At 70.2% G+C, this 56,086-nt stretch carries 54 protein-coding genes and 2 tRNA genes (2 of these 56 cut by a window edge); 35 read left to right on the top strand and 21 right to left on the bottom strand.

The window, feature by feature from the left end; translation table 11 throughout:
* The 12 genes from QRO03_RS04235 to QRO03_RS04180 all read left to right on the top strand — a co-directional run.
* Window positions 1-1,595 carry the 3' portion of a DUF2264 domain-containing protein gene (locus QRO03_RS04235; protein ID WP_285136270.1) on the top strand. 397 nt of this gene lie to the left of the window's left edge, so 1,595 of the gene's 1,992 nt are visible here — the last part of the coding sequence; the start codon falls outside the window, past its left edge; it ends in the stop codon at window positions 1,593-1,595.
* A gap of 51 nt (window positions 1,596-1,646) precedes the next feature.
* Window positions 1,647-2,948 carry an ABC transporter substrate-binding protein gene (locus QRO03_RS04230; protein WP_285136269.1) on the top strand — a complete coding sequence of 434 codons (1,302 nt, stop codon included), beginning with the start codon at window positions 1,647-1,649 and terminating at the stop codon, window positions 2,946-2,948.
* Between the two features lie 70 nt (window positions 2,949-3,018).
* Window positions 3,019-3,963 (top strand): carbohydrate ABC transporter permease, encoded by a 945-nt coding sequence (locus tag QRO03_RS04225; RefSeq protein ID WP_285136268.1) that lies wholly within the window; start codon window positions 3,019-3,021, stop codon window positions 3,961-3,963.
* Window positions 3,963-4,916 carry a carbohydrate ABC transporter permease gene (locus tag QRO03_RS04220; RefSeq protein ID WP_285136267.1) on the top strand — a complete coding sequence of 318 codons (954 nt, stop codon included), beginning with the start codon at window positions 3,963-3,965 and terminating at the stop codon, window positions 4,914-4,916. Before QRO03_RS04225 ends, QRO03_RS04220 begins: the two co-directional genes overlap by 1 nt.
* Before the next feature lie 2 nt (window positions 4,917-4,918).
* Entirely contained in the window at window positions 4,919-5,593 is a 675-nt protein-coding gene (locus tag QRO03_RS04215; protein ID WP_285136266.1) for a ferredoxin-NADPH reductase, read from the top strand.
* Between the two features lie 29 nt (window positions 5,594-5,622).
* Window positions 5,623-6,810: a glycoside hydrolase family 88 protein gene (locus QRO03_RS04210; protein WP_285136265.1), complete on the top strand. Its 1,188-nt coding sequence runs from the start codon at window positions 5,623-5,625 to the stop codon at window positions 6,808-6,810.
* A complete protein-coding gene (locus QRO03_RS04205; protein ID WP_285136264.1) occupies window positions 6,807-7,715 on the top strand; it encodes a fumarylacetoacetate hydrolase family protein in 909 nt (302 codons plus the stop codon). The genes QRO03_RS04210 and QRO03_RS04205 overlap by 4 nt, the downstream gene beginning before the upstream one ends.
* Window positions 7,712-8,476: a 2-dehydro-3-deoxy-D-gluconate 5-dehydrogenase KduD gene (kduD, locus tag QRO03_RS04200; protein ID WP_285136263.1), complete on the top strand. Its 765-nt coding sequence runs from the start codon at window positions 7,712-7,714 to the stop codon at window positions 8,474-8,476. The genes QRO03_RS04205 and kduD overlap by 4 nt, the downstream gene beginning before the upstream one ends.
* An 89-nt stretch (window positions 8,477-8,565) precedes the next feature.
* Window positions 8,566-9,357, top strand: a complete 792-nt coding sequence (gene kduI / locus QRO03_RS04195; RefSeq protein WP_285136262.1) for a 5-dehydro-4-deoxy-D-glucuronate isomerase — start codon at window positions 8,566-8,568, stop codon at window positions 9,355-9,357.
* Window positions 9,354-10,253 carry a sugar kinase gene (locus QRO03_RS04190; RefSeq protein WP_285136261.1) on the top strand — a complete coding sequence of 300 codons (900 nt, stop codon included), beginning with the start codon at window positions 9,354-9,356 and terminating at the stop codon, window positions 10,251-10,253. The genes kduI and QRO03_RS04190 overlap by 4 nt, the downstream gene beginning before the upstream one ends.
* Window positions 10,250-10,879, top strand: coding sequence for a bifunctional 4-hydroxy-2-oxoglutarate aldolase/2-dehydro-3-deoxy-phosphogluconate aldolase (locus QRO03_RS04185; protein WP_285136260.1), 630 nt, complete (start codon window positions 10,250-10,252; stop codon window positions 10,877-10,879). Before QRO03_RS04190 ends, QRO03_RS04185 begins: the two co-directional genes overlap by 4 nt.
* Before the next feature lie 30 nt (window positions 10,880-10,909).
* Window positions 10,910-12,652, top strand: coding sequence for an acyltransferase (locus QRO03_RS04180; RefSeq protein ID WP_285136259.1), 1,743 nt, complete (start codon window positions 10,910-10,912; stop codon window positions 12,650-12,652).
* Between the two features lie 11 nt (window positions 12,653-12,663).
* Here the strand turns inward: QRO03_RS04180 and QRO03_RS04175 are convergent, their stop codons facing one another.
* The 4 genes from QRO03_RS04175 to QRO03_RS04160 form a co-directional block, all read right to left on the bottom strand.
* Window positions 12,664-13,806, bottom strand: coding sequence for a substrate-binding domain-containing protein (locus QRO03_RS04175; protein WP_285136258.1), 1,143 nt, complete (start codon window positions 13,804-13,806; stop codon window positions 12,664-12,666).
* Window positions 13,807-14,027: 221 nt separating this feature from the next.
* Window positions 14,028-18,818: a 3-keto-alpha-glucoside-1,2-lyase-like domain-containing protein gene (locus QRO03_RS04170; protein ID WP_285136257.1), complete on the bottom strand. Its 4,791-nt coding sequence runs from the start codon at window positions 18,816-18,818 to the stop codon at window positions 14,028-14,030.
* 308 nt (window positions 18,819-19,126) lie between these two features.
* A complete protein-coding gene (locus QRO03_RS04165) occupies window positions 19,127-19,474 on the bottom strand; it encodes a hypothetical protein (RefSeq protein ID WP_285136256.1) in 348 nt (115 codons plus the stop codon).
* A gap of 132 nt (window positions 19,475-19,606) precedes the next feature.
* Window positions 19,607-19,975 carry a DUF7882 family protein gene (locus tag QRO03_RS04160; protein WP_285136255.1) on the bottom strand — a complete coding sequence of 123 codons (369 nt, stop codon included), beginning with the start codon at window positions 19,973-19,975 and terminating at the stop codon, window positions 19,607-19,609.
* Window positions 19,976-20,116: 141 nt separating this feature from the next.
* Between QRO03_RS04160 and QRO03_RS04155 the strand changes: the two genes are divergently transcribed.
* Window positions 20,117-20,551, top strand: coding sequence for a MarR family winged helix-turn-helix transcriptional regulator (locus QRO03_RS04155; RefSeq protein WP_285136254.1), 435 nt, complete (start codon window positions 20,117-20,119; stop codon window positions 20,549-20,551).
* Here QRO03_RS04155 and aztA read toward each other — a convergent pair.
* Window positions 20,523-21,194: a zinc ABC transporter ATP-binding protein AztA gene (gene aztA / locus QRO03_RS04150; protein ID WP_285136253.1), complete on the bottom strand. Its 672-nt coding sequence runs from the start codon at window positions 21,192-21,194 to the stop codon at window positions 20,523-20,525. The two genes, QRO03_RS04155 and aztA, sit on opposite strands and share 29 nt — an antisense overlap.
* A gap of 55 nt (window positions 21,195-21,249) precedes the next feature.
* Between aztA and aztB the strand changes: the two genes are divergently transcribed.
* From aztB to aztD, 4 genes are all read left to right on the top strand, one after another.
* On the top strand, window positions 21,250-22,104 hold the full coding sequence (gene aztB, locus QRO03_RS04145) for a zinc ABC transporter permease AztB (protein ID WP_285136252.1): 855 nt from the start codon (window positions 21,250-21,252) through the stop codon (window positions 22,102-22,104).
* Between the two features lie 14 nt (window positions 22,105-22,118).
* Window positions 22,119-23,342 (top strand): ABC transporter, encoded by a 1,224-nt coding sequence (locus tag QRO03_RS04140; RefSeq protein WP_285136251.1) that lies wholly within the window; start codon window positions 22,119-22,121, stop codon window positions 23,340-23,342.
* Between the two features lie 3 nt (window positions 23,343-23,345).
* Window positions 23,346-24,314 carry a zinc ABC transporter substrate-binding protein AztC gene (gene aztC, locus QRO03_RS04135; RefSeq protein ID WP_285136250.1) on the top strand — a complete coding sequence of 323 codons (969 nt, stop codon included), beginning with the start codon at window positions 23,346-23,348 and terminating at the stop codon, window positions 24,312-24,314.
* A gap of 86 nt (window positions 24,315-24,400) precedes the next feature.
* Window positions 24,401-25,624 carry a zinc metallochaperone AztD gene (gene aztD, locus QRO03_RS04130; RefSeq protein ID WP_285136249.1) on the top strand — a complete coding sequence of 408 codons (1,224 nt, stop codon included), beginning with the start codon at window positions 24,401-24,403 and terminating at the stop codon, window positions 25,622-25,624.
* A 157-nt stretch (window positions 25,625-25,781) separates the two neighbouring features.
* Here the strand turns inward: aztD and QRO03_RS04125 are convergent, their stop codons facing one another.
* Entirely contained in the window at window positions 25,782-26,684 is a 903-nt protein-coding gene (locus QRO03_RS04125) for a LysR family transcriptional regulator (RefSeq protein ID WP_285136248.1), read from the bottom strand.
* A 99-nt stretch (window positions 26,685-26,783) separates the two neighbouring features.
* On the opposite strand from QRO03_RS04125, the gene QRO03_RS04120 reads away from it, so the two are divergent.
* Window positions 26,784-30,269, top strand: coding sequence for a bifunctional proline dehydrogenase/L-glutamate gamma-semialdehyde dehydrogenase (locus QRO03_RS04120; RefSeq protein ID WP_285136247.1), 3,486 nt, complete (start codon window positions 26,784-26,786; stop codon window positions 30,267-30,269).
* Window positions 30,270-30,416: 147 nt separating this feature from the next.
* Here the strand turns inward: QRO03_RS04120 and QRO03_RS04115 are convergent, their stop codons facing one another.
* Entirely contained in the window at window positions 30,417-31,184 is a 768-nt protein-coding gene (locus QRO03_RS04115; protein ID WP_285136246.1) for a pyridoxamine 5'-phosphate oxidase family protein, read from the bottom strand.
* A gap of 81 nt (window positions 31,185-31,265) precedes the next feature.
* Between QRO03_RS04115 and pdxR the strand changes: the two genes are divergently transcribed.
* Window positions 31,266-32,681 carry a MocR-like pyridoxine biosynthesis transcription factor PdxR gene (gene pdxR, locus QRO03_RS04110; protein ID WP_285136245.1) on the top strand — a complete coding sequence of 472 codons (1,416 nt, stop codon included), beginning with the start codon at window positions 31,266-31,268 and terminating at the stop codon, window positions 32,679-32,681.
* 163 nt (window positions 32,682-32,844) lie between these two features.
* Here the strand turns inward: pdxR and QRO03_RS04105 are convergent, their stop codons facing one another.
* On the bottom strand, window positions 32,845-34,428 hold the full coding sequence (locus QRO03_RS04105; protein WP_285136244.1) for a phytoene desaturase family protein: 1,584 nt from the start codon (window positions 34,426-34,428) through the stop codon (window positions 32,845-32,847).
* Window positions 34,429-34,490: 62 nt separating this feature from the next.
* On the opposite strand from QRO03_RS04105, the gene QRO03_RS04100 reads away from it, so the two are divergent.
* From QRO03_RS04100 to QRO03_RS04085, 4 genes are all read left to right on the top strand, one after another.
* Complete coding sequence (locus QRO03_RS04100; RefSeq protein WP_285136243.1) at window positions 34,491-35,288, top strand: inositol monophosphatase family protein; 798 nt, start codon at window positions 34,491-34,493, stop codon at window positions 35,286-35,288.
* Window positions 35,289-35,540: 252 nt separating this feature from the next.
* Window positions 35,541-36,926 carry a M23 family metallopeptidase gene (locus QRO03_RS04095; RefSeq protein ID WP_285136242.1) on the top strand — a complete coding sequence of 462 codons (1,386 nt, stop codon included), beginning with the start codon at window positions 35,541-35,543 and terminating at the stop codon, window positions 36,924-36,926.
* Window positions 36,927-36,991: 65 nt separating this feature from the next.
* Window positions 36,992-37,063: transfer RNA gene (locus QRO03_RS04090), tRNA-Thr, on the top strand.
* Between the two features lie 34 nt (window positions 37,064-37,097).
* Window positions 37,098-37,171, top strand: a tRNA-Met gene (locus QRO03_RS04085).
* Window positions 37,172-37,222: 51 nt separating this feature from the next.
* Here the strand turns inward: QRO03_RS04085 and QRO03_RS04080 are convergent.
* Complete coding sequence (locus QRO03_RS04080) at window positions 37,223-37,597, bottom strand: hypothetical protein (protein ID WP_285136241.1); 375 nt, start codon at window positions 37,595-37,597, stop codon at window positions 37,223-37,225.
* 136 nt (window positions 37,598-37,733) lie between these two features.
* Here QRO03_RS04080 and QRO03_RS04075 point away from each other — a divergent pair, with 136 nt between their 5' ends.
* A complete protein-coding gene (locus tag QRO03_RS04075) occupies window positions 37,734-38,042 on the top strand; it encodes a hypothetical protein (RefSeq protein WP_285136240.1) in 309 nt (102 codons plus the stop codon).
* Window positions 38,043-38,308: 266 nt separating this feature from the next.
* Here the strand turns inward: QRO03_RS04075 and QRO03_RS04070 are convergent, their stop codons facing one another.
* The gene (locus QRO03_RS04070; protein WP_285136239.1) at window positions 38,309-38,500 is read right to left on the bottom strand and encodes a TFIIB-type zinc ribbon-containing protein; all 192 of its coding nucleotides are present in this window, start codon (window positions 38,498-38,500) and stop codon (window positions 38,309-38,311) included.
* A gap of 59 nt (window positions 38,501-38,559) precedes the next feature.
* On the opposite strand from QRO03_RS04070, the gene QRO03_RS04065 reads away from it, so the two are divergent.
* The gene (locus QRO03_RS04065; RefSeq protein ID WP_285136238.1) at window positions 38,560-39,492 is read left to right on the top strand and encodes an aldo/keto reductase; all 933 of its coding nucleotides are present in this window, start codon (window positions 38,560-38,562) and stop codon (window positions 39,490-39,492) included.
* A 43-nt stretch (window positions 39,493-39,535) separates the two neighbouring features.
* On the opposite strand, the gene QRO03_RS04060 is transcribed toward QRO03_RS04065, so the two are convergent.
* The 9 genes from QRO03_RS04060 to QRO03_RS04020 all read right to left on the bottom strand — a co-directional run bounded on the left by QRO03_RS04060 (window position 39,536) and on the right by QRO03_RS04020 (window position 45,932).
* Window positions 39,536-39,922 carry a hypothetical protein gene (locus QRO03_RS04060; RefSeq protein WP_285136237.1) on the bottom strand — a complete coding sequence of 129 codons (387 nt, stop codon included), beginning with the start codon at window positions 39,920-39,922 and terminating at the stop codon, window positions 39,536-39,538.
* On the bottom strand, window positions 39,919-40,911 hold the full coding sequence (locus QRO03_RS04055; protein ID WP_285136236.1) for a hypothetical protein: 993 nt from the start codon (window positions 40,909-40,911) through the stop codon (window positions 39,919-39,921). The genes QRO03_RS04060 and QRO03_RS04055 overlap by 4 nt, the downstream gene beginning before the upstream one ends.
* Window positions 40,898-41,413, bottom strand: a complete 516-nt coding sequence (locus tag QRO03_RS04050) for an RNA polymerase sigma factor (protein WP_285136235.1) — start codon at window positions 41,411-41,413, stop codon at window positions 40,898-40,900. Before QRO03_RS04050 ends, QRO03_RS04055 begins: the two co-directional genes overlap by 14 nt.
* 277 nt (window positions 41,414-41,690) lie before the next feature.
* The gene (locus QRO03_RS04045; protein ID WP_285136234.1) at window positions 41,691-42,083 is read right to left on the bottom strand and encodes a PaaI family thioesterase; all 393 of its coding nucleotides are present in this window, start codon (window positions 42,081-42,083) and stop codon (window positions 41,691-41,693) included.
* Window positions 42,084-42,175: 92 nt separating this feature from the next.
* Complete coding sequence (locus QRO03_RS04040; protein ID WP_285136233.1) at window positions 42,176-42,799, bottom strand: TetR/AcrR family transcriptional regulator; 624 nt, start codon at window positions 42,797-42,799, stop codon at window positions 42,176-42,178.
* A 12-nt stretch (window positions 42,800-42,811) separates the two neighbouring features.
* Entirely contained in the window at window positions 42,812-44,218 is a 1,407-nt protein-coding gene (locus tag QRO03_RS04035) for a dihydrolipoyl dehydrogenase family protein (RefSeq protein WP_285136232.1), read from the bottom strand.
* Between the two features lie 75 nt (window positions 44,219-44,293).
* Complete coding sequence (locus tag QRO03_RS04030; protein ID WP_285136231.1) at window positions 44,294-44,554, bottom strand: hypothetical protein; 261 nt, start codon at window positions 44,552-44,554, stop codon at window positions 44,294-44,296.
* Entirely contained in the window at window positions 44,551-45,393 is an 843-nt protein-coding gene (locus tag QRO03_RS04025; protein WP_285136230.1) for an NAD-dependent epimerase/dehydratase family protein, read from the bottom strand. Before QRO03_RS04025 ends, QRO03_RS04030 begins: the two co-directional genes overlap by 4 nt.
* Window positions 45,394-45,515: 122 nt before the next feature.
* A complete protein-coding gene (locus QRO03_RS04020; RefSeq protein WP_285136229.1) occupies window positions 45,516-45,932 on the bottom strand; it encodes an Asp23/Gls24 family envelope stress response protein in 417 nt (138 codons plus the stop codon).
* Window positions 45,933-46,053: 121 nt separating this feature from the next.
* On the opposite strand from QRO03_RS04020, the gene QRO03_RS04015 reads away from it, so the two are divergent.
* From QRO03_RS04015 to QRO03_RS03990, 6 genes are all read left to right on the top strand, one after another.
* The gene (locus QRO03_RS04015) at window positions 46,054-46,596 is read left to right on the top strand and encodes an RNA polymerase sigma factor (protein ID WP_285136228.1); all 543 of its coding nucleotides are present in this window, start codon (window positions 46,054-46,056) and stop codon (window positions 46,594-46,596) included.
* A gap of 5 nt (window positions 46,597-46,601) precedes the next feature.
* Window positions 46,602-47,174 (top strand): Asp23/Gls24 family envelope stress response protein, encoded by a 573-nt coding sequence (locus tag QRO03_RS04010; protein WP_285136227.1) that lies wholly within the window; start codon window positions 46,602-46,604, stop codon window positions 47,172-47,174.
* Window positions 47,171-47,491, top strand: coding sequence for a hypothetical protein (locus QRO03_RS04005; RefSeq protein WP_285136226.1), 321 nt, complete (start codon window positions 47,171-47,173; stop codon window positions 47,489-47,491). Before QRO03_RS04010 ends, QRO03_RS04005 begins: the two co-directional genes overlap by 4 nt.
* 71 nt (window positions 47,492-47,562) lie before the next feature.
* Entirely contained in the window at window positions 47,563-48,411 is an 849-nt protein-coding gene (locus QRO03_RS04000) for an SDR family oxidoreductase (RefSeq protein ID WP_285136225.1), read from the top strand.
* A gap of 126 nt (window positions 48,412-48,537) precedes the next feature.
* Window positions 48,538-49,542 carry a pyridoxal-phosphate dependent enzyme gene (locus tag QRO03_RS03995; RefSeq protein WP_285136224.1) on the top strand — a complete coding sequence of 335 codons (1,005 nt, stop codon included), beginning with the start codon at window positions 48,538-48,540 and terminating at the stop codon, window positions 49,540-49,542.
* A complete protein-coding gene (locus QRO03_RS03990; protein ID WP_285136223.1) occupies window positions 49,539-50,699 on the top strand; it encodes a cystathionine gamma-synthase in 1,161 nt (386 codons plus the stop codon). The genes QRO03_RS03995 and QRO03_RS03990 overlap by 4 nt, the downstream gene beginning before the upstream one ends.
* Before the next feature lie 287 nt (window positions 50,700-50,986).
* Here the strand turns inward: QRO03_RS03990 and QRO03_RS03985 are convergent, their stop codons facing one another.
* Window positions 50,987-51,622, bottom strand: coding sequence for an NADPH-dependent F420 reductase (locus QRO03_RS03985; protein WP_285136222.1), 636 nt, complete (start codon window positions 51,620-51,622; stop codon window positions 50,987-50,989).
* Between the two features lie 367 nt (window positions 51,623-51,989).
* On the opposite strand from QRO03_RS03985, the gene QRO03_RS03980 reads away from it, so the two are divergent.
* Genes QRO03_RS03980 through QRO03_RS03965 form a run of 4 tightly spaced genes read left to right on the top strand, consistent with a single transcriptional unit; the run spans window position 51,990 to window position 54,807 of the window.
* Window positions 51,990-52,787 (top strand): sulfite exporter TauE/SafE family protein, encoded by a 798-nt coding sequence (locus tag QRO03_RS03980; protein WP_285136221.1) that lies wholly within the window; start codon window positions 51,990-51,992, stop codon window positions 52,785-52,787.
* Between the two features lie 33 nt (window positions 52,788-52,820).
* Window positions 52,821-53,270 (top strand): FAS1-like dehydratase domain-containing protein, encoded by a 450-nt coding sequence (locus QRO03_RS03975; protein WP_285136220.1) that lies wholly within the window; start codon window positions 52,821-52,823, stop codon window positions 53,268-53,270.
* A complete protein-coding gene (locus QRO03_RS03970; RefSeq protein ID WP_285136219.1) occupies window positions 53,267-53,671 on the top strand; it encodes a MaoC/PaaZ C-terminal domain-containing protein in 405 nt (134 codons plus the stop codon). The genes QRO03_RS03975 and QRO03_RS03970 overlap by 4 nt, the downstream gene beginning before the upstream one ends.
* A complete protein-coding gene (locus QRO03_RS03965) occupies window positions 53,671-54,807 on the top strand; it encodes a UDP-N-acetylmuramate dehydrogenase (protein WP_285136218.1) in 1,137 nt (378 codons plus the stop codon). Before QRO03_RS03970 ends, QRO03_RS03965 begins: the two co-directional genes overlap by 1 nt.
* Before the next feature lie 266 nt (window positions 54,808-55,073).
* Here QRO03_RS03965 and QRO03_RS03960 read toward each other — a convergent pair whose 3' ends face one another.
* Window positions 55,074-56,086, bottom strand: the 3' portion of a protein-coding gene (locus QRO03_RS03960) for a pyridoxal phosphate-dependent aminotransferase (RefSeq protein WP_285136217.1). 187 nt of this gene lie beyond the right edge of the window; 1,013 of the gene's 1,200 nt are visible here — the last part of the coding sequence; its start codon lies off the right edge, out of view; it ends in the stop codon at window positions 55,074-55,076.

The following is a 56,086-nucleotide window of genomic DNA, read 5'->3' as shown; positions in this document are numbered from 1 at the left end:
GGCCGTGGATCTGGGACCGCCTGGACGAGCGGACCCGGCAGCGGCTCATCGACTACCTCGCTCCCGTGGTCGGCGACGACACCTATCCCCGGACGAACTGGCTGTGGTTCCGCGTCGTCGTCCAGACCTTCCTCCGGTCCGTCGGCGGGCCGTGGTCGCAGGACGACATCGACGCCGACCTCGCGCTTCACGACGAGCTGACCCGGGCGGACGGATGGATCTCCGACGGGTTCGAGCGCTCCTACGATCACTACGTCGGATGGGCGCTGCACGTCTACCCCGTCCTCTGGCCCCGTATGCACGGGGCTTCGGCGCTCGCGGCGGGGCGCATCGCCGACGTCGCAGCCCTCGATCGCTACCTCGACGACGCCGTGCGTCTGATCGGCGCCGACGGATCCCCCCTGATTCAGGGACGCAGTCTCGTCTACCGCTTCGCCGCCGCCGCACCGTTCTGGGCGGGGGCGATCGCGGGCGTCCGTTCCACGTCGCTAGGGTCTCTCCGCACCGCCGCCGAGAAGGTCGTCCGACACTTCGTCGACGCCGGGGCACCGGATGAGCGGAACATCCTCACGCTGGGGTGGCACGGTGAGTGGCGCGAGCTCGCGCAGTCCTACTCCGGACCCGGGTCGCCGTATTGGGCGGTGAAGGGACTCCTGGGAGTCCTGCTCCCCGCAGACCACCCGGTGTGGGCGGCCGATGCGCAGGAATTGCCCATCGAGCGTGGCGACTACCTTCGCGCGATCGCCTCGCCCGGATGGGTGGTCTCGGGAACCGCGTCGGATGGAATCGTCCGCATCGCCAACCACGGCACCGATCACGCCCTGGAGGGATCGCTCGTCGGCGATTCCCCGTTGTACGCCCGAATCGGCTATTCGACGGCGGCGGCACCTCTGGCGGACGAGAACGCGTGGCGGGAACCACTCGAGCAGAGCGTGAGCATCGTCGATGGACGGGGTCGTGCCACGCATCGCGCGGCGATGCGCCTCATCGACACGCGTGTGCAGCAGGATGCCGGCGGGAACGTCGCCATCGCCGCCTCGGTGTCCGCCGCGCACTGGATCGCCGCGGCCCCGGCCGCCCATCGTCACGGCTCCGGACTGACCGGCGGGGTGGAGGTCGCCGGCGTCGTGGAGGTGCACTCCGTTCTCCGCGGACCCTGGGAGATGCGGCTCGCCCGGGTCGTCTCCCTCGAACCGCATCTGGATGCCGAAGACCTGTCCGTGCGCGTGGGCGGCTGGGCGGTCTCCGCGACGCACACGGACTCCGCCGTGCACGACACCGGTGCGCACGCCCGCTCCGCCACCGTCCGCAGCTCTCTCCTCGCCCTCGATCCGCACGCGCACGTGCGTGTCGAGCAGCGCGTCGACGCGAGCCCCCTGGGCGCCCGCTCCTCCATCCCCGTCGCCGTGCACCCGCTGCACGTCGGACGGTGGGTGCACACCCTCATCGAGCTGACCGGCCACGACGGACGGTCCACGACATTGGCGGGTTCGGTGGAACACGACGGGACCCTCGTCACCATCGCCTGGCCGGACGGCTCGGTCACCACAAGTCGCCTCGCGCAGACCGGCATCACCACGGCCGCGAGTCGATAACCCCCGGGGTCCCCGAAGGCGGGTACCCGACTTACGAAGGAGTAATCAAGAATGAAGCGCAAGTACGCTGCCGCCGCCGGCGTCATCACCGTCGCAACGCTCTCGCTCGCCGCCTGCAGCGGCGGATCGACCGGCGATGCCGCCGAGCCCGGCGGCCCGGTCACCCTGACCCTGTCGGGGTGGGCGCTGGAGACCACCCCGGAGTTCCAGTTGCTCGCCGACGCCTTCGGGAAGAAGTACCCCGACGTGACGGTGGAGCTGAAGGGATACGACGCCGCCGACTACAACACCCTTCTCACGACCGACCTCGCCGCCGGGGCAGGACCGGACATCATCACGCAGAAAGAAGTGAAATACGTCCCCACCCTGGTCGAGGGGGGCCAGCTTCTCGACGTCTCCGACATCGAGTTGCCGGACGAGATCGGCGGCGCATCCTCGTACGAGGTGGACGGTACGCAGTACGCGGTACCGTACCGCCAGGACTCGTGGGTCTTGTTCTACAACAAGAACCTGTTCGCGCAGGCCGGGGTGGCCGAGCCCGACGGCAGCTGGACGTGGGCCGACTACGACAAGGCGGCTGCCGAGCTGACCAGCGGCATCGCCGCGGCGGGAGGTGCGGCCAAGGGCGCGTACCAGCACCGCTGGCAGTCGACGGTGCAGGGCTTCGCCAATGCGCAACAGGACGGCGACATCCTCAGCGGCTCGTACGGCTACATGGCCCCGTACTACGAGCGTGTGCTCGCGCTGCAGGATGCCGGCGACCAGGTCACCTTCAACACCAGCACCGCCAACCAGCTGACCTACCAGGGCGAGTTCGGCACTCAGAACGCAGCGATGCTGCCGATGGGCACGTGGTACGTCGCGACCTTGATCTCGCAGCAGGCCAAGGGAGAGGCGAACGACTTCGAATGGGGTATCGCTCCGATCCCGCAGTCCGACTCCTCCACCGCGGGCACCGACAACACCCCCGTCACCTTCGGTGACCCGACCGGCTTCGGCATCAACGCGCGCATCGACGAGAACAAGGTGCAGGCGGCCAAGGACTTCCTCGCCTTCGCCTCGAGCGAAGAGGCGGCCCAGCTGCTCGCCGGAATCGGCATCACCCCCGCGCTCCTGACCGACGGCGTCGTCGAGACCTACTTCGGCAACGAGGGTGCCCCGCAGGATGAGCTGTCGCGGTTCGCCTTCGCCGAGCACGACACGCACCCCGAGAACCCCACGTCGAACAAGGCTGCCGCCATTCAGAACATCCTCCTCGACATGCACTCGGCGATCCTCTCCGGTTCGACGTCCGTGGATGCCGCCATCTCCGACGCGCAGGACCGCGTCGCCAACGAGGTCGGCCTGGACTGACCTTCCTCCGGCCGGCTCACCGTCATCCCGGTGGGCCGGCCACCTCCCCCCTACCTGCCTGGAGGCACTCATGGCGAGCATCGCCGCCACCGACCGCGGAACTGCCCCGCAGCCGCCCGTCGCGCCCGAGCGTCGTCGACGGTCGCGGCTGAAGATGCGCAACACCCTCGTCGGGTGGAGCTTCATCCTTCCGAACTTCCTCGGCTTCGGCCTGCTGACGTTGGTCCCCATCGTCGTGCTGTTCTACATGTCGTTCACGAACTGGAACGTCTTCGGGACCGCCAATTGGGTCGGTCTCGCCAACTACCAGCGACTGATCGGCGACGGAAGCTTCCAGATCTCCGTCACCAACACGCTCTACTACTCCGTGCTGCACATCCCCCTGACGATCGTCGTGTCGCTGGGGCTGGCGCTGCTGCTGAACAACAAGCTCCGCGGGGTCGCCTTCTTCCGCACCGCCGCGTTCTTCCCCTACATCACCTCCATCGTCGCCATCGCCGTCGTCTGGAACCTGCTGTTCAGCCCCGAGTACGGCCCCATCAACGAGGGCCTGCGCTTCATCGGCATCCAGAATCCCCCGGGGTGGCTGACCTCGCCCGAATGGGCCATGCCCGCCGTGGTCGTCGTCAGCACCTGGCGCGACATGGGCTACTACATGATCCTTTTCCTCGCCGGGCTCCAGACGGTGCCCCGCGAGTTGCACGAAGCAGCACGGATGGACGGCGCCAACGTCTGGCAGCGATTCGTCAACGTCACGCTGCCGTGCCTGCGTCCCACGATGTTCTTCGTCACCGTGATGCTGACGATCAACTCGTTCAAGATCTTCGATCTCATCCTCGTGATGACAGAAGGCGGTCCCGGGCAATCGACGCTCGTGCTGTCGCAGTTCATCTTCCGTAAGGGGTTCGAGGAAAGCCAGTACGGCTACGCCTCCGCGGCGTCGGTCGCCCTGTTCTTCCTCTGCATCATCGTCACAATCGTGCAGTTCGTGTGGAACAGGAAGCGGAGCAACTGATGGTCGGCACGGTCACCCCCACGCAGGACCTCAAGACGGTCAGCATCGTCGCGCCGCCTCCTCCCCGCCGCGGCCTGTTCAAACTCGCCGGTGGCGGTCCGCGTCCCGCGGACGCCCCACCCCTGACGCCCGCACGACGGGCGGCCCGCATCGCCGGCTACGTCGCCCTGATCGTCTTCGCCGCGGCGCTGCTCATGCCGTTCTTCTGGATGGTCATGAGTTCGTTGAAGTCGGCCAACGAGGTCTTCTCCATCCCCTTGCGATGGATACCGGAGACCTTCATCTGGCAGAACTACGTCGACATCTGGTCGCAGTCGAACATCCTCACCTGGATCCGCAACACGCTCTTCCTCTCGGTCGTCGTCACCGCGCTGCAGGTACTGACCGGTTCCTTCGCCGCCTACGGGTTCGCGCGTATGCGGTTCCCCGGTCGGGACGCGCTCTTCCTGCTGTACATCGGCACGATCGCCGTGCCGTGGCAGTCGTACATGATCCCGCAGTTCATCCTGCTGACGAACTTCAACGTCACCAACACGCTGTGGGCCATCGTCCTGCTGCAGGCTTTCGGTGCCTTCGGGGTGTTCCTCATGAAGCAGTACTACGAGACGATCCCCGAGGAGCTGTCCGAGGCGGCACGTATCGACGGGCTCAGCGAGTACGCGATCTGGCGCAAGATCATGCTGCCGCTCTCGGTTCCCGCGCTGGCGAGCCTGACCCTGCTCACGTTCGTCAACACCTGGAACGACTACCTGGGGCCGCTGATCTACCTGCGCGACCCGGATCTGTGGACCATCCAGCTCGGTCTTCGCAGCTTCGTCAGCAACCTCTACGACACCAACTACGCGCTGCTGTTCGCCGGCCTCACCATCTCGGTGATCCCCATCGCCTTGATCTTCCTGCTCGGGCAGAAGTACTTCGTCGAGGGCATCGCCACGAGCGGACTCAAGGGCTGATCATGAAGAACCTCGTCACCCACGACACCTGGGCCGGCATCATCGGAATGCTGTACCTCGGCCTCATGGCCAACGTGCTGCTCGCCGTCGGATGCGCCCCGTTCCTCGTCCTGCTGATGACGACGGACCCCGCACTGTCCTGGCCGTTGCTCGCGCTGGCGGCTCCCCTGACCGCCCCGGTGCTTGCCGCGCTGTTCCGTGCCTTCCGGGAGCACTCGGGGGCGGGACACGGACCGATCCGCGCGTTCCTCACGGGCATGCGCGACACGTGGCACCGCGCGCTGGCTTTGGGCGCGATCGTCTCGGTCGTCCTCGTCCTCGTCGTCGTCGACGTCCGCTTCCTCTCCGACTCGACGGTCGCGGTGTTCACGGTGCCGTTGCTGGCCGTGGTCGCCATCCTCACCGTGAACACGGCGCTGATCTCGCTCGTCGCGGTCGCGGAGGTTCCCGCGGCCCGGCTCCGCGACGTCGTCAAGGCCGCGCTCTACCTGGGGCTCCAGCGCTGGTACCTCAGCGCCATCTCGCTGGTGGCGTTGATCGTGCAGGCCGGAGTGTTCGCCTCGGCGCCGGCCATCGGCGTCGGCATCACCGCGTCCGCGGCGTTCTATCTCGCGTGGACCAACGCCCGCTACACCCTTCGCCCGGTGCTGGACCAGGCCGCCGCTCCCGCCCGCTGATCCCCCCCCCGATATCGAGAAAGACGCTGATGACCTTCACCTCACCCACGACCCGGAGTTCGCCGGCCGTGTCGATCGAGGCGGCCATCGCCGCCGCCGTGGCAACCGTCGAACGCAACGCGAGGGCGCTCGGAGCGGCCTATCCCGGTGACACCACCGTTGACAACCGCTACCACCCCCGGTCGGCCGAGGGCGCCGTCCCCGAGGGGGGCAACCGCGGTTGGACGACGAGCTTCCGGACGGGCCAACTCTGGTTGGCCTGGGAACTCACGGGAGACGACGTGCACCGGCGTGCCGCCGAGGCCGACGTCAGCGACTTCGGACACCGCGTCCGCAACGAGATCGACCTCGACACCCACGACCTCGGGTTCCTCTACACCCTCTCGACGGTCGCCGCGTATCGCCTCACCGGAGCGCGGTCCGCGCGCTCGGACGCCCTCCTCGCCGCGGATCACCTGCTGCGCCGTTTCCTCGAACCGGCGGGCATCATCCAGGCCTGGGGAGACCTGTCCGATCCGCTCCAGCGCGGTCGCACGATCATCGACAGCCTCATGAACATGCCGCTGCTCACCTGGGCGGCCGAACAAACGGGCGAGGAGCGGTACTCCGACGCGGTGCGCCGCCACACCGCTCAGCTCGAGCAGCACATCCTCCGCCCTGACGACTCCACGTTCCACACGTTCTACTGGGACGCCGAAACGGGTGAGCCGCTCCGCGGAGCCACGGAACAGGGGGCGTTCGACGAGTCGTGCTGGGCGCGAGGCCAAGCGTGGGGCGTCTACGGGTTCGCGATGAATTACGCGGTCACGGGGGACGAGCGGCTCCTCGTCGCCGCGCGCCGGTGCGCGGGGTACTTCCTCCGCCACCTTCCCGCCGACGACGTGCCCTTCTGGGACCTCGTGTACACCGACGGCAGCGACGCCCCCCGCGACAGCTCCTCCGCGGCGATCGTCGTGTGCGGTCTGCTCGAACTCGCCCGCGTCGAGTCCGATGCGGCGCAGGCGGCCGAGTGGGCCGCGCGCGCCCACGCCATCCTGGCCTCGCTCATCGCGAACTACACGCCGGTGACCCCCGAGGACGCGGACGGCCTGATCCTGCACAGCGTCTACGACCTGCCGAAAGACGTCGGCGTCGACGAGGCGACCCTGTGGGGCGACTACTTCTACCTCGAAGCGCTCATGCGTGTGAGCCGACCCGAGTGGAAGAAGTACTGGTGAGGCTCGTCACCCACCGAACGTCCTCGGGGATGCGGCCGGGCGCGGTCGTGCGCACGGCCCGCGGAGACAGCCTGCTCGACCTGGGCGACATCGCGCTCAGCGTCAACGCCCTGATCTCCGACGCGTCGCTCGTGCGGGCGGCGGAGATGCGCGCCGCGGGTGCTCTCGATGAGAACCTCCCCGGCCTCGTGCCCGCAGATCTGGCGGCGCCCCTCACCCCGGGGAAGATCCTCTGCCTGGGCTACAACTACCGCGGCCACACGCCGGACGGGGTCGACCCCCGCGCGGACGACCCGGAATATCCCGACGTGTTCGTGAAGACCCCCAACACCGTGGCGGGCCCGAACGACGCCGTCGTCATCCCCGCGGGGGCGCAGGACGTCGACTACGAGGGCGAGCTCGCCGTCGTCATCGGCGCGCGGGCGCGCAACGTCGCGATCGAGGATGCGATGTCGCACGTCGCCGGATTCACCATCCTCAATGACGTGTCCGACCGGGCGTGGCAACGCCGTCAGAGCCAATGGGCTCTGGGGAAATGCTCCGATGGATTCGCCCCCATCGGGCCGTGGATCGTCACTGTCGATGAGGCCCCGAACCCGCAGGAGATGCTGGTCGAGGTCGTCAGGGACGGCCGGATCACCGTCTCGCAGTCCACCTCGACGACCATCTTCAGCGTCGCCTTCGTCGTCTCCCACATCAGTCAGGTCCTGACGCTCGAACCGGGTGACGTCATCTCCACGGGCACGCCGCAGAAGCTCGCGCACGCTCAGGCCGCGCACCGCCCGCTCGCGCCGGGAGACGCCGTCACGGTTCGCATCACGGGCCTTGGTGAGCTGACGACCCGCTTCGTCGCGGCGCAGCCGGAGAGCCCGGCCGCCGAATCGTTCCCGGAAGGAACCGCATGATCCTCGACACGTTCGCCCTGCACGGCCGAGTCGCCCTGGTGACGGGGTCGACACGGGGTCTGGGCCAGGGCGCGGCCGTCGCACTCGCCGAGGCCGGAGCGGATGTCGCGCTCCTCGACCGCGGCGACGCTTCGGCCACCGCCGAACGCGTCCGGGCCACGGGGCGGCGCGCCCATCTCCTTCGGCGCGACCTCGTGAGCGCCGGCCCCGAAGAGCTCGCCGGAGCCGTCGACGAGACCGTCGCCGAGCTGGGCGGTCTCGACATCCTCGTCAACAACGCCGGCACGATCCGCCGCACGCCCGCCGCCGAGCACTCGGCAGCGGATTGGGACGACGTCCTCTCCGTCAATCTCGATGCGGTGTTCCATCTGTCGCAGGCTGCGGGGCGGCACATGATCGCGAACGGATACGGACGTATCATCAACGTCGCCTCCATGCTGTCGTTCCAGGGCGGCATCCTCGTGCCCGGGTACACCGCGTCCAAGCATGCGGTCGTGGGCCTGACCAAGGCGTTCGCCAACGAGTGGGCCGCCGCGGGTGTCACGGTCAACGCCATCGCCCCCGGCTATATGGCCACCGACAACACCGCCCCGCTGCGCGCAGACGAGGATCGCGCGGCGTCCATCCTCGCCCGCATCCCCGCTGGCCGCTGGGGCGACGCATCCGACCTGCAGGGTGCGTTCGTCTTCCTCGCCTCCTCAGCGGCCTCCTACGTCACGGGCGCCGTCATCCCCGTCGACGGCGGCTGGCTCGTCCGCTGACCCGTTCCGCCCCCACCACACAGGAGACCCTCGTGCCCGAGACGCACATCCCCCAGCGTTACGCGACAAACCCCGCCCAGATTCCGGGCATGACCACGCGGCAGCTCCGCGACACGTACCTCATCCCCGACGTCTTCGTCGCGGGCGAGATCCGACTCACCTACACGCATCACGATCGGGTGGTCCTCGGCGGAGCCGTGCCGGCGGGCGCGGACCTGCGCCTGACGGGATACCCGGAGATCCGCAGCGAGAGCTTCCTGGAGCACCGCGAGCTCGGCGTCGTCAACGTGGGCGGCGAGGGCGTCGTCACCGCCGACGGCGTGGAGCACACGATGGTCACGGGTGCGTGCCTGTATCTGGGCCGCGGCGTGGAGGACGTGCGGTTCCGCGACGGCGCCGCCGGTGCCGAGGGTGCGCAGTTCTACCTGTTCTCGGCGCCCGCCCACACGACTTACCCCACGGCGCTCGTCTCGCCGGGGGAGGGCACGGTGCGCGAACTCGGCGACCAGCTGACGTCGAACCGACGGACGCTGAACCAGTACATCCACGAGAACGGCATCAAGAGCTGTCAGATCGTCATGGGTGTCACCGAGCTGCACCCCGGTTCCATGTGGAACACCATGCCGGCGCACACGCACGATCGCCGTACCGAGTGCTACCTCTACTTCGACGTGCCCGAGGACGCGCGCGTGGTGCACCTGATGGGCGAGCGTGAAGAGACCCGGCATCTGCTCGTCGCCGACCGTCAGGCCGTGATCTCTCCGAGTTGGTCGTTGCACTCCGGCGTCGGCACGGCCGCCTACTCGTTCGTGTGGGCGATGGCCGGCGAGAACCAGGCTTTCGACGACATGGATGCCGCCCCCATCACCGTTCTGCGATGAACGATCACCGAGAGGGCACGCTCCTCGCCGCCGGTGAGACCATGGCGATGATCGTTCCCCGCGTCTTCTCGTCGGTCGTGGACGCGGATGCCTTCCTCATCGAGGCCGGGGGAGCCGAGTCCAACGTGGCCACGCACGTGGCGGGGGCGGGGCACCGCGCCGTGTGGTTCAGCCGGCTCGGCAGCGACCCGCTGGGGCACCGGGTCGTCCGGCAGTTGACGTCCCACGGCGTCGACGTGAGCACGGTCACGTGGGACGATTCCCGACCCACCGGGGTTTACGTGAAGAACCCGGGCGCCGGAGTGACGTACTACCGGCGGGGCTCCGCGGCATCCGCTCTGTCGGTGGCGGACGCGGAAGGAATCGACCTCGCCGGCGTCGATGTCCTGCACGTCTCCGGTATCACCGCGGCGATCTCGCCCACCGCGCGCGCGTTCCTCGAGGAACTGATGATCCGCGCGAGGGCGGCGGACGTTCGCATCTCGTTCGACGTCAATCATCGCGCCCCGTTGTGGGATGCGGCCACCGCGGCGCCCGTGCTGCTGGCGCTCGCGCGGCGAGCCGACATCGTCTTCACCGGCCGCGACGAGGCGGAAGTCCTGTGGGGGACGGTGCGCGCCGAGGATGTCCGCGCGCTCCTCCCCGACGTCGCAGAGCTCGTCGTGAAGGACGGCGATGTCGGCGCCACCGCGTTCACCCGTGAGGGCCGTGCCTTCGTCCCCTCGCTCGTCGTCGACGTGGTCGAACCGGTCGGGGCGGGTGACGCCTTCGCCGGAGGCTACCTGTCCGCGCTTCTGTCGAACGCGTCGATCGAGGACCGGCTCGTGGCCGGGCACGCCTTCGCCGCCCGCACCCTGGCATCCCTCACGGACACGGTGGAAGGAAGCGACCTATGACTACCGCGGAAGCCGCTCGACTGGAAGAACTCTTCGCGGGCTCACCGCTGATGGCCATCTTCCGGGGCATGGGGATGCAACGCTCGTTGCGCCTGGCCGAGACGGCGTGGACGCTGGGGGTGGACGCGGTCGAGGTTCCTCTGCAGACCGAGGAAGACGAGCGCGTGCTCCGGGAGCTGTCGTCTCGGGCGGCGGCGAACGGCCGGAGCGTCGGGGCGGGCACGATCCTGCATCCCGAGCAGGTCGAGGTCGCCCGCGCGGCCGGGGCGGCGTATCTGGTCTCGCCGGGACTCGACCCTCGCGTCGTCGAGGCCGCACGCGCGGCGGATTTGCCGATCCTGCCCGGGGTGGCGACCCCCAGCGAAGTGCAGCTCGCCGTCTCGCTGGGCCTGGTGTGGATGAAGGCGTTCCCGGCGACCTGGCTCGGCTCCGGCTGGTTCCGTCACATCCGTGGGCCGTTCCCCGAGGTGCGGTTCGTCGCCACCGGTGGTCTCGACGCGACGAACGTCGTCGAATTCCTCGACGCCGGCGTACGCGTCGCGGCGGTCGGCTCGGCCCTCGAGGACGCCTCGCAGCTGGACCGACTCGCCGAGATCCTCCGCGCTCGCGCGCCGCTGGCGCACTGATCGTCGCAACGGATGGGGGAGGCCGGGCGCATGGGTGAACATGGTGGTGTCGACACGCTGGACTTCTCGCCGTGGTCCTTCTGGCAGTCGGCCTCCGACGACGCGAAGCGATCCCAGCGTGAGCGCCTGCATGCCTTGGCGGAGCGGGGCGACCGCATATTCGCGCACGATTCGTTCGTGGCGGACACCGCGGCGGTCGACAACGACGTCCTGCACCTCGGTGAACGCTCGTACGTCGCTGCCGGTGCGTACCTGACGGGCGAACTCGTCGCCGGGAGCGACTGCAGCATTAACCCGTACACCGTCATCCGTGGGCGCGTTCGCCTGGGCGCGGGTGTACGCATCGGGGCGCACACCTCCCTCCTCGGGTTCAACCACTCGATGACACCGGGGACCCCGGTCTTCCAGCAGCCGCTCACGTCGAAGGGCATCGTCGTCGAAGACGACGTCTGGATCGGTTCCCACGTCGTCGTCCTCGACGGTGTCAGAGTCGGCGCCCACTCGGTGCTCGCCGCCGGCGCCGTGGTGACGAAGGACGTCCCCTCCGGGGCGATCGTGGGAGGTAACCCGGCCAAGTTGCTCCGCTGGCGGGTGGCCCCCGCCGACGGGGCGACCTCATGCCCCCGCGATCTGGTCGACCGCCTGCGGGATTTCGCCGAGCAGTCCCGCCTGGAGGCCGAGGCCCTCTTGGCCCGCGCGTGGGACGCGGAGGCGGGTGCCTATGTCGATCGGCCCGGTGCGGAACCATCGCTGCGCGCTCACTGCGACGCCATCGAGGTTGCCGGTCTGCTTCTTCCGTGCGCCCCGCCGCCGTTGACCGCACACGAGCACCGAGCCCGACTGGCCTCGGCGCAGCGGCCCGACGGGCGCATCCCCTCCACCGCGTTCGGCACCCCGTTCAGCGCGGTGTTCGCGGCCGCCGAGTCCGATGGGCGCATCCCCTCCACCGGATTCTGGGTCCCGCCCGGCGCGGCCTTCGCCGATGCCGATGCGGCCTACCACGTCCTGAGCGTCGGTTATGCGACCGATCTGCTGCGGGGGCAGCTGCCCCACCCGATCACGGAAGCGACGCGGATGTCACCCGCGGACATCGTGGACTTCTGCGAGTCCCTCCCCTGGCGGATCGACCCCTGGCACGCGGGGCATCGCGTCGACGCCCTGGGGACGGCGCTGCACTGGGCGCTTCGCTCCGGACGACCCGTTCTCCCCGGCGCCGTCGAGAGCCTCTTCGGATGGCTCGGCACCCGCGCGGACCCCGATACCGGAATGTGGGGCGATCCGGCATCCGGAGGCGACCTTCTGCTGCTCGTGAACGGTTCCTATCGGACGACCCGCGGAACCTTCGCGCAGTTCGGCATCCCGCTTCCGCATCCGCGCGCCACCATCGACACCGTCCTGGAACACGCGGCCGATGATGCCTACTTCACCGCGGAGACCTACGACGCCTGCAATGTACTCGACGTCATCCACCCACTGTGGCTCACCCGCGGAGCGCTCCACCGGTTCGACGAGGCGCAGGACCTCGCCCGGCGGGTGCTCGAGCACGCCCTCTCGATGTCCTCGCCGTCGCGCGGGTTCGCATTCCGCCTGCGCGACACCGCAGACGAGGGGATGTGCAGCCTGCAGGGGACGGAGATGTGGCTCGCGATCATCTGGTACCTCGCCGACATCCTCGGAGAGTCCTCGCATCTCGGTTATCGACCGAGGGGCGTGCACCGGCCGGAGCCGGCCCTGCGGATCACCCGTTCCGGCCTGCACATCATGGGGTGGTGAGTGGAGCGCCCTCAGGGGGCGTCGACGGACGCGCCGGCGGTGTGCGCGGTGCGCGTCGCGGTGGATCCGCGCGCCTTCAGTTCCGGGAGCAGGAACGTGTGCTGTCGCGGTCGTGTCGCCCCGCCGGTCAGTCGTCCCAACATCAGTTCGACGGCCACTCTCCCCACGTCCTGCTTCGGAGGGCGGAGCGCCGTGATCGGCGGCTCGGCGCTCTCGGCCACCTCGTCGTCGTAGGCCATGATGGCGAGGTCGTCGGGGACCTCCCAGCCGTTGTCCCGCGCGGATTGCTGCACCAGGACCGCCTGACGGTCCGAGTGGATCAGGAGTGCCGTCGTTCCGGTCGACGCGCACCGCGCGAGCAGGAGCTGAATGACGTCGTCGCGGTCGGGGCCCTCCATCGCCTCGAGGGCGAGGTCCTGGTCCACGAGGCTGGTCAGGCCGAGGTCGCTCACCGCCCGTTCCCATCCCCGTCGCAGCGGCGCGGAGGTGGGGGAGTCGACCGAGGTCACCAACCCCACGCGGGTGTGCCCGAGCGAGGCCAGGTACTCGCCCGCCAAGATCCCCCCGTGCGTGTGGTCCGTCGTCGCCCATTCCAGCGACGTCAGCGCAAGCGAGGACGGGGCCCGCCGCTCCGCAAGGACGACCGGTATGGGGAGGGATGCCAGCCAGTGCAGCAGAGCGATCCCGTCCGGACCCGAGGCGTTGGGCGCAACGATGAGCCCGTGGAGGTACCCGGATCCGATCAGGGAGGTGATCTGGCGCCGCTGGTCCGCCGACGAGTAGCTCGCTGCACGAAGGATGAGTTGGGAGCCGCCGGTGGTCGCCGCGGCACGAGCCCCGATGATGATCTGGGGCCAGTAGTAGGTGAGCGACGGCACCACCATGCCGATCCGGAAGAGCGGCGTCTCCGCGACGATGCCGGCGCGCGGCACGGACGAATCGAGCCTGCTGCGCAGCGTGGCGCCGCCGTGGACGCGGGTGAGCAGCCCGCGATCAGCGAGACGGGAGATGTCGCGCCGCACGGTCAGTTCGGCGACACCGAGCAGTTTGCTCAACTCCGATACGCGCACGGAGCCGTACTGGCGAAGTTCGTCCAGGATGCGCTCCTGGCGGGACAGTCCGAAGGCCGGTGCTGCACCGTTGCGTGCGTCCATCGGACCTCCTCGTCCACGCGTTCGAGTCTATGCAGAGGCGGTCGAACACTTCCGATCGTGATCGAAGGCCTCCTCCCGGCAGTCGGACGTCTCGCCCCGTGACCGCACTCTGTCGCATCCGTCGACTCGTTCCCGCTGCGGGTCTGCGGGCCGACAGACGTGAGGCCCTGCCGCTGGTCGCCCACCGGCAGGGCCTCGTCGTCATCGAGGAGTGTCCCCTCTCATCGGCAGCTCGCCGCGGCCACATCGACCTCCTCGCTGAGCTGCACCTTCTCCCCGTCGATCTCGGCGTCGGCGGTCATCGTCACCGTCTGCGCGGGGATGGATGCGGCGCGCGTGCTGAACGCCGCCGATGCCTTCTTGCCCGGTTCGAGGGTGCCGAAGTCCTTCTTGCCCCAGGGGGTGGTCACCGTCACGGTCGCCCGTACGGACTCGTCGTTGGCGGCCGTCGCCGTGACGAGGACCTTTCCGGCCACGCAGCGACTGCTCGTGGTCACCGCGACGTCCAGCTCGGGGGCGGGCGGGGTCACGTCCGCGACGGCCAGCCACGAGATCACGGGCTTCTCACCTCCGGCCCCCTCGTTGGTGATCACGTACTCCACGGTCGTCGCCTCCTTCAGGGTGAAGGTGAGCGTCGAGGAGAGGGGCGTGTTCGTCGCTGACAGCGGGACGTTGCCCTTGGCCAGTTCGACACCCTGGGCGGAGACGGTGTGGTTCATGGTGCGGTTCAGGCCCCACCACTCGGTGAACCCTCCCGTGAGCGCGTAGGTTCCCGCATCCAGAGCCAACCGGTACGTCATCTTCGTCGTGTCCTGATAGAGCCCCGTCGAGAACTTGTCTCGGATGTCCGTGCTGCCCTTCACCTTCGTCCCGTCGGCGATGTAGCCCCACTGGGTGGGTGCGGTCGAGACCTGATCGACCTTGTCGTTGATCAGACCCGGCACCGACTTCTTCACCGCCGCGTACTGCGGGGACTCCGCCCCGCCGGTGCCCGAGTCGATGTAGTACACGAGGCCGGCCGGAACGATCTCGTAGGAGGCCACCACTCGCTGGCCCCCGTCGGACAGACGCCCCGAGAGGACGAGCTTCGCGTATTCGCTGCGCGGTTTCGCGGCGGAATCGGCGTCCCACTCCACCGTCTTCGGCGATCCGTCGATCTCGACCGTGGCGGGGAGGGGGTCCGCGAGCCCGAGGGCACCCTGGATGCCGACGTCGCGCGGCACGCTCTGCACGTACAGCAGAGCGAGCCGGGCGTTGTAACCCGATGTGCCCGTCGTTCCGACCTCCACGGCGACGATGGTCTCGGTGGCCACCGTCACCGGCTGCGAAATGGTCGTGGCGGCGCCCTGCGAGACGGCGGACGTGGTGTTCGTGGACGAGCCTGCGGTGACCTTGGCGTAGAAGTTGGTCGTCAGCCCCGCCCGCGGCGCCTGGACGGCGCCGATGTTGTAGGAGCCCGCGGGAAGCGTCAGGTAGTACGTGACGGGCTTGTTGAAGTCCGCCCCCACCCACGACGACGTCCAATCCTGTGCGGTGCCGGCGGCGAGAGCCGTGGCCGTGGTCGCGTATCCCCACGTCTTACCGGCGGCCTTGCCGTCCCACTTCTGGTCCGCGCTGTCGTTGCGCAGGCCATCCCGCCCCGCCACGGCCGCGTACGCAGACCCCGCCGCGTTGCCGCTGGAGCCGGAGTCGATGAAGTACTCCAGGTCGGAGGGAACGACCAGGACCCGCGCCGTGATCCGCTGGTAGACGCCCGTGGACAGCTTCTCGGAGGACCGTCCGGTCGCGACGAAGCTGGAGAGCTCGGCGGTTCCCGCGGCCCCCGCGATCGATCCCTGCGTCCACGTGACGGGGGTGTCCGCGCCGTTCAGTCCGACCGTTCGGGGCAGGGTGCGATCCGTCGAGGCGATGCTCACGGCACCGAGATCGACGACGTCGGTGCTGACGTCCTTCGGGGTCAGCTGGTCGCTGGCCGCCAAGAGGCGAGCGCCCACAGCCGACGCCCCCTCCGCATCGAGACCGAAGGCGACGGGGTCCGCGACGGCGGCGCGGCCGGTGCTCAGGGCAGTGGAGAAGACGGTCCAGGTCTCGGGGGTGTAGTCGGTCTCCACCGCCTCGTCGACCGCGTCGATGGTCTTCGCCAATGCGGTGGTGTCGACCCGCGACGAGGATGCCGTCGCCTGGATCACCCCGACCGCGTCGACGTTGAGGGAGTTGTCGTTCGCCGTCGACAGCGCGACCGTGTGCTCGCCGTTCGGGAGTCCGCGGAGCTGGAAGGTCGTGCGCTCGCTTCCGGCCGACCACGTGGGCACGGCTGCGGCGAGGGCGGCCCCGTCGACGGTCACGTCGAGCGTTGCGGAGCCGGGGTTGGTCCCGATGATGTCGAGTCCGGTGCCGGTGAACGAATAAGACATCGTGGCACCCTTGGCGGTGCTCTTGGATGCCGTGCGCTGCCACTCGAACATGCCCTGCCCGTTCACGTGACTCCACTTCGAGTCGAACGCGAGGACGGGGAGCGAGCTGTCGTCCCAGCGGGTCTGGTGCATGCCGTCGATGATCGAGCTGTAGTACGGCGTGTATCCGGGGACGGTCTGCACCTTCAGATTGTCGAATTGGACGAAGGTGAAGCTCGAACCCAGTTGGATTCGGCCAGCCGACTGAGGCGCGGTGTCGGTGAACGTGGACACCTCGATCCCGTTGATGTACGCCGTGTAGACCGCCCCCGCCACCTTGACCGCGATGTTGTTCCACGAGCCGGCGCCGGCCTTGAAGGCGACGGCGGGGGTGTTGGCCACCGTGCCGCTGGCGAGGGTCGTTCCGAAGCGCATGAACGTCCACGCGCCGGTCGGGTCGACCTTCAACTCCGCGGCCGAGACGTTCTGACCGTTGGCGGTGCCCCCCTGCTGCCGTGCGCCGACGGTCGCGTACTGCGCGCCCGCGGCTTCGAACAGGACGTCCGTGGAGACGGTGTAGTTGGCCCAACGGGCGTCGCCGATGGTGGTCTTCGGGTCGCCGCCGTTCCAGGCTCCGCCGTTCATTCCGGGACCGACCTGCTGACGCAGGACGCGGCTGTGCGCGGGGTCGGACGTCGTCACCGATTCGAACGCACCGTTCGTGTCATTCGTGTACCTCGGCGTCGCCCCCAGGTCCTCCTGTTGTGTGCTGGGGGTGCCCTGCGGCTGGGGACGTGCGCCGCGGCTCTCGAGGAAGCTCTCATCCGTATCGATGAGCTGACGGGTCTCCGGGTCGTAGCTCTTGATGTCGCCCTGCTGGGCGTACTGGAAATCGTCCGCGTAGAGGATGTCGTCGTCGGTCACGCCGTTGACGGCGCCGCTCGCATCCGTGTCGAGCACGTCGCGACCACCGTCCGGGGCGGTGTACTCGGGGCTCGAGGGAAGCGAGCTGCCGAACCCGTCCTTGGCCGTGAGGGAGCCGCCGTCGGTCACGGTCGCGTGGTCCAAGGTGGTGAGCGTCGCGGCCGAGAACGGTTTGACCTGCACGGTGTAGGTCGAGTTCCCGTCGGGCTGGATCTCCGCGACCGGCACGAGGTAGTTGGCGTCGTACGCGTCGCCGGGGTCTGCTGCTCGTGTCTCCCACAGCTCGGCCGTCTTGTCCGTCCCGAGGCCGAGGTCCTTCGTCGTGACGCGGTACGTCTTGGTGAAGGTGCTGTCGTTGATGATGACGGTGGAGAAATCCGAGGCGTCCGGAGCGGCGAGCGTCGTATACGACGCCCCTCCCGCTCGGGCACCGCTCGGCGGATTGCCGGTGCCGAGTTCGGAGCCTGACGCCTTCGGAATGGCGCGCCAGACACCCGCGGTGTTGTCCTCGTTCTCCCAGCCGAGTTCGGCGAACTGCGTGAAGTGCTCGATGACAGAAAGTCCGCCGTCGTAATACATCCATCCCGACCATGGTTCGCGAGCGTTCACCAACTCCTTCGAGGAGTACTGGAAGCCGTCGTAGAACGAACCGATGACGGGCTGGAAGATGTTCAGCGTGCGCCGCGACGCGGCGAAGCCGGTCGTCACCCAGTTGCCCATCTCGAGGGCGCTGTTCGTCCCGCCGAACTGCGTCCCCACGCCGCCCTGTTCATTGCTGTTGGTATTGTTCGGGCGGTCTGCGGAGTTGGAGAACGTCGACTGGCCCTCGGAGTTCCAGACTTCCTTGTCGAGCTGCTCAGCGACCTTCTTCATGTTGCCGGCGCTGTCGTCGGCACTGGAGTAATGGAAGCCGACGACGTCCACAGCGTCTCGGAGGGAGGCATCGGCCGGCGCGGTCATCGCGTTGCCGAAGGACACGGGAGGTGTCCCGACGGTGTCCGCGGCGATGGTCTCGATGGCGGTGTAGAGCCGACGTTCCTCCTCCGAGGCGAAGCCGTTGTTGGGGTCGGTGGAGCTCGCGCCCTGATACCCGGTGGTGTCGTTGCGCAGCCACGACGAGAAATCCTTGTACAGCTGGATCTCCGGGCTGGTGGTCTCGTTCGTGTCCGGGTTGATGGAGTCGACCATGACCCCGAGTTCGCGGTACGCGGTGAGGACGGTGTTCTTGAACCAGATGTATTGGTCCTGGTGGTTCGTCACCCAGGTCGGGCGCTGCCAGCGGAGGATGCTGACGTGCACGTCGCCGTGCGCGACCAGCTTGGCGTCCGCCGCCAGCTGGAACCCCGGCTCGCGGAGGATGTTGGGGTATTCGTCCCGGGAGCGCATCGTCGCGGGGTTCGGGCCCGTCGAGGTGTTCCTGTCGTTGCCCATCTCGATCTTCACCGTGTTCATGATGGGGTGATCTCCGCCGAACAGCGTCTCGATCATCTCCCAGTACTTCTCCGGGTGCTGCGCTTTGTAATCGAGCAGCAGTGCACTCGTCGAGTTCGCGGTCAGGACACCGAAGCCCTTGAAGGTGAGGCCGTTGCGGTTCTGTGCCGCCGCGGCGACATCTGCGCCGTCGACGGTGACGGAAACCGGGTCGGCGCCCGCCGCGGCCGCACCGGTGACGGGCGCGATGAGCGATCCCGTCACCACCGCCGCAGCTACTGCCAGGGCACACACAGACCGGGCTGATGACGCTTTCGTCATTGGAGATCCTCGTCGTTGAAGGAAGCCCACTCGGGGGTCGTCGGTAGCAGACCACACGGCGGCGGTGCGAGGAAGCGAAGCGAGCCGTATCGAACAGGATCGAACGCACTCGCACATTGCCCTTTGGTACTGTCCGGGCCGCGTCGTCTCGGGTCCACGGATCCGACTGCCGCGAGAGGATCGACCGTCGCCGGGGTCACATGAAGAAAGGCACCCGTTTCGGGGTGCCCTCAGCGTGCGACCGTGACTCGTCAGCCGCCCGCGAGCAGTGCCTTCGACCTCACCTCGAGGAACGACACCAGTGCGCCGAGCACGACGACCTCGTTCCCGAGGTTGACTAGTTCGACGGCGTCGAGCTCGATGGTGGCGTCGCGCGCTTCCATCGTCGCCTTCCACGCACCGTCTCCGTCGGCGATCGGCTGCAGGTAGGTGACGGTCTTCGCACCGCTGAGGTCGACGACGATCAGGCCGGAGTCGGGGTCGGTCTCGTCCTCCTGCTCCAACAGACGGATCTCGCTGCCGGTCAGGTAGCCGAGCCCACGGAACTGGGCCAACCAGTCCTCGAGCAGATCCTTGTTCAGAAGGCGTCGTACCGGCACGGCTCACTCCGATCCATGCGCGTGAATATCACGCGTCACCCACATTATTGCGGGTGGAGGAGCGGCAGAGGTGGGAATCAGCCCGCGCTGCGACGACCGGGCCTGCCGGGCCGTACGCGTGCCGGATTCGGCTCAGGCGGCGCGGACGGGGCGTCCGGCGGTGCGAGCGGCGTGGGCCGGTGCGTGAGACGCCTCTTCGGCGCTCTCCCACGTGCGCACGTCGACGACGAGACCCGACGCGGCGTTGGCCTGATCGGCCAGGGCGCGCAGGTAGTCGCCGACGAGCTGCTCCGGCTCGGGGGATGCGAAGACGAAACGGAGCGGGATCGACGGCTGCAGCCAGATGGTGGAGCGTCCGGGCTCATCCGCGGTACCCGTCCACGTGAACGTGAAGGATTCACCGCGTCGCAGCTTCGTCGATGCGATCACCTTGATGTATCCCATCAGGCGATCCGGAAGCGAGATGGGCGCTACGTCGGATCCGTAGAACAGAGTGGCCATGGTGATCTCCTTCGGTCGTAATGGGGTGACGGCTGAAAACTAAACTAGCACGTATTTCACAAACTTAATTATTTTCATGAAATATTCAGTTTCTTCACTATGGTGGGGGTAGCGGTCGGCCGGATCGCGCTGAGGAGGTGGATGACGTTGTCGCTCTCCTCATCGTTGACAACCGCACTCGACGACTACGTCACCGCCCGTGACGAGGCGGTCGCCCTTGCTCGCCGCAACCTCTCCGTCAGTGAGCTCGAAGCGGCGGCGATGACCTGCATCGCCGATGAGCCCGGCATCCGTCCCTCTGATCTGCGCGGTCACCTCGGGGTCACCGCCGCCGGCGTGACGACCCTCGTCGACCGCCTCATCGGCCGAGGACTGCTGCGGCGCGAGCTCGACGCCGACGATCGTCGCGTGAACCACATCCACCTCGAGGTCGATCTCAACAGCGAACCGTGGGCCGCTCTGCGCCGCTTCCCGCGCGAGGTGGAGTCGGCCGTACGCGCGGAGTCCGCCGAGGTCGCCCTCGCCGCCGCCGAGGTCTTGACGCGCATCACCGAGCGGGTTCGCGCGCGGCTCTGACCTCGTCGAGAGCGGCGCGCACGCGTCCCGCGTCGAGCTGCACCACGTGTCCGGCGTCGGAGATCAGTCGGTCGTCATGGCTCACGCACACGACAGTGGCGCCCCGCGTGCGTTCCTGGGCGATCGCGGCGCGGTTGCGCTCCGCGCTCGCGGCGTCCAGCCCGGTGGTGGGTTCGTCGAGCAGCAGGATGCCGGCCCTCCGGGTGAGTCCCTGCGCGAGCAGGGCGCGTTGACGCTGACCCCCCGACAGGGAGGCGAACGGGAGTCGCGCCAGGGCGGCGATATCGAGCCGCTCCATCGCCGAGTCGATTGCGGCACGGTCGGACGCGTCGAGGCGGCGGAGCGGTCCTGCGCGTCCCCAGGCGCCCACCGACACGACATCGCGCACGGTCAACGGCAGGTGTTCCGAGACGGCGGCGCGCTGGGGTACGAAGGCGCGCGAGTGCGTACCGACGTCGACGGATCCGGCTGACGGCTCTCGCACGCCGGCGAGCACCTCGAGCAGGGTCGACTTGCCCGCCCCATTGGGCCCGACGATCACCGTGAGCGACCCCGCGGCGATGTCGAGGTCGACCCGGTCGAGGGCGAGCGTCCCGCCGAAATCGACGGTGAGGGCGCGAACGACGATCGTGGGGGAGGGCATGGCATCCATCATACGAGTTTGAGAATCATTCTCATTGTCGCTACGGTCGGGCAACGTGTCCTGGCTCACCGATCCCTTCTCCCTCGAGTTCGTGCAGCGTGCGCTTCTCGGGGGTGTCCTCGTGGCGATCCTGTGCGCGGTCGCCGGCACCTGGGTGGTCGTCCGGGGGATGGCGTTCCTCGGGGAGGCGCTGGCGCACGGCATGCTCCCCGGCGTCGCGCTCTCGACGGTGATGGGCCTGCCGGTGCTGCTCGGTGCCGCGGTGAGCGCGGTGGTCATGAGCCTTGGCATCGGGGCTCTGCAGCGGCGGGCGAAGCTGTCGTACGACACGAGCATCGGCCTGCTGTTCGTCGGCATGCTCGCGCTCGGCGTCATCGTCATCTCGCACGCCGGGAGCTTCGCGACGGATACCACGGCCATCCTGTTCGGTGACATCCTCGCCGTCGGGGTGGGCGACCTCGTCGTCCTCGCCGTCGCCGTCGTCGTCGGCCTCACCGCGGCCGTGGCGGCGCACCGCCCGCTCGTCGCCCTCGCGATCGACGAGCGCGTCGCGCTCGTGCTGGGTCTGCGCCCACGCGTCGCGCAGACGGTGCTGGTCGGTCTCGTGACCCTCGCGGTCGTCGCGTCGTACCAGGCCGTCGGATCCCTGCTGGTGGTCGGGCTGCTCGTCGCCCCGGCGGTCGCCGCGCGCCGATGGACCCACCGCATCCCCACCACCATGGTGCTCGCCGCGGCCATCGGAGCGGCCGCCGTCGCGGCAGGACTCCTCATCTCGTGGCACGCGGCGACCGCCGCCGGCGCGACGATCGCGGCCACCGCGATCGGTTCGGCCGGCGTCTCGTGGGCCCTGCGCGCCGGCCGCGATGCCGTTCGCCGCCGCGTGGCATCCCCCGTCCTTCTTCCCGTCTGACCTGGAAAGTCCTCATGCCCCACCCCGCTTCCCCTCGGCGGCTCGCCCCTCTCGGGGCCCTGCTGCTGATCGCCCTCGCCGGCTGCGCCGCCCCCGCGTCCCCCGCCGTCGACGCACCCACCGATCCCACGGCCGACACCCACGGTGAGATCGCCGGCGCCGCGGAACTCGCCGAACCCGCCGTCGGCCTCACCTCGATCGACGGTGAGGGACGCGTCTCGCACCTCGACCTGCTCGAGGAGACCACGGCCGATCTCGGAACGGTGCGCGCTCCGCGGTCCATGCATTCGGACGGGCGATACCTCTTCGCGGCCGATGAGGCGGGGGTGTCCATCGTCGACAGCGGTGTGTGGACCTGGGATCACGTCGACCACTTCCACTACTACCGCGCCGAATCGCGCATCGTCGGCGATGTCGAGGGAGACGGGGTCGCCGTCATAGCGACGTCGAACTCGTCGACCACCGGCGGCACGGGGCTCTTCTTCCCGCAATCGGGGGAGGCCGTGCTCCTCGACACCGAGGCGCTGTCGACGGGAGAGATCGTCGAGACGTTCCGGCTGCCGAGCGTTCCCGGCGCGGGGCTGGTCGTGCCCGCGGGTTCGTACGCCGCGGTCGCGGCCGGTGGCGAGGTGACGCTGCACGCGCGCGACGGCTCGACGGTCGGCGAGCCCGTCGCCTGCGCGGACCCCGCCGGCACCATCACCACCCGTGTCGGAGCGGTGATCGGGTGCCAGGACGCCGCCCTCCTCGTCACCGTGGCCGACGAGCGCCCGGCCGTCGAGCGCATCCCCTATCCCGCGGGCACGACCGCGCCCCGCGCCACCGCTTTCGCGAACCGCGAGGGGCGGCCGACGGTCGCCGCGGTCGCCGAAGGGGTCGGGGTGTGGATGCTCGACACGCGAGAGAAGTCGTGGACGCTTCTGCCGACGCCCGAGCCGGTCGTGCAGGCCACGGCGGTCGACGACAGGGATGCGAACCTGCTGGCCCTCACCGCGGACGGTCGGGTGCTGGTGCTCGACGGCGAGACCGGTGCGCTGCGTGCGTCCACCGCCGCTCTCGTGGGCGCGAGCCTGGCAGACGGGCAGCCGGTCGCGCTCATCGCCGACCAGCAGCGCGCCTACCTCAGCGGGCCGGCCGAAGGCCTTCTGTGGGAGCTCGACTTCGCCGACGACGCGCGCGTCGCCCGCGTGTTCACGCCCGAGCGGACGCCGCTGTTCGCGGCCGAGACGGGGCGCTGACCCATGAGGCAGACTCCGGCGCGGACGCCGCTCTCCCTGGCCGCCGCGGGGCCGCGACCCTTGCGGAAACTCCTGACCGCCACGCTCGCCGCTGCGGTGCTCGTCCTCACCGCATGCTCGGGCGGAGCGGCATCCGATCGCCCCCTCGTCGTGGTGACGACGAACATCCTGGGCGACGTCGTATCGAACCTCGTCGGCGACGACGTCGAAGTGGTGACGCTGATGCGTCCCGGCGCCGATCCGCACTCGTTCGAGATCTCCGCCGCCGAGGCCGCCCGCATGCGCTCCGCCGACCTGCTCGTCGCCAACGGCATGGGCCTCGAAGAGGGGTTGCAGCAGCACCTCGATGCTGCGGCATCCGAGGGGGTGCGCACCTTCGTCGCGGAAGACGCCGTCACCGTGCTGCCGTACACCTCGACCGATGCCGAGGGCGCCGACGATCCGCACTTCTGGACGGATCCCGCGCAGATGATCGCGGTCGTCGACGCCCTGACCCCGGTCCTCGAGAGCGTGGGCGGGGGCGATGCGGCGGGGGCCATCGCCGACCGCGCCGCCGCGTACCGCGCTGAGCTCACGGAGCTGGATGCCGAGATGACCGCCTCCTTCGCCGCGATCCCGGCGGAGCGGCGCGCGCTCGTGACCAACCACCACGTCTTCGGCTACCTCGCCGACCGCTTCGGCTTCCGTCTGGTGGGGGCCGTCATCCCCGGCGGCACGACCCTGGCCGCGCCCAGCACGAGCGATCTCGCCGACCTCGTGGCGGCGATCGACAAGGCCGGTGTGCCGACCGTCTTCGCGGAGTCGTCGTCGCCCGACCGGCTCGTGCGGGCGCTCGCGGACGAGGCGGACCGGCAGGTCGCCGTGACCGAACTGTTCACCGAGTCGCTCACCGACGCCGACGGCGGAGCGCCCGACTACCTCACCATGATGCGCGTCAACACCGAGCGCATCCGTTCCGGTCTCGCCCCCTGACACCGACCCCAGAGCCCCGACTCGGCGCACCTCGTCGCCGCGTCATCCCCGGACCCTCGCGGGTCCTCACCCAGAAAGAGAACCACATGCGCAGTTCCACCTTCCGCGCGGATCACCTCCGTCGCGCGGGCCTGCTCGCCCTCGCGGTCGGGGCCACGGTCGGCCTCTCGGCCTGCGCCGGTGGCGCCGGAACCGGCTCGGCCGCTCCCGCCTCCGACGCCCCCTCCGCGGGCGACGACGCCACCCGCGTCGCCCTGTCGTACCCCGGCGGGGTCGTCGTGCTCGACGGTCAGAGCCTCGAGACCCTCGGCGACTTCACGTCGGAGGAGTTCACCCGCCTGAACTCCGCCGGTGACGGCCGCCACATCATGGTCACCACGAGCGAGGGCTTCCAGGTTCTGGATGCCGGAGCCCCGGGCATCGAGCCGCAGCTCACCGACCTCGTGTTCGCAGCCGCCAAGCCCGGCCACGTCGTCACGCACGGCGGCACCACGGTGCTGTACGCCGACGGCACGAGCGACTCGACCATCTTCGACACCGATGCCCTGCTGGCATCCACCGACGAACTGCCCGCGGTCGAGACCATCCCCGGCGTCGAGGCGCACCACGGCGTGTCGATCGTGCTCGAGGACGGGACCTTCCTCACCACGGTGGGCAACGCCGACGGCCGCAACGGCGTCGTCGCGCAGGACGAATCAGGCGCGACCATCGCCCAGAGCAGCGACTGCCCCGGCGTGCACGGAGAGGGCACCGCGAAGGACGAGGTCGTCGTGTTCGGTTGCGAGGACGGCGCGCTCGTCTACGACGCGGGCACGTTCACCAAGCTCACCGCGCCCGACCAGCCCTACGGCCGCATGGGCAACGCCTACGTCAGCGACGACAGCGCCCTCGTCGTCGGCGACTACAAGGACGACCGGGATGCCGAGGGCTACCTGCTGCACCGCGTCGCGCTCATCGACACCTCGGCGAAGACCCAGCGGGTGATCGACCTTCCCGAGGGCGTGGAGTACACCTTCCGCGACATTGCTCGCGGTCCCGGCGACCTCGGCTACCTCCTCGCCACCGACGGCTCGATCCACGTGCTCGATCCGGCCTCGGGCGAGCTCACCGCGTCGTACCCCGTGATCGGCGCGTGGGAGGGCCCGACCGAGTGGCAGGACGCCCACCCCGCGATCAAGGTGGCGGGCGACATCGCCTACGTCACCGAGCCCGCGAAGAACGCCGTGCACGCGGTCGACCTCACCACCGGCGAGGTCGTGAAGAGCGTCACGCTGGAGCAGACGCCCAACGAGATCGCGCTCACCCACTGACGCGGGGCGAGATCGCGCTGACGCGGGACGAGATCGCGCTCACCCACTGACGCGGGCGCTCGACACCCGTCACGAGGGACGCTGCTCGCAGCTTCGCGCCTTCCTCGCAGATTCGCGCGCCGAATCTGCGAGGGAGGTGCCGCTCTGCGAGAACTCGTCACCGCCGACCCGCCTCCCGACCGCCCCGGTCGTACGCCACCTGCAGTGCTCCGCGCACCGCGCGTACGCCGGGGCGGTCGGCCGTTCCGCGGCGCACGGCCGTGAACACCTCGCGGCGTGGTTCGCCCGGCAGGTCCACCAGGCGGACCCGCGGAGTGTCGCCGGCGAAGACGAGGTCGGGGATCATGCCGACCGCGTGCCCGGATGCCACGAGCCGCACGTGCGCGGTCAGGTCGGCCATCTCGAAGCGCACGTCGGGTTCGAAGCCCGCGGCGCGACACTGCTGGGTCGCCCACTGCCGGGCGGCCGTGCCCACGGGCTCCATCACCCACGCGCGCCCGCGGAGGTCGGCGAGGCTCTCGGCGGGATCGCCGTGGGCGACGGCGAGGCGGATGGCATCCCGCCCGAGCAGGCTGCGCTCGATGCCGTCGCGGTGCTCGCGCGTGTGACCGGGGTACTGCTCGGCGACGGCGAGGTCGAAGCCGCGCGCCGCGACCTCGAACAACCCCTCCTCCGGAGCGAGCTCGGCCACCTCGATGCGCAGCTGCGGCTCGCTCTCGGCGAGCGCGTCGAGGGCGCGGGGGAGGAGGCCGTGGGCGGCGGACTGCATCACCGCGACGCGCACCGGCGCGAGGGAGGGACGGAGGCGCTCGAGCTCGGCGCGCGCCGCCTCGTCGGCGTCGAGCATGCGCGCGGCGTGCGCGGCGAGGGCGGCGCCCTGGGCCGTCAGTCGCAGGCGTCGCCCGTCGGGTTCGAGGAGGGGCACGCCGGCCTCGCGCTCGAGCAGCGAGAGTTGCTGCGAGATGGTCGACGGACTGTACGAGAGGGCGTCGGCGACGGCGGCCAGGGTGCCGCGCATCGACAGCTCGTGCAGCAGCCGGAGTCGGCGGAGATCGAACATGACATCCCTTCGGTTCTGTCGAACATAACCCGTCATCAATCATCGCTTTTCCTGACGGGAAGAGGGCCGCATGCTGAGGTCATCCGAGGAAGGATCGCCATGTCGCTCACTGACCAGCACACCACCGCCGTTCCGGCGGACGCCGCCCAGCCCGCCCAGCCCGCCCAGCCCGCACAGCTGGTCTCGCCCGCCGAGCTGGCAGACGAGGCGATCGCGCTCGTACGGCGCTGGCTCGCCGAGAGCCGCGAGGAGCCGGTCGACGTCTCCGCCGAGCGCCTGGCCGGTGTGCTGCGCGACCCGCACGGCCTCGACTTCACCGTGGGCTTCGTCGACGGCGTCGTGCGCCCCGACGACGTTCGGGTCGCCGCGCGCAACCTCGCCGCCCTCACCCCCCTCATCCCCGGCTTCCTGCCGCTGCACCTGAAGGCCGCGATCCGCCTGGGCGCCTTCGCCGCGCCGATCCTCCCGCAGGTCGTCGTGCCCGCCGCCCGCACGGCGCTGCGCTCGATGGTGCGCCACCTCATCGTCGACGCGAGCGACCGCAAACTCGGCGACGCCATCACCTCGATCCGCGGGCGGGGAGACGGCATCCGTCTCAACGTGAACCTGCTCGGTGAGGCGATCCTCGGCAAGAAGGAGGCCGCGCGCCGGCTCGCCGGAACGCGCAAGCTCCTCGCGCGCGACGACGTGGACTACGTGTCGATCAAGGTGTCGTCCACCGTTGCGCCGCACACCCCGTGGGCCTTCGACGCGGCCGTCGCCGACGCCGTCGCGGCGCTTCGCCCGCTCTACCGCGTGGCCAAAGAGACGGGCACCTTCCTCAACCTCGACATGGAGGAGTTCAAGGATCTCGACCTCACCCTCGCGGTCTTCGAGACGCTGCTCGGCGAGCCCGAGTTCGACGGCGTCGAGGCCGGCATCGTGCTGCAGGCCTACCTGCCCGACGCCCTCGCCGCGATGATCCGCCTGCAGGAGTGGACCGCCCGTCGCGTGGCATCCGGGGGTGCGCCCATCAAGGTGCGCGTCGTCAAGGGTGCGAACCTGCCGATGGAACGCGTGGATGCCGACGTGCACGACTGGCCGCTGGCGACCTGGCCGTCGAAGCAGGCGACCGACGCGTCGTACAAGGCGGTGCTCGACTACGCGCTGCGGCCCGAGCACACCGCGAACGTGCGGATCGGCGTCGCCGGCCACAACCTGTTCGACGTCGCCCTCGCGTGGCTGCTCGCGGAGCGGCGGGGCGTAACGGGCGGCATCGAGGTCGAGATGCTGCTCGGCATGGCCACCGCGCAGCAGGCCGTCGTGCGCCGCACGGTCGGCGCGATCCTGCTGTACACCCCGGTCGTGCACCCCCGGGAGTTCGACGTCGCGATCGCGTACCTCATCCGCCGCCTCGAAGAGGGCGCGTCGAGCGAGAACTTCATGTCGGCGGTGTTCGACCTCGACACGCACGCGGCGCTGTTCGCCCGCGAGCGCGACCGCTTCCTGGCATCCCTCGCCGACATGCCCGAGGGCGTTCCCGCCTCCCACCGCGTGCAGGACCGCACCGCGGCGGCGGAGCCCGCGCCGACGCACGGTTTCCACAACGCCCCCGACTCCGACCCCGCGATCGCGGCCAACCGCGACTGGGCGAAGGCGATCGTCGCGCGGATGGAGCGCTCCGACCTCGGTCGGGCGAGCATCGCCGCGCACACCGTGACCGACGAAGCCGCCCTGAACACGCTGATCCAGGATGCCGCGACGGCCGCCGCGGGGTGGCGACAGCTGGGGGCGGCGAAGCGCGCCGAGATCCTGCACCGCGCGGGCGACGCGCTGGAGGCCCGTCGTGCCGATCTGCTCGAGGTCATGGGGGCCGAGTGCGGCAAGGTCCTCGAGCAGAGCGACCCCGAGGTGTCGGAGGCGATCGACTTCGCCCACTACTACGCCGAGCAGGCCCGCGCGCTCGACGACGTCGACGGCGCGACGTTCACCCCCGTCGGGGTGACCGTGGTCACCCCTCCCTGGAACTTCCCCGTCGCGATCCCCGCGGGCTCCACTCTGGCCGCCCTCGCCGCCGGTTCCGCCGTGGTCATCAAGCCGGCGGCCCTCGCCGAGCGCTCGGGCGCGGTGATGGTCGAGGCCCTCTGGGAGGCGGGCGTGCCCCGCGAGGTGCTGAAGCTCGTGCAGGTGTCCGAGAACGACCTCGGTCGTCAGCTGCTCACCCACCCCGCCGTCGAACGGGTCGTGTTGACCGGCGCGTACGAGACGGCCGAGCTGTTCCGCTCCTTCCGTCCCGATCTGCCGCTGCTGGCCGAGACGAGCGGTAAGAACGCCGTGATCGTGACCCCCAGCGCCGACCTCGACCTCGCGGCGAAGGACGTCGCGATGTCGGCCTTCGGCCACGCGGGCCAGAAGTGCTCGGCGGCATCCCTCGTCGTGCTCGTCGGCTCGGTCGCGCGCTCGCGTCGCTTCCGCGACCAGCTCGTCGATGCGGTCACCTCGCTCGAGGTGGGGATGCCGTGGGATCAGGCCTCGCGCGTGGGTCCGCTCATCGAGCCGGCGCAGGGGAAGCTCCTGACGGCCCTGACCTCGCTCGAGCCCGGTCAGCGCTGGGTCGTGGAGCCCCGTCGCCTCGACGACGACGGGACGCTGTGGCGCCCCGGCATCCGCGAGGGTGTGCAGCCGGGGAGCGAGTTCCACCGCACGGAGTACTTCGGTCCGGTGCTCGGCATCATGACCGCCGAGACGCTCGACGAGGCGATCGACATCGTCAACGCCATCGAGTACGGCCTCACCTCGGGACTGCACGCGCTCGACACGGCGGAAATCGACACATGGCTCGCGCGGATCGAAGCAGGAAACGTGTACGTCAACCGCGGCACCACGGGTGCCATCGTGCAGCGTCAGCCGTTCGGCGGATGGAAGAAGTCCGCGGTGGGTGCGGGGACGAAGGCCGGCGGTCCGCACTACCTGTACGGGTTCGGGACGTGGGCGGATGCCGAGACCTCGGCGCCGCGGTCCACGGACGCGTTCACCGCACCGGCGTCGGCGGCCGTGCCCGCGAAGGATCGCGAGTGGCTGGCATCCGCCCTGTCCAGCGACGCCGCAGCCTGGGCTTCGGAGTTCTCGCTCGCCCGGGACGTCACGGGGCTGGAGTCGGAGCAGAACGTGCTGCGCTACGCCGCGGTGCCCGTCACCGTGCGGATCGAGGACGCGTCGGAGGCGGCGCTGGTGCGAGTCGTCGCGGCGGGGGTGCGAGCGGGGTCGTCGGTGACGATCAGCGCCGCTCGCGAACTGACGCCGGCCGTGCGGGCGTGGCTCGAGGGCGTCGGCGTGCGTGCCGCCGTCGAGGACGATGCGGAATGGGGGCGCCGCGCCACGCGCCTCGCCCGGACGGGCGGCCGTGTCCGGCTGCTCGGTGGCTCACCGGCCGCGGTGGCCGGGGCCACCGGGGGCTCTCCCTCGCTCGCGGTCTACGCCGGCGCGGTCACCCGCGCGGGTGAGGTCGAGCTGCTGCCGTTCCTGCGCGAGCAGGCCGTGTCGATCACGGCACACCGCTTCGGGACGCCGCGTCGGTACGCGGTTCCTCCGCTCGTCGGGCGGTGACATCCGCAGAAAGGCGGGGTCGTGCTTTCCCGGCGACCCCGCCTTCGTCGCGCCGGCTGACGTCGCGTCAGTCGTCGTCACGTGCCGGCTGACCTCGCGTCGGCCTTCGTCCGCGCGGTCCCGGCGCAGGCCCGTCGTGTGCGCCGCTCAGGTCGTTCCCGACGCCGCGACCCGCTGCGCCGCTCGGCGCACGGATACCGGAACGGGAACGCCCGCGACGGTCTGCGGCGAGGTCACCGGGTCGCCCGCGACGACCCGGAGCGGCAGCATGCCGGCCCACACCGAGCGGTCCTCGCCGTCGTCGTCGACTTCCACGAGAGAGCCCGCATTGTCCTTGACGCTCGCCTCGGACAGCGTCAGGCGCAGCACCATGGTCGCCGCGATCTCGCGGGCGGTCATCGGGCGCACGTCTTCGCTCCGTCCGGGCATCAGGTGCTCCGACAGCGTGAGCAGCGCGGACTCCTTCTGCGCCGCCGGGACGACGGATGCGACGCCGTGCACGACGGCGCACCGGTAGCGCATCGAGCTGTCGAAGAGCGACCGGGCGTACTTCAGGCCCATCAGGTGCGTCACCGTCAGACAGACCGGGGCGCCCGCGGCGATGCGGCGGAAGAAGTCGCTGCCGGTCGATCCGTGCAGGAGTACGTCGTCGCCGTCGCGCCCGATGCCGACCGGCAACGCCACGGGTCGTTCGTCGCGCACGATGGCGAGCGTTCCCGACAGTGCGCCGTCGATGACGTCGTACAGAGCGGCGCGATCCGTGCGCTGGTGGTGCGCACCTCGGCGGACGCGGGTGAGAGCGGTGAGGGGCAGGTCTGTGGAGGACTCTTCAAAAGAGTCATCCAGCTCGGCGCGGGGCGATTCCACGCCGGGGAGATCGGACGGGGGCTGAACGGTGTCGGGTACGTCGGTCATGATCCGATTGCACTCGTACTGCTGGACCATTCCGTAGTCCACTTATCGCGCATCCGCGTGGACCAGTGACAGACTTCGTGGGTGATCTCCCTCGGAATACTGGACCGCGGCTCGACCGTGCCGCTCCACGAGCAGCTCGCCCACGGATTGCGGGCAGCGGTGCTCGAGGGACGCGTGGGCGGGGGAGAAGCGGTGCCGTCGACCCGCGCGCTCGCCGCCGACCTCGGGGTCGCCCGCGGTACCGTCGTCGCGGCGTACGAGATCCTCGCGGGCGAGGGATATCTGCTGCCCCGACCGGGGGGTGCGACCGTCGTCGCCGACGTCTCGGCTCGATCGGCGTCGACACCGCGCGCGCGAGTCGAGACCGGTGCCGGGGAGGAGTCGGGGCTGATCGACCTGCGTCCGGGGCGGCCCGGTACGACGGGTCTCGCCGATGCGGCGTGGCGCTCGGCATGGCGGCGCGCGACCGCGGGAGATCCGGATGCGGACGTCGCCGACACCGCCGGGGACCCGGCCCTGAGGGCGGAGATCGCCCGGTACCTCGGTCGCGCGCGCGGGCTCGATGTCACGGCATCCGAGGTCCTCGTCACCGCCGGCACCAGCGACGCCGTGCTTCTGGCTCTGCTCGCCCTGTCGCCGCGCGGCGACCGGACGAGGTTGCGGGTCGGCATCGAGAACCCGGGGTATCCGCGCGTGCATCGGATCCTTCGCCGGCTCGGGATCACCGCCGTCCCTGTCCCCGTGCGTCTCAGTGCCGGGCTCGACCTCGACGCCGTCGAGCGTCACCGTGATCTCGATGCGTTCATCGTCACGCCTCACCACCACTACCCCCTCGGGAGTCGATTGGATGCCGAGGCGCGTGCCCGCCTGCTCGCCTGGGCCGACCGCGAGGATGTCGTCGTCATCGAGGACGACTACGACAGCGAGTTCCCCCATGGCCGTGCACCCCTTCCTCCGCTGCATCTGCTCGACCCCGCGCGAGTGGTGCTGATCGGCAGCCTGTCGAAGACGCTCACTCCGGCGGTCCGTTGCGGGTGGATCGTCGCGACCGGCGAGGTGGGCGAGCGGATGCGCGCCGCGCGCGCCGACCTCGACCTGCCGGTGTCCCTCGTTCAGCAGCACGCGCTCGCGCTGTACCTCTCAGAGGGGTCGCTCGCGCGACACGCGGCGCGACGGCGTCGGGAGTATCGCCATCGTCGTCGCCTCCTGCTCGATGCTTTCCAGGGCGTGCCCGGTGTGGAGCTGGAGGCGACGGACGGTGGTCTTCACGCGGTGGCGTTGCTCCGCGGGAGGGGGGAGGATGCCGAGCGCGCGATCGTCGCGGATCTCGCCGAGCGCGGTATCCGCGTGGCGCCGCTGGCGTCGTATGTCTGGGAGGGCGCTGCCACGTCGCTTCCGGCGGGGATCGTCTTCGGGTACGCCGAACCGTCGAGCGTCGTCCTCGTTCAGGCGATCGACGCGATGCTGGACGTTCTGCGCGCGCACGCCGTGATCTGATGACCCCCGCCGACGTTTCGCCGGCCCGAGGAACACCGGCTCCCGCGATACCCCCCTGTCGCAAACAGGCCTCGAGCGTTGCACCGGCTCGCGGGACACGGCGCGGACTCCGGGCGCACCGCGGGTACCCACCCGCCCCAGGCTCCAGGCAGCCCCCGACGCCTTACCGCTCCAACATCTCCAACGCGGCCATCGCGGCGTTCTGCCCCCCGATACCGCTGACCGCCCCGCCCCGCTGCGCGCTCGACCCGCACAGCAGCACGCGCGAGTGCGGTGTCGCCACGCCCCACCGCTCCGCGGGGGAGTGGGCCGGCGACGTCAGCCACGGCCACGACAGCGCGCCGTGGAAGATGTCGCCGCCGACCATGTTGAGCGAACTCTCCAGGTCGGTCGTCGTGCGGGCCTCGATGCACAGCCGCCCGTCGGGCGCGCGCAGGATGCAATCGCGCAGCGGCTCGGCCAGCACCGTGTCGAGCGACGCCTGCGCCGCAGCCAGAAGTCGCGCCCCGGCGGCGACGGGATCGGTGTCGTCGATGAGGCGATGCGGCACTTGCAGTCCGAACATCGTCAGCGTTTGCGCGCCCGACGCCCGCAGCTCGTCACCGAGGATCGACGGATCGGTCAGGGAGTGGCAGTAGATCTCGACGGGGAGCGGCTCGGGAAGGACTCCCGCGGATGCCGCCACGTGCGCGGCATCCAGTTGGGTCATCGTCTCGTTGACGTGGAAGGTGCCGGAGAACGCGGCTTCGGGGGTGACCGAGGTGTCGCGCAGTCGGGGGAGTCGCGACAGCAGCATGTTGACCTTGACCTGCGCGCCCTCGGGTTCCGGGGCGCCGGTGGTGGCGGAACCGCCCGCGGCAAGCATGCGGTCGAGGACGGCGCGCCCGACGCCGCTGAGCACGAGCTCGCCGTGGAACACCTCCGATCGATCGGTCATGGTGTGCACGTCGCCGTCGGGCGAGATCGAGACGACCTCGACGCCGGTCACGATCTGCGCGCCCGCCTCGCGCGCGGCGCGTTCGAGTTCGGCCGTCACCGCGCCCATACCGCCGACGGGGACGTCCCAGTGCCCGGTCTCGCCGCCGATGACGTGGTAGAGGAAGCAGCGGTTCTGCGCGAGTGAGGGGTCGTCCGATGACGCGAAAGTGCCGATCAGTCCGTCGGTCAACGCGATGCCGCGCACGAGGTCTCTGTCGAGCGACGCGCGCAGGAGGTCTCCGAGGGGACGCTCCGTCAGCGCAGAGAAAAGCGCGTCGTCGCCGACCTTCTCGCGCACCTCGTCAACGGTCGGCAGCGGCTCCGTCATCGTCGGGAACACCGCCCGACCGAGCGGGGCCAGACGTTCCCCGAATGCAGCGAACCGCTCGGCCTCGTCGGTGTCGCCCAGGGTGCGGGCGAACGACGCGGCCGTGGCCTCGGCATCCTCGGTGTCGATGAGGATGCCGCGCGACGGGTCGACCGGATCGGGTGTGTAGGAGGAGTACCGGCGCCGCCGCAGCTCGATGCGCAGGCCGAGGTCGTCGATGATCTTCTGCGGCAGCAGGCTGACGAGGTAGGAGTAGCGCGACAGTCGCGCGTCGACCCCGCGCCACGGGCGTTCCGACACGGCGGCGCCGCCCACGGCATCCGTTCGCTCGATCACCACCACCCGGCGCCCGGCGCGGGCGAGGTAGGCCGCGGCGACGAGGGCGTTGTGCCCTCCTCCCACGATGACGACGTCGTACCGGCGAGTATCCGAAGCGGTCATGTCATCCACGGTATCGACGGGCGCGACTTCGGCTAAGGGGGTGGCGCACTAGCGTGGATGCCATGACTTCCCCCGCGGATCTGCTCGACATCGCCACCCGCATCGCCCGAGAGGCGGGCGAGTTGGCCCTCCGCCGCCGCCGCGAGGGCGTGACGGTCGCGGCCACCAAGTCGGCCGCGGCCGACATCGTCACCGCCGCCGACCGCGAGGTCGAGGCGTTCATCCGCGCGGAGCTGGCTCGGGAGCGCCCGGGCGACGGGTTCTTCGGCGAAGAATCGGGCGCCGAGGCCGGCACGAGCGGCATCACCTGGGTCGTCGATCCGATCGACGGCACCGTCAACTACGCGTACGGCATCCCGGCCTGGGCGGTCAGCATCGCCGCCGTCCAGGGTACGCCCGAGACCGCGACGTGGACCGCGCTCGCCGGTGCCGTCTTCAACCCCGTCACGGGTGAGCTGTTCCGTGCCGCCCGCGGCGGCGGAGCCTGGCTCGGCGACCAGCGCCTCTCGGTCAGCGAAGTGGGCGAAGCCGGTGGGCTCGTCGCGACGGGCTTCGGGTACGACCCCGAGACGCACGGTCCGGCGCTCGCGCAGCTGTCGCGCGTCATGCCCATCGCGCGCGACGTGCGCCGCATCGGTGCGGCCTCACTCGATCTGGCATCCGTCGCCGCCGGGCGCGTCGACGCCTACTACGAGCGTGGCACCCACCCGTGGGATCACGCGGCCGGCGCGCTGCTGGTCGAAGAGGCCGGAGGACGCGTCGGCGGGGCGCCTGGCGGTCGCCCGGGCAACGGCATGGTCATCGCCTCGGGGCCCGACTTCTTCTCGCGGATCGAGCCGCTGCTCGACTTCGAGCGGTGACCACCCCGCCCGCTCAACGCATTCTCAGTTGACGGGGGGTATGGTGTTTACCAGTTCGTTATCTTCCGCAACCCGAACCTGCGGAAATGGCCAAGCCCCACAGCCCGAAGCCGTCGCCCGTGCGCGACACGACACGAGAGCCCTCGCGCGTTGCCGTCAGAAGCCTTCCCGATTGAGCCTGCCCCCACCCGGCGGTCCCGTCGCCCCCTCACTCCTGCCCCCGAGGCCGCCGTCCGGCCGACCCGAGCCGAGATGCGTCGCCACGGTGCGAGCGACCCGGCACCGGTCGACGCCGAGAACGTCGCGCAGCCCGAGCTGATCGAGAACGTGGCCGCCGCCGTCCTCGAGACGGTCATCGCCGCGACGATCGACGCCACGCTCCCCGAAGCGGATGCCGCGTCCACCGACGCCGCCCGCTCCGACGCCGCGGAGCCCGACGCCCTCGAGGTCACCGTCGTCGACGAGCGCTCCTCCGACGAGGTCGCGGTCATCCTGCAGAGCGCCGACAGCGACAGCGCCACCACGCCCGTCACGCTGCCGACCTCCCCGATCACCCTCCCGGTCTCGTCGCGTCGTTCGCGCCGGCGCCCGCAGGAGGCGGTCATCCTCGACAGCGCCGACACGCTCGAGGCGCCGGTCGCCGGAGCCCCCGTCACGGATTCTCGCGTCGCCGAAGTACCCGCCGCGGATGCGCCGACCACCGATGCACCCGCCCCTGACGCGCCGCGCACCGAGCGGAATCCGGATGCCGCAGACGCCCCCGTCGACGACGAGTTCACCTCGGCCGCGCGTCTCTTCGCGTTCACCGGCGAGACCGCCGTGCAGTCGAACCGCGTCGCCGGTCCTGCCCAGCCCGTCGCTGAGGGCCTTCCGGCCGTCGCGATGACCGGCACCCGCCGCAACGTGCGCCGCATCGCGGCCACGTCGTTCTCGGTCGGCGTCATGGGCGTCGTGGGGCTGCTCACGGTGGGCATGACCATGCCGGTCAGCGCCCTCGCCTCGGCGAGCGGCACCGACAGCGTCACCGCGAGCGAAACCGTCACCACCCGGCTCGCCGTCGGTGGCGACGTCGCCGCATCCGAGGGTGCCATCCAGGCCTACGTCGCTCCCGCCGCGGCGCAGGCGGCCGTGGTCGACCGCTCCGACGGCTACAGCGCGACCACCTACGCGCAGATGGCCGCCGATTCGGGGATCACCAACCCGTCCAACTTTTACGTCAACGACCCCACGGCGCCCATCCAGTGGCCCTTCGCGGTCGGCGTGCCCATCACGTACGGCTTCGGCATGCGCGACGGCACCATGCACGAGGGTGCCGACTTCGTGCCCGGCGAGGGTTCGCCCGTGCAGGCGATCGCCGACGGCACCGTGCGCATCGCGACCGAGCAGGGCGGCGCCTTCGGCGTGACGGTCCTGATCGATCACGAGATCGACGGTCAGCTCGTCTCGAGCCGCTACGGACACATGCAGTACGGTTCGCTGCAGGTCACCCAGGGTCAGCACGTGAAGGTCGGGCAGTTCCTCGGCCGTACCGGTAACACCGGCCGCTCGTTCGGCGCCCACACGCACGTCGAGATCCTCCAGAACGGCACCACTCCGATCGACCCGATCGTGTGGCTGCGTCAGCACACCGGCGGCTGAGCCGATTGGTGGGAGGGTGTCGCGGTCTGATATCCTCTTCAAGTTGCCCGGAGCGATCCGGGTACGCCCCGATAGCTCAGTGGCAGAGCACTTCCATGGTAAGGAAGGGGTCGTCAGTTCAATCCTGACTCGGGGCTCAAGGTGTTCATTTCCGAATCGTGGATGCCGTGCGGCGGGGTAGCTCAGTTGGTGAGAGCGCACGACTCATAATCGTGAGGTCGCGGGTTCAAGCCCCGCTCCCGCTACCGAAGACACTGAGAAGCCCCGGCTCGCGCCGGGGCTTCTGTCGTTCCTGCTCAGGCCGCGCGCCGGCCGCTCTGCCGGTCCCATTCCAGCGACTTCCACTGCAGGAAGGTGCAGAGGTTGCTGGCGATGACGTACTCGGCGGCGAGGCTGGCGATGTCGTGCACCGTCATCACCAGGTCGTCGGGCCGCTCGGTGAGCGTCAACTCCCATACCGGGTCGTCGTAGCTGCGCGGCTTCATGAAGATGGATGCCGAGGCGTTCCGAAGGCGCAGGATGACGAGTCCGGTGTCGTCGGTGTCCCCGTCTTCCTGAGGGGCGACGGTGATGGAGCCGGCGATGCAGTGCTCCTCCTTCTCGAACTCCTCCACCCAGCTCTCGAGCTGCGCGTGGGAGCGGCGGGGTGGCGAGTCTTCGAGCGGTCGCATGGGGCGAGTATGCCACCCCGGCGGTCCCGGGCCGCGGGGAGGCGCTCGCCTTGACCGGCGGAGGCGCAGTGTGCGACAAGCTCTCTGCCGGGGCAACCCCCTGGGGTGTCCCATGCAGGGCGACTATCGTGCCTGCATGCCGAACAGTATCGAGCGCACCCACCTCACGGTGGATGGTTCGACGTTCGCGCTCGGACCCCTCGAAGCCCTCGACGATCTGCGGGACCAGGTGCTGCGCGCGGCGCGGGCCGGAGGCGGCTTCCTGAACGTCACCGTCGACGGCGGTCAACGCCTCAGCTTCTTCGTGACGACGACCACGTCGGTCGTCATCGCGGTCGCGACGGTACCGCTCAGCGCCGACACGGCCGACGGGCGAGGCCTGCAGCACACCCCCGGGATCGATCGCGACTACAGCGACGGAGACGTCCCCTTCGACGTCATCTAGGGTCGCCGCCCCGACGCAGCCCGTGTGCGGGGGCCGCCGATCACCGCCGCGCCCGCGCGACCCGCGCCGCGAGCGACCCTGCCGCGCGCCAGGGCGCGATCCGGCCGCGCGCCGGAACGACCCGGACACGCGCCGCGAGCGACCTACCGCGCGCCGGAAGCAACACGGCCGCGCGCCGCGAGCGACCCTGGCGAGCGCAGGCACGACCCGGGCGCGCGACCGCTGGTCGGGCACCGCCGAGGGAAAGCGTGGCGCGACCCCCGGTCTCAGTCCCAGCGCGTGTCCCGCTCCTCGTCGTCGCCGTCGCGCGCGGCATCCGCCGCCGGCCACTCCATCCGGAAACCGCACTCGCGGCATTCGTCCGCCCGGATGCCCTCATCGAGCAGCGGGTGCATCGTCACGCCGCAGGCGGGGCAGATCGGCTGCGCCTCATCGGCGAAGGCGTTCGTGTAGCTCATGGATCCTCCGTTCCCGCGGCGACATCTCGATTGTGCCCCCGCGCGGATAACGTCGGAGCATGCCCGCTTCTTCCGCCCGCCTGGGTTTCGGTCTGGCCGCCGTCGGCCGTCCGGCGTACATCACCACCGGTCGCGACGACGACCTCGGCGACCCGGCCGCCCGCTCGGTCCCGGCGCTGCGGGCGCGGGCACACGCCCTGCTCGATGAGGCGTGGGATCTCGGCATCCGGTACATCGATGCGGCACGTTCGTACGGGCTCGCCGAGGACTTCCTCGGCGGGTGGCTCGCGGCGCATCCCGAGAGGCGTTCCGCGCTCGTCATCGGCTCGAAGTGGGGCTACGCCTACGTCGGCGAGTGGAAGATGGATGCCGCTGTGCACGAGCGCAAAGAGCACTCAGCGGCGATGTTCGACCGGCAGTGGCCCGAGACGGTCGCGGCTCTCGGCTCACCGCCCGACTTCTACCTGGTCCATTCCGTGACCCCCGACAGCCCCGCGCTCGCCGACCGCGAGCTGCTCCAGCGGATGCGACGACTGCGCACCGACGGCGTGCGCGTGGGGCTGTCGACGAGCGGTCCGCGCCAGGCCGACGTGGTGCGCGCGGCGATGCGCCTCGACGACTGTCCGTTCACCGTCGTGCAGTCCACCTGGAACCTGCGGGAGTCCTCCGTCGGTGACGCGCTGGCCGAGGCGCACGACGCGGGTTGGACCGTGGTGGTCAAAGAGGCGCTCGCGAACGGCGAGCTCGCATCCGCCGAGCCGGGCGGCGACTTCGCGTCCGCGACATCCGGGATCGCATCCGACCTCTTCGCGCTCGGTGCCGCGCTGTCGCAGCCGTTCGCCGACATCGTGTTGAGCGGGGCGACGACCGCCGAGCACCTCCGTCGCGGCGTCGAGGCGCGTGCCGTGGAGGTCGACCGCGCGGTGCTCGCGGGCCTCGCGGCCGACCCGAGCGACTACTGGCGACGCCGGTCGGAACGCCCCTGGCGCTGAGCTGGACGAAGAGCCCCCGCGCCACTCGAGAGGAGCGGATGGATCAGGGCACGCATCGCACGTCGGCGACGCTGCCCGACACGTTCGCCCACGAACTCGCGATCGCGGTGGCCAACACCGACCCCGATGACGACCGTGCCTGCGCGTAACCGGCGGAGCGGGCGTTGGCGATGGAGCGCACCGTCATGCCGGGTGCGTACGTTCCGCACGACGACCATGACACCCGTGTTCCGGTGAGCCCCGTTCCGATGAAGGCGCACACGTTGCCGGTGGCGCAGCTGCCGACGGACCCTTCCTCGCCGGCGGGCGGCACGTCGATGCTCATGCCGAGCTCGGGCCAGTGCGCACGGGTCGAGTCGATGACGACCCCGCCGGGGAGGTCGTCGAGCGCGGCGGCGATGTCGGGGTGGAGGTCTTCGGGTGCGGTCATTGCGGAGCGTCCTTCCTGTCGCGTACATCCCACAGGATGTAGTCGGTGATCGATCCGGCGGGGAGCTTGAGGTTGGGGTTGTCCTCGACCAGAGCCGATTCGTACCCCACGATGCGGCCCGTCTCCGTGGAGATCAGCAGCGAGATGTCGGAGTTGACGGAGGCCGAGGGGATGCCGCCGAGCCCGACGACGGGACGTCCCAGGCGGTCGTTCGTGACGCCGAGCACGCGCAACCCGGGGGCCGAGGCGAGCACGTCGAGCAGGGCCGACTGCTGGCTCCCGGTGAGCGTCCACTCGCTCTGCAGCGACCGCACGCCCAGCATCACGTCACCCGCCGCGAGGGGTTCGCTCGCGCCCGTCGAGGTCACGATCAGTGACCGCATGACATCCGGGGTCGGTGCGGGCGGCGTGCGGACGAGCGGGGAGAACTGGTTCTGCACGAACTGCAGGTCGCCCACCACGGTGCCGGGGGTCGGATCGTCCACGGGAACCGTGTCGCCGTCGGCGTTGGTCGCCTCCGCAGCGACCGTGACGACCGAGCCCGACAGATCCTCGGTCCAGCGCACGTCCACCCACTCGCGGCGGAAGACCGTGGCCTCCGCGTCATCGGGCGATCCGCTGAAGTACCACCCCAGCGACAGTGATCGACGCTCCGGCGCGAGAGTCGTCGTCGACTCGGACAGACGACGCTGCGCTTCGGCGATGACCCGCGACGCATCGTCGGCGACGGCCGAGTACACCAGGGGCTTGGGGGTGAGGGCGTGGGCCGAGGGTGCCGGCATCCAGAGCACTCCCGAGACGATGGCGAGCACGAGGACGACGGCTGCGGCGGCGGAGGCGATGGCGAGGGCCGGACGACGTCGACGAGCACCGGGACGGCCGACGATGTCGCGCAGACGTCGTTCCGCGTCGAGAGGGATCGGGGCGTCCACCGGGGTGCGCGCGGTGTCCAGACGGCGCATGGCCCGGGCGAGCTCATCGTCGGTCATCGCGCACCTCCTCGCCGGTCGGAGCCGCCCGCTGAAGGAGTGGGCGCAGTCGCGCGCGGAGCCGATTGAGCCGCGTCCACACGGCGCCCTCGCTCGACCCGATCACGACCGCCACCTCGGCGGCCGAGAGCTCCTCCCAATACGTCAGCCAGAGGATCTCGCGCTCGCGCTCGTTCAGCGCCCGGATGGCATCCAGCAGGCGCGCGGTCATCGCGGGCTCCGCCTCGCTCGCGAGGGTGCGCACGTGGTCCTCGATATGCGTCCACAGGGCCCCCTCTCGATCTCGACGCCGGTATTCGTTCGCTATGAGATTGCGTGCGGTGCGGTACAACCACGGCAGTCCGAACGGATCGCGCGGATCGCGTTTGCGCCAGGCGATCTCGAAGCAGTCCATCGTGAGGTCGGCGGCGGCCTCGCGATCCGATACGCGCCGCTCGATGAATCGAAGAACGGCGTTGTGGTGCTCGCGGAAGAGCACCACGAAATCCGACTCGTCGATCACCGGCGTTTGTCTCCGTGCATCCGAAGGGGAAGTGTTTGAACGAGTCGAATCCTTACACGTCGACGTGACAGAAAAATTCTTCGCGTCGTTGTAAGGATCCGCGTCCGCATGACACCGCACTGATGGGGGTGGGTGTCTTCTCCGGCTTCGAGACGACACCCGCACGCCCGCCGACTGATGTTCGGGACTGACCTCGGCGGGTGAGGGGTTGCGCTGCGTGGGGGCAGTGCAACCCCTCGCATCCCCGACATCGGTCCAGGATGCCAGAGCGCCCGCGTCAGTCCGGATCGACGATCAGGTTCGTGATGCGCGCCGTCGCGATGAGTCGATCGTCGTCGTCGCGGACGACGATGTCGTAGGTCGCCACGCGGCGTCCACGGTGGGCGGGTGTCGCGACGGCATGGATCCGTCCGTCGCGCGCGCCGCGGTGGTGGGTGATGTTGAGATCGACGCCCACGCAGACCTTTCCGAGCGTCGACGCGTGGATCATCGCGGCCCACGATCCGACGGCTTCGGCGAGGGCGGCCGTCGCTCCGCCGTGCAGTCGCCCGAGCGACTGCGTGTTGCCGTCGACCGGCATGACAGCCGTCACACGTTCGGCGGACTGCTCGACCACGGTGATGCCGAGTCGCTCGTCGAGGGCTCCGGGGACGATGGTCCAGGGCGTCATGGACTGCTCCTTCCGCCGCCCGCCGAGGGGCGGCCCTCCCCGACATTATTCCTGAACGTTCGTTCAGGAGAGGCGCCATCGACCGGTGGGACTCAGGACGAGCGCAGGCCGTCCAGGGCGATGCGGACGATGTCGGCGCCGAGGCGTCCGCCGTCGACGCCACCGCCGGGGCGGTACCACTCCACGACGGAGTTGATCATGCCGAACAGCAGGCGCGCGGCGACGGCCGCGTCGACGTCGTCGCGCACATCGCCCTCGGCCTGCGCTTCGGCGACGAGAGCGGTGACGCGGTGATCGAAGACGCGTCGCCGTTCGAGCGCCATCTGCTCGACGGGGCTGTTCCCGCGAACCCGCAGCAGCAGTGTCACCGCGGGCAGTCGCGCGACGAGCACGTCGGTCGCGCCGACGAGCACGAACCGCAGGCGGTCGGATGCCGCCCCCGCGGAGGCGCGGGGGTCGTCGAAGACCGCTTCGAGGCCCCCCAGCGCCGCCTCCAGCGCCACCGAGAGCAGCTCCTCCTTCGAGGAGAAGTGGTGGTAGAGGGCCGATTTCGCGAGGCCCAGGCGTCGGGCGAGATCGGACACGCTCGTGGCGTCGTAGCCCTGTTCGTTGAACAGCCGCACCGCGACGTCGAGGATGCCCTCGCGGTCGTAGCCCGGGCGGCCGCGCCGCGCGGGGGAGTCGGCGGGGGTCGTGGCGGGGTTCGCGGCGGTCACGATGTCAGTGTGTCACTCCAGCAGGGCCGGGGAGTCGGCCCGCAGCAGCGCCCGCGCCGCGTTGCCGATGACCGCGCTGTAGGTGGGGTAGGCGAAGCGCACGCCGGCGAGGGTCGCGACGTCGATGCCCGCGGCCATCGCCGTCGTGACCGACTGGATGACCTCGACCGCGTTCTCTCCCACCGCGTGCGCGCCGAGCAGAAGCTCTTTGCGGCGGTCGGCGATGAGCGTGAGGAACCCGCTCTCGCGGTCGTCGATCACCGCGCGGTCGAGGTCGGCGAAGCGCACCGTCGCCACGACGCACGAGGGGTCGCGGTCGCGCGCCTGCTCCTCGGTGAGTCCGACGCCGGCGTAGTCGGGGTCGGTGAACCCGCCGGCGGGGAGCAGGTGGTGCGGGGTGCGTCGGTTGGCGCCGAGCACGGCGTTCTCGGCGGCGGCCTCGCCCTCGAACTGGGCCGCCTGCACCAGCATGTCGCGGCCGTTGGCGTCGCCCACGGCGAGGATGTGCGGCACGATCGTGCGGAAGTACCTGTCGACCGGGATCGCCGATCGCTCGACCGCGACGCCCGCGCGATCGAGCCCGAGGTCTTCGACGTCGGCGGGCCACCCCGTCGCCATCAGGACGACGTCGACGTCGACGGTGTGCGCCTCTTCGCTCTCGCGCCAGGTCAACCGGATCGCGCCGTCGTGCTCGTCGAGGCGCTCGACCGTGTCGATCCCCGTGTGCACGTCGACGCCGCGCGAGAGGAACGCCTCGGCGATGGCGTTCGAGATCCGCGCATCGGATGCCATGAGCACACGCGGCGCGACGTCGAGGAGCGTCACTTCGGCGCCGAACGATCGGAACACCGTCACCAGCTGGGCGCCGGTGTTGCCGGCGCCGATGACGGCGACGCGCCGGGGGAGTTCGGTCAGCGACAACACGTCTTCCGGCACGGTCGCGAGTTCGGCGCCCGGGATGGGGAGGCGCCGGGAGTGCCCGCCGACGCACACGAGGATCGACTCGGCGCGCACGCGCCGCCCGCTGTCGAGCTCGAGGGTGTGGTCGTCGACGAAGCGCGCACGGCCCTCGTGGATCAGGTCGATGCCGGCGTCGGCGAAGCGCTCCGCCTCGCGCTTGATGGAGCGCACGGCGTCGACGCGCTCGTGCACGCGCGACACCACCGCCGACCAGTCCACCCGGGGCTCGTCGACGACGATTCCGTAATCGTCGGCGGAGCGCGTCTCGCGCATGAGTCGCGCCGCCTTCGCCAGCACCCGGGTGGGAACGCAACCGGTGTTGACGCACGTGCCGCCGACGCGGCCGGCTTCGAGCACCACGACCGATGCCCCGAGTTCGGCGGCGCGCAGCGCTGCCGCGGTGCCCGCCGGTCCCGCACCGATCACGGCGATGTCGTAGCTGTCGGCGGCGTCGCTCACGGTGGTCCTCCCGGCGGGTCGGTGATCCCAGTCAAACCCGCACCGGCGAGCCGACCGCGGGGGTTGCGCGCCGGCTCAGAACCCCTCGTAGATCTCGGTGGCGGTCAGCCCCGTGCCGCCGAGGGCGTGAACGCCCGGCGCAGGATGCAGCTCGAACGTCTCGCCGTCGTGCAGGAGCACGGCGGTGTAGTCGCCGCGGGTGTCGAGCTTGAGCTCGTACCGACCCGTGTCGATCAGCCGCAGAGTCACGACGGCGCCGCTGCGGGCCAGGAAGCTGGTCTCTTTCTCGTGTGCCGTGGGCAGCGGGATGACCGGCTGATCGTCGTGGGAGGTCATCGGTGGTCGCGCCACGAGTGCTGGGGGTCGTAGCCGAGGAGGCGCCGCGCCTTGTCGATCGACAGCAGCGTGGTGTTCTCGCCCAGCTCTCCGCGCGTCTCGACCCCGGGGAAGACCTCGTCGATCAGCTCGGCGTTCGGGCGGGTCATGACCGTGTCGGCGGCGGCGATGATGAAGGTGTCGAAGCCGTTCGGCGCGTTCTCGAGGGCGCGCTGGATCGACTGCGCTCCGTCGCGCGCGTCGATGTAGCCCCACAGGTTCCACTTCCGGGTGCGCGCGTCGGCGTCGAAGGGGAACTCCGCGTAGTCGGCGGGGACCATGACGTTCGAGAATCGCAGCGCCGTGATCGAGAGGTCGGGATGCCACCTCACCAGCTCGGTCGCGAGTCGCTCCTCGAGCGTCTTCACGAGGGAGTAGACCGACTCGGGGCGGGGAGCGTATTCCTCGTCGACCGGGATGTACGGCGGCGGGACGTCGAAGGGGAGCCCCAGCACCGTCTCGCTGGAGGCGTAGACGATCTTGCGGATGCCGAGCCGCACGGCCGCCCAGAACACGTTGAACGTGCCCGTCATGTTGTTGTGGAACGTGGCGATGTCGGAGCGGATGCCCGGCGCGGGGATCGCCCCGAGGTGGACGACGGCGTCGAAGCCCGTGTGCTGGTCATTCACCCCGGCGAGGGCGTCGATCACCTGGCCGTAGTCGGTGAGCTCGACCTGCACGAACCCCGGGCCGCGTTCACCGTGGATGTCGAGGCCGATGACGTCGTGGCCGGCGGCACGCAGTTCGCGGGCGACGACGGTGCCGAGCTTGCCGGAGGAACCGGTGAGGGCGATGCGCATGTGAGTCCTTCAGGTCGGGATGCTGTCGAAGATAGCGCCGGGCACCGACACCGGGCGGCGGCTTGACGAGGCTCGGCCCGCGAGCTCGTGCTCGCGGGCCGGGGATGTGCGAGGGCGTCGGGTCAGTGGACGCGCGCCTCTTCCTCGTCATCCTCGTCGTCGCCGGGGATGAACACGTCGACCACGGTCACGTTGACCTCCACGACCTTCATACCCACGATGTCGGAGATCGCCTTCTCGACGGCGGAGCGCACGTTCGCCGCGACGCGCTGGATCCGCTCGGGGTAGTCCACCTGGATGGCGATGTCAGCGGCGACCTCGGTCTCGCCCACCTCGACGCTCACGCCCTGGGCGTAGTCCTTCGCGCCGACGGCCTGGCGGATGTTGCCGATGACACGAGCCGCACCCCCGCCGAGGGCGTGCACCCCGGGAACCTGGGCCGCGGCGATGCCGGCCACTTTGGCGACGACGGGGTCGACGATGACGGTCTTTCCGCCGTCCGCGCGGGTGCCGGTGGGGGTGGAGATGTTCTGTGCCATGAGAAGGGTCCTTTCGTCAAGATCCGAACCCCCGGTGACCCCGGGGTGTTTCGCTATGGGGACGGGTCAGGTTCGTGAAACGTCACGGATCCCTTCTTCGAGATTGCCGACAGGAACCGCGATGCCCTCTTTGTCCTCCGCTACCGACGCGTTCCTCGCGTCGCGGGCGGCCGACGGCGACCAGCTCGCCTTCGGAGTGCTGGTGCGCCGGCACGCGCCCTTCCTCGTCGCCTTCGCGACGAGGTTGACGGGCTCGCGCGCCGATGCCGACGACTGCGTGCAGGAAGCCCTCATCACCGCCTGGCGTCGGCTGCCCGACCTGACCGATCCCGAGAAGGTGCGCAGCTGGCTCACCACGATCGTGTCGCGCAAGGTCACCGACCGCATGCGCTCGCGGAAGATCTCCGAGCAGATCGACGAGCAGATGGTCTCGGCGAAGGACGACCCCGAGCGCTCCGTTGTGGCATCGTCGCAGATGGATGCGCTGAAGAAAGTGCTCGCCGATCTGCCCGAGGAGCTCCGAGTCGTGTGGGTGCTGCGCGAGGTCGGCGGCCACAGCTACGACGAGATCGCCGTCGAGGTCGGCGAGACCGCGGCGACCGTGCGAGGCCGTCTCGCCCGTGCCCGAAAGACCGTGTTGGAACGCATGCAGGAGTGGAGGTGATCGGAATGAGCGAGCACAGCGAAGAAGTCGGAGGTTCGGGGTACTCCCTCGAAGACCTCTCGGCCTACCTCGACCGCGGACGCACCCCCCGCATCCCCGCGATCGAGCGCAACGCCGAGTGCCAGGCGATCCTGGCATCCATGGAGCGGATGGGCCGCCTGTCCCGCGAGATCGTGGAGGAGCAGGCCGCCGAGCCCCTCGCCGAGTCCTGGTACGACAGCATCATGCGCCAGGTGATGCGCGAGTTCCGCGCCGGCCGCGACATCCCGCTCGCCCGCACCGACGACGGGACCGAGATCGTCGTCACAGAGGGCGCGCTCTACGAGCTCATCCGCACGGTCGGCGATGGCATCGAGGGCGTCCTCGTCGGCCGCGTGCGCCTGAATCAGCCGGAGCCCGGGGCGCCGATCGAGGTGCGTGTCACCGTGAGCGTGCGCTTCGGACGCGCGATGACGGTGGCGGTCGAAGAGATGCGCACCGGCATCCGCACGGCGATCGAGCACCACGGCGACCTCAAGGTGGGCCGCGTCGACGTCACCGTGGGTGACGTGCACACGGACGAGGGAGAAGACGAATGACCGCCATCACCGCCGCCGAACTGGCCCCGCGAATCGACCTCGCCGTGACCGCGGTCGAGGGTGTGCGCGAGACCTACTCCGCTCGTCCCGTGGTCGCCCGTGCCATCGAGCACGTCACCGAGGTCGAGGGTTCCCTCGCCTCCGTCGAACAGGCGGCCGGGTCCCGCGCGATCACCGTGTGCATCGGGGTGTCGCAGACCGACGACGCGGCGAGCGTCGCCGCGGCCGTCGCCGCGGCGGCGCGGGGTGCGGGCGCCGACGACGTACCGTCTCGCGTGCGGGTACGCGTAGCCCGTCTGGTGGTCCCAGCCTCCTGAGTCGACTCTCGGACTCGGGCGTCGGCGGCGGCATACTCTGGGAGCACCGCTCGTTCCCTCCCGGAGGCCGAATGCCCACGCCGCCCCTCATCGCCGTCACCGGATCCACCGGCGCCGTGGGAGGTCGCGTCGCGCGCGATCTCGCCGCCCGCGGCATCCGTCAGCGTCTTCTCGTGCGCGACGCATCGCGCGCCCCGTCCCTCGAGGGGGCGGAGGTGCGCGTGGCCCGGTACTCGGACGCGGATGCCGCCCGCGCGGCCCTTCAGGGGGTCGAGACGCTGTTCATGGTCTCGGCGTCGGAGACCGCCGACCGTGTGGAGCACCACCGCACGTTCGTGGAGGCGGCCACCGCCGCGGGCGTGCGTTCGATCGTGTACACGTCGTTCCTCGCAGCGGCTCCGGACGCCGTCTTCACCCTCGGGCGCGACCACGCCGCGACGGAGGACGTCATCCGCTCGTCCGGGATGACCTGGACGCTGCTTCGCGACAACTTCTACATGGACATGATGGAGCTCTTCGCCGGTGACGACGGCGTCATCCGGGGTCCGGCGGGCGAGGGGCGATGCTCGCTCGTCTCCCGTTCCGACGTGGCGGCCACCGCGGTGTCGGTGCTGCTCGATCCCGCCGCCCACGCCGACACCTCGTACGACCTGACGGGTCCCGAGGCGCTGACCTTGGCGGAGGTGGCCGAGAAGATCTCCGCGGTCCGGGGCCACCCCGTGCGCTTCGTCGACGAGAGCCTCGACGAGGCCTACGCGTCGCGCGCCGCGTTCGGCGCCCCGCGCTGGCAGGTCGATGCATGGGTCAGCACCTACACCGCCATCGCCGGCGGAGACCTCGCCGCGGTCTCCGACGACGTCGAACGGGTGACCGGCCGTCCGGCGCAGAGTTTCGACGAGTTCCTCGGCGCCGTATCGTGACGCCGGAGCGGTCGCGGTATGCTTTCCGCGTGCTGACCTGTCGCTGTTGTCGCTGAACGCTTTCCGCGTTCTTTCGACGACCCCGTCAGCCGCGCCCTCCGGCGCATTCATCCCCAGGAATCCATCGTGCGTTACGCCCACAGCGTGGCCGACCTCGTCGGCAACACCCCCCTCGTTCGTCTGACCCGCGTGGCCGACGGCATCGCCGCCACCGTGCTCGCGAAGATCGAGTACTTCAACCCCGGCGGGTCGGCGAAAGACCGCATCGCCGCCAACATCGTGGATGCCGCCGAGCGGGACGGACTGCTTCAGCCCGGCGGAGTGATCGTCGAGCCCACCAGCGGCAACACCGGGGTCGGCCTGGCGCTCATCGCCCAGCAGCGCGGGTACCGGTGCGTCTTCGTGGTGCCCGACAAGGTCGCCGAAGACAAGCGCGCCGTCCTGCGGGCCTACGGTGCCGAGGTCGTGGTGACGCCGACGAACGTCGAGCCCGACGACCCGAACTCGTACTACAGCGTCTCCGACCGCCTCGTCCGCGAGATCCCCGGCGCGTTCAAGCCCAACCAGTACGCCAACCCGAACGGCCCCCGCAGCCATTACGAGACCACCGGTCCCGAGATCTGGCGCGACACGGAGGGCGCGTTGACCCACTTCGTCGCCGGCGTGGGCACGGGCGGCACGATCACCGGCACCGGTCGCTACCTGCGGGAGGTGGCCGGAGACCGCGTCCGCATCGTGGGCGCCGATCCGGTGGGCTCGATCTACTCGGGTGACGAGATCCACGGCTACGACGTCGAGGGCGTCGGCGAGGACTTCTGGCCGCCGGCCTTCGACCCCTCGCTCGTCGACGGGTACGAGCGCGTGTCCGACGCCGAGTCGTTCGCCATGACGCGGCGCCTCGCGCGCGAGGAGGGTCTGCTCGTCGGCGGTTCCAGCGGCATGGCCGTCGTCGCCGCCCTCCGCGTCGCCCGCGACCTCCCCGCCGAGGCGGTGGTGGTCGTGGTGCTGCCCGACCACGGTCGCGGCTATCTCAGCAAGATCTTCGACGACGAGTGGATGACCGCGAGGGGCTACGACGTTACAGCCCTGGCATCCGTCATCCCCCCGAGCACCCAGGAGCACGCCTCATGAGCACCCACGACGCCGCCCGCGGTTTCGACAGCCTCGCCGTCCACGCGGGCCAGGCCCCCGACGAGACGACCGGTGCGGTCATCCCGCCGCTGCACGTCTCCACCACGTACGCGCAGGACGGTATCGGCGGCCTCCGCGGCGGCTACGAGTACGGCCGCAGCGGGAACCCCACGCGCACCGCGCTGGAGTCGCAGGTCGCAGCCCTCGAGGGCGCCGTCCGTGCCCTGTCGTTCGCCTCCGGTCTGGCCGGCGAAGATGCGCTGCTGCGCGCGGCACTCGTCCCCGGCGACGAGGTGCTGATGGGCAACGACGTCTACGGCGGCACCTACCGCCTGCTCGCCCGCGTGCTCGGCCCGTGGGGCATCACGCTGCGCGTGGTCGACATGAGCGACCTGGATGCCGTGGCCGCGGCGATCGAAGAGCGCGCGCCGCGCATGGTCTGGGTCGAGACGCCCAGCAACCCGATGCTGCGCATCACCGACATCGCAGGTCTCGCCCGTCTGGGGCACGCCGCCGGTGCGATCGTCGTCGTCGACAACACCTTCGCCTCGCCGGCCCTGCAGCGCCCGATCACTCTGGGCGCCGACGTCGTCGTGCACTCGGCGACCAAGTACCTGGGCGGCCACAGCGACGTCGTGGGCGGCGCGCTCGCGTTCGCCGACGCCGACCTCGCCGAGAAGACGCAGTTCCTGCAGTTCGCCGCGGGAGCGGTGTCGGGCCCGTTCGACGCCTACCTCACCACGCGCGGCATCAAGACGCTCGGCATCCGCATGCAGCGTCACAGCTCGAACGCACAGGCGGTGGCCGAGCACCTCGCCGGCCACGATCGCGTGGCGACGGTGTACTACCCCGGGCTTCCCACCCACCCGGGCCACGAGCTCGCGGCGACGCAGATGAGCGGCTTCGGCGGTATCGTCTCGCTCGCCCTCGCCGACGGTGCGACCGCGCGTCGGTTCGCGGAGTCGACGCGCCTGTTCACCCTCGCCGAGTCGCTGGGGGGCGTGGAGTCGCTCGTGAACTACCCGGATGCCATGACCCACGCCTCGGTCCGCGGCACCGAGCTCGCGGTGCCTGACACGATCGTGCGCCTTTCGGTTGGCATCGAGTCGGTCGACGACCTCGTCGCCGACGTGGATCAGGCGCTCGCCTCGCTCTGACCGGCGTCTGTGCCGAGCGTCCCGCCCTCGGCCCTGGTTGCCGTCGGGGCATGCCCGCGGTGGTCTGACGGCGCTGGCGTCGATCGCCCGGCGTCGGCGGCGGTCTAACGGCGTCGGCGTCCGTCGCCTGGCGTCGGTCGCCCGGCGGAGGCGGCGGGTTCCCCGCATCCACGCATAAACGCGATCCGTGCGCATAAACACGCAGCGAGAGTGTTTATGCGCACGAATCGCGTTTATGCGTGCGAGGATCAGCCCGGCTCGGCGCGTGCCGGCCGGGCCCGCCGTCGTCAGCGCTCCGCGCGCGCCAGGTTCTGCGTCAGCTCGTCGGCGTTCTGCCGCACGACGTAGGCCGGCTGGTCGCGCTCGACGCGCCAGCTCTCGCCGAGCGGGCCGACGTTGACGGTGTCGAAACCGAACTCGTCGTAGACGCGGGTCACGAGCGCGACGGCCTCGTCGGAGTCACCGGACGTGGCCAGGGCGCGACGATTCTCGGTGCCGGCGGGGGAGCCGTCGGTGAGGATGTCCGCGGCCATGATGTGGTTGAACGCCTTCACCACTCGCGACTGCGGCAGGTGATCCTGAAGCATCTGCGAGGTGGTCGTCTGCTTGTCGTCGAGGGCCTCGATGTGCCCATCGCGCTCGAAGTAGTAGTTGTTCGTGTCGAGCACGGTCTTTCCTGCGAGCGGGGCGACCGGCACCTCGGCGATCGCCTTCAGCGGCACGGTGACGACGACGAAGTCACCGGCCTCCGCGGCATCCTGAGCCGTTGCTGCGCGGGCGTTGCCGCCGATCGACGAGACGAGGCCGGTGAGGGTCTCGGGTCCCCGGGAGTTGGCGATCACGACGTCGTAGCCGTTCTTCGCGAAGCCCTGGGCGAGCGCCGAGCCGATGTGTCCTGCTCCGATGATTCCTACGGTTGTCATGCTGTCGTGCAACGGCACCGGCCGGGGAGGAATTCCCGGCCCTGAACGAACAACTAGCGGCATAAGTATTTAGCACTCCGAGCTACCGTCGTCAACCGGTCGATCGACGGGGGTGGTGCGATTTATCGTCATCTTGTCGCACCCTCACGCGAGTGGTCGCCGGCCGGTGTTCGGGTCACCGTCCAGCTTGACCTGTGAGGGCGACGGCCCCCGGTGGACGCGGCTTCGGACCACCGGGGGCCGCTTTCTTTTCCGGGCGGCCCTCTCCTCGCCGGGTGTCGTCTCGGGGCGCACCGCGCGAGTGGAAGACTGGTTGGTCGGTGGCGCTCCGCCGCCGAGGACCGTCTTGCGAAGGAAACCCGAGCCCGTGACCTCCGACACCCGCCCCGTCCGCTCCACCCGGTTCTACGTCGTCTGCATCGGCGTGGGTCTTCTGGCCGGACTCCTGTCCGGGCTGTTCGGCGTGGGCGGCGGCACCGTCATCGTGCCCCTGCTCGTGCTCCTGCTCGGCTTCGACCAGCGGCTCGCCGCGGGTACCTCTCTCGCGGCCATCGTGCCCACGGCATCCGTCGGCGTCATCTCCTACGCGGTGCACGGCTCCGTCGCGTGGCTTCCCGCCCTGATCCTGGCCGCCGGCGCCGTCATCGGCGCGCAGATCGGCACGTGGCTGCTCCCGAAGCTGTCGCAGACGGCGCTGCGGTGGTCGTTCGTGGCGTTCCTGGCCGTCGTCATCGTCAGCCTCTACTTCGTCGTGCCCTCGCGCGACGCCGACCTCGTCCTGACCTGGGTCACCGGACCCCTGCTCGGCGTACTCGGCGTGATCACCGGTATCCTGGCCGGCCTCCTCGGCGTCGGCGGCGGCATCATCGTCGTACCCGCGCTCATGCTGCTGTTCGGCACGAGCGACCTCATCGCCAAGGGCACCTCGCTCCTGATGATGATCCCCGCGGCCGTCTCGGGCACTGTCGGCAACCTGCGCCGATCCAACGTCGACCTGCGGGCGGCGGCGTTCGTCGGTCTCGCGGCCTGTACGACGACCGCGCTCGGCGCCTTCATCGCCACGCTCGTCGACCCGCTCGTCGGCAACATCCTCTTCTCGGTCTTCCTGGCCTTCATCGCGGTGCAGATGGGCATCAAGGCCGTCCGCGGCCGCCACCAGCGCTGAGAGGGCGTCCGGTCGCCTCGATAGACTGACCGGATGCCCGTGAATCCCGAACTGGTCGGTCGCGCCTTCCCGCCGACCGCACCGTATCTGGTCGGTCGAGAGAAAGTGCGCGAGTTCGCGCGCGCCGTCTTCGCCGACGCCCCGCAGCACGTCGACCCCGAAGCGGCCCGTGCGCTCGGCTACGCCGATGTCGTCGCGCCCCCGACGTTCGCCATCGTCATGCAGGACATCACCCTGCAGCAGATGCTGGCCTACCCGGAATCGGGCATCGAGCTGTCGCGCGTCGTCCACGCCGAGCAGCGCTTCCGGTATTCACGCCCGATCGTCGCCGGCGACGAGCTCGTCGCGACCCTGTCGGTCGCTGGCGTCCGCGCGATGCGCGGCAACGCCATGGTCACCATGGAGGCGGAGGTCGTGGATGCCGACGGCGGACACGTCGTGACCACCACCAGCATTCTTCTCGTGGGGGATTCCGACGCATGAGCGACTTCACCGTGGGCCAGATCATCGCCGAACGCTCCGTGCACCTGACGCGCGAGTCGCTCGTGCGTTACGCGGGGGCGTCGAACGACTTCAACCCCATCCACTACAACGACGACGTCGCCTCGGCCGTGGGTCTGCCGGGCGTGCTCGCGCACGGAATGCTCACGATGGGCATCGCCGTCGGCATCGTCTCCGACGCGCTGGGCGACCCCGCTCGCATCGCGGAGTGCGGTGTGCGCTTCACCCGGCCCGTCGTCGTCGACACCGAGACCGGCGCCGACATCCACGTCAGCGCCGAGGTCGCCTCCGTCGACGACGAGACGGCGCGCATCGACCTCACCGTCCGGTTCGCCGACACCTCCGTGCTCGGCAAGGCGCAGGTCCGGGTGCGGGTGAGCTGATGCCCGAGGTCGCCCCGATCCCGCTGTCGCGACTGACGACCCTGCGCACAGGAGGGGAGCCCGCCCGCCTCATCGACGCGCACTCCGCCGACGAGCTCGTCGCCGCCCTTCGCGAGGTGTGGGCCGACGGCGAGCCGTGGTTCGTGCTCGGGGGCGGGTCCAACATCTTCGTCGACGACGAGCCCTTCGAGGGCACCGTCATCCGCGTCAGGTCGACCGGCATCGAAGAACTCCCCGGGTCGCACGACGACGCCGTACGCCTGCGGGTGCAGGCCGGACACGATTGGGATGCACTCGTCGCCGAGACCGTCGAGCGCGGGTTCGCCGGCATCGAGGCCATGTCGGGGATCCCCGGCACGGTCGGTGCGGCGCCGGTGCAGAACATCGGCGCCTACGGGCAGGAGATCGTGCAGACCCTCGTCGAGGTGGAGCTGATCGATGAGGCGAGCGGCGAGGTGTCGGTCGTTCCCGCCTCCGACCTCGGCCTCGGGTTCCGCACCTCCGTCCTCAAGCAGCACTACGGCTCCACGCCCGCGCGCTCCGCCGTCATCCTGTCGGTGACGCTCGAGCTCGCGCGCGTCGGCGACGGCGAGCGTCCGATCGCGGGCGAGCAGCTGCGCTCCGCTCTGGGACTGGATGCCGCCGACACGGTGTCCCTGCGCTGGATCCGCGATCACGTCCTCGCCACGCGTTCGCGCAAGGGCATGGTCCTCGACGCCGAAGACCCCGACACGTGGAGCGCCGGCTCGTTCTTCCAGAACGCCATCGTCTCCGAGGCGTTCGCCCGGACGCTCCCCGCGGAGTGCCCGAAGTGGCCCCTGTCGCCGGAGCTCGACCCGGTCAGGGTGATCCCGCTGGCCGCGTTCGACGGCATCCTCCCACCTCCCCCCGTCGAACAGCGCGAGGTGAAGGTGAGCGCAGCCTGGCTGATCGAGAACGCCGGGCTCTCGCGCGGGTTCCGCTTCCCGCGTTCGCGCGCAGGCCTCTCGACCAAGCACACACTCGCCCTGACCAACCGTGGCGAGGCCACGGCCGCGGAGATCGCCGAACTCGCGCGCTTCGTGCAGAGCCGGGTGGCGTCGGAGTTCGGCCTCGTGCTGCAGCCCGAGCCCGTTCTTGTGGGCGTCGAGCTCTAGCCCTCGCCCCCCGCCCCCGCGCGAATCGCCAGGTCTTGTCGCTTCGGAGGCCGCCTGAGCGACGATCCTCGGCGACTCACGCGGGGGGTTTCGTCAGGAGACGGCGAATGCGCGCGAGGAGCGCGGGGGTGTCGTCGAAGTCGCGGGCGGTCACCACGGTCATCCGGTAGCCGAGCGATTCCAACTCGGCGCGGCGCGACTGGTCTTTACTCCATCGGCGGGCGTCGCCGATTGTCGGCCACTCACGGGCGGGGGGAGGGGGGAGTTCAGGCGAACAGGCGCTGGAGGCGCTGCACGCCCTCGAGCAGCTGCTCGTCGCCGAGTGCGTACGACAGGCGCAGGTACCCGCTCGGGCCGAAGGCCTCACCGGGCACCACGGCGACCTCGGCCTGCTCGAGGATGAGGTCGGCGAGCTCCAGCGACGACGTCGGGGTCACACCACCCCATGAGCGGTTCAGCAGTCCCTGCACGTCGGGGTAGACGTAGAACGCGCCGAGCGGGTTCGGCACCTCGACGCCGTCGATCTTCGACAGCTCCGACACGATCAGCTGGCGGCGGCGGTCGAACGCGAGACGGAACTGCTCGACCTCGTCCTGCGGGCCGTTCAGGGCTGCCGCCGCGGCACGCTGGGCGACGTTGTTGACGTTGCTCGACAGATGCGACTGCAGGTTTGCGGCGAGCTTCATGGCATCCGCCGGTCCCACCATCCAGCCCACGCGCCATCCGGTCATGGCGTAGGTCTTGGCGACGCCGTTCAGCAGGATGGTCTGCTCGGCGAGCTCGGGAACGGCCTCGACGATCGACACGGCGCGGACGCCCTCGTAGGTGAGGTTCTGGTAGATCTCGTCGGTGATGACCCAGATGCCGTGCTCGAGGGCCCATCGGCCGATCTCTGCGGTCTCTTCGGCGGTGTACACCGAGCCGGTCGGGTTCGAGGGGGAGACGAACACGAGCACGGTCGTCTTGTCGGTGCGGGCCGCTTCGAGCTGGGCGACGGTGACCTTGTAATCCTGGTCGGCGCCGGCGAACACCTCGACCGGCGTGCCGTCCGCCAGCGCGATGGCCTCGGGATAGGTCGTCCAGTACGGAGCCGGCAGCAGCACATCGTCACCCGGGTTCACCACGGTCTGGAACGCCTGGTACACCGCCTGCTTGCCGCCGTTGGTCACGATGACCTGCGACGGGGCGACCTCGAGGCCGGAGTCGCGGAGCGTCTTGGCCACGATCGCCTCGCGCAGCACCGGGAGACCGGCGGCGGGGGTGTAGCGGTAGTTCGCCG

The organism is Microbacterium sp. lyk4-40-TSB-66, assembly GCF_030209475.1.
Classification (GTDB): Bacteria; Actinomycetota; Actinomycetes; order Actinomycetales; family Microbacteriaceae; genus Microbacterium.
Note: the sequence above shows the minus strand (reverse complement) of the source record. Positions and strands in the feature narration are given on the sequence as shown.

Coding starts and splice junctions, on each gene's coding strand:
- QRO03_RS04225 (WP_285136268.1), top strand. CDS start 3,019: ATGGCGAGCATCGCCGCCACCGACCGCGGAACTGCCCCGCAGCCGCCC.
- QRO03_RS04095 (WP_285136242.1), top strand. CDS start 35,541: ATGCGTCGCCACGGTGCGAGCGACCCGGCACCGGTCGACGCCGAGAAC.
- QRO03_RS04025 (WP_285136230.1), bottom strand. CDS start 45,393: ATGCGCATCGCCCTCACCGGTTCCTCCGGCAAGCTCGGCACCGTCGTC.
- QRO03_RS04000 (WP_285136225.1), top strand. CDS start 47,563: ATGCCCACGCCGCCCCTCATCGCCGTCACCGGATCCACCGGCGCCGTG.
- QRO03_RS04010 (WP_285136227.1), top strand. CDS start 46,602: ATGAGCGAGCACAGCGAAGAAGTCGGAGGTTCGGGGTACTCCCTCGAA.
- QRO03_RS04160 (WP_285136255.1), bottom strand. CDS start 19,975: ATGGCCACTCTGTTCTACGGATCCGACGTAGCGCCCATCTCGCTTCCG.
- QRO03_RS03970 (WP_285136219.1), top strand. CDS start 53,267: ATGAGCGACTTCACCGTGGGCCAGATCATCGCCGAACGCTCCGTGCAC.
- QRO03_RS04215 (WP_285136266.1), top strand. CDS start 4,919: ATGAAGAACCTCGTCACCCACGACACCTGGGCCGGCATCATCGGAATG.
- aztA (WP_285136253.1), bottom strand. CDS start 21,194: ATGCCCTCCCCCACGATCGTCGTTCGCGCCCTCACCGTCGATTTCGGC.
- QRO03_RS04140 (WP_285136251.1), top strand. CDS start 22,119: ATGCCCCACCCCGCTTCCCCTCGGCGGCTCGCCCCTCTCGGGGCCCTG.
- QRO03_RS04005 (WP_285136226.1), top strand. CDS start 47,171: ATGACCGCCATCACCGCCGCCGAACTGGCCCCGCGAATCGACCTCGCC.
- QRO03_RS04105 (WP_285136244.1), bottom strand. CDS start 34,428: ATGACCGCTTCGGATACTCGCCGGTACGACGTCGTCATCGTGGGAGGA.
- QRO03_RS04030 (WP_285136231.1), bottom strand. CDS start 44,554: ATGACCTCCCACGACGATCAGCCGGTCATCCCGCTGCCCACGGCACAC.
- QRO03_RS04230 (WP_285136269.1), top strand. CDS start 1,647: ATGAAGCGCAAGTACGCTGCCGCCGCCGGCGTCATCACCGTCGCAACG.
- QRO03_RS04060 (WP_285136237.1), bottom strand. CDS start 39,922: ATGACCGCACCCGAAGACCTCCACCCCGACATCGCCGCCGCGCTCGAC.
- QRO03_RS04190 (WP_285136261.1), top strand. CDS start 9,354: ATGAACGATCACCGAGAGGGCACGCTCCTCGCCGCCGGTGAGACCATG.
- QRO03_RS03975 (WP_285136220.1), top strand. CDS start 52,821: ATGCCCGTGAATCCCGAACTGGTCGGTCGCGCCTTCCCGCCGACCGCA.
- QRO03_RS04015 (WP_285136228.1), top strand. CDS start 46,054: ATGCCCTCTTTGTCCTCCGCTACCGACGCGTTCCTCGCGTCGCGGGCG.
- QRO03_RS04065 (WP_285136238.1), top strand. CDS start 38,560: ATGCCCGCTTCTTCCGCCCGCCTGGGTTTCGGTCTGGCCGCCGTCGGC.
- aztD (WP_285136249.1), top strand. CDS start 24,401: ATGCGCAGTTCCACCTTCCGCGCGGATCACCTCCGTCGCGCGGGCCTG.
- QRO03_RS04210 (WP_285136265.1), top strand. CDS start 5,623: ATGACCTTCACCTCACCCACGACCCGGAGTTCGCCGGCCGTGTCGATC.
- QRO03_RS04120 (WP_285136247.1), top strand. CDS start 26,784: ATGTCGCTCACTGACCAGCACACCACCGCCGTTCCGGCGGACGCCGCC.
- QRO03_RS04045 (WP_285136234.1), bottom strand. CDS start 42,083: ATGACGCCCTGGACCATCGTCCCCGGAGCCCTCGACGAGCGACTCGGC.
- QRO03_RS04075 (WP_285136240.1), top strand. CDS start 37,734: ATGCCGAACAGTATCGAGCGCACCCACCTCACGGTGGATGGTTCGACG.
- QRO03_RS04180 (WP_285136259.1), top strand. CDS start 10,910: ATGGGTGAACATGGTGGTGTCGACACGCTGGACTTCTCGCCGTGGTCC.
- QRO03_RS03965 (WP_285136218.1), top strand. CDS start 53,671: ATGCCCGAGGTCGCCCCGATCCCGCTGTCGCGACTGACGACCCTGCGC.
- QRO03_RS04020 (WP_285136229.1), bottom strand. CDS start 45,932: ATGGCACAGAACATCTCCACCCCCACCGGCACCCGCGCGGACGGCGGA.
- QRO03_RS03990 (WP_285136223.1), top strand. CDS start 49,539: ATGAGCACCCACGACGCCGCCCGCGGTTTCGACAGCCTCGCCGTCCAC.
- QRO03_RS04070 (WP_285136239.1), bottom strand. CDS start 38,500: ATGAGCTACACGAACGCCTTCGCCGATGAGGCGCAGCCGATCTGCCCC.
- QRO03_RS04080 (WP_285136241.1), bottom strand. CDS start 37,597: ATGCGACCGCTCGAAGACTCGCCACCCCGCCGCTCCCACGCGCAGCTC.
- QRO03_RS04100 (WP_285136243.1), top strand. CDS start 34,491: ATGACTTCCCCCGCGGATCTGCTCGACATCGCCACCCGCATCGCCCGA.
- QRO03_RS04220 (WP_285136267.1), top strand. CDS start 3,963: ATGGTCGGCACGGTCACCCCCACGCAGGACCTCAAGACGGTCAGCATC.
- QRO03_RS04185 (WP_285136260.1), top strand. CDS start 10,250: ATGACTACCGCGGAAGCCGCTCGACTGGAAGAACTCTTCGCGGGCTCA.
- QRO03_RS04125 (WP_285136248.1), bottom strand. CDS start 26,684: ATGTTCGATCTCCGCCGACTCCGGCTGCTGCACGAGCTGTCGATGCGC.
- QRO03_RS04115 (WP_285136246.1), bottom strand. CDS start 31,184: ATGACCGACGTACCCGACACCGTTCAGCCCCCGTCCGATCTCCCCGGC.
- QRO03_RS04055 (WP_285136236.1), bottom strand. CDS start 40,911: ATGACCGACGATGAGCTCGCCCGGGCCATGCGCCGTCTGGACACCGCG.
- kduD (WP_285136263.1), top strand. CDS start 7,712: ATGATCCTCGACACGTTCGCCCTGCACGGCCGAGTCGCCCTGGTGACG.
- kduI (WP_285136262.1), top strand. CDS start 8,566: ATGACCACGCGGCAGCTCCGCGACACGTACCTCATCCCCGACGTCTTC.
- QRO03_RS04175 (WP_285136258.1), bottom strand. CDS start 13,806: ATGGACGCACGCAACGGTGCAGCACCGGCCTTCGGACTGTCCCGCCAG.
- aztC (WP_285136250.1), top strand. CDS start 23,346: ATGAGGCAGACTCCGGCGCGGACGCCGCTCTCCCTGGCCGCCGCGGGG.
- QRO03_RS04155 (WP_285136254.1), top strand. CDS start 20,117: ATGACGTTGTCGCTCTCCTCATCGTTGACAACCGCACTCGACGACTAC.
- QRO03_RS03985 (WP_285136222.1), bottom strand. CDS start 51,622: ATGACAACCGTAGGAATCATCGGAGCAGGACACATCGGCTCGGCGCTC.